This is a genomic window from Streptomyces caelestis (genome assembly GCF_001279005.1).
GTDB classification, from domain to species: Bacteria; Actinomycetota; Actinomycetes; order Streptomycetales; family Streptomycetaceae; genus Streptomyces; species Streptomyces heliomycini.
Genome location: NZ_LGCN01000002.1, coordinates 1 through 56,911, shown reverse-complemented (window position 1 = coordinate 56,911; position 56,911 = coordinate 1). Strand labels below are relative to the sequence as shown.

The window sequence follows — 56,911 nt, the reverse complement described above, 5'->3', positions numbered from 1 at the left end:
CGCAGCCGCAGTCGCACCCGCTGCAGCAGCCGTCCTCACCGCAGCAGTTGCAGCACTCACAGCAGTTGCAGCAGTCGCCGCACCCGCTGCAGTCGCAGTTGGTGCAGGGCCCCTGCCTGGACTCGCGGGTCCAGGGGTCCTCGTAGGTGCCGCAGCACAGTTGGCAGGTGCAGGCGAGCCCCAGCCACACGGCGCAGCCGGCCAGCAGCCCGCGCCGGTCGCGGCGCGGCGGCCCGGGGGGCAGCGGGCCACCGGGAATGCCGGGCGGCGCGTAAGGGCCGGTTCCGTGGGCACAGGAGACCGTACCGAAGGCACGATGGACGGAGTTGGGCAACTCATGGACGAGCAGCCGGTGCGCGAGACCGCCGTCCTCGAACTCCACCTCGCGCAGGGCGAGCCGGATGCCGTGCACCGCGTCGTCGGCGAGCCGGCGGGCCTCCTCGAGCGGGGTCCCGGTGGCGGCGAGCGGGTTCCAGGCGCCCGAGGCGGCGTCGGCATCCCGGTCCTCCACGGCGTCCAGGAGATGCGCGAGACGCCCGAAGAGGCGTCCGGCCTCCGCGAGCGGTACGGCGTTGCGCGGCCGGCCGGCCAGCACCGCGGTGTGCGCGAAGGCCGCGGCCGTCGCGGTCTCGGTCGGCTCGGTGACGGCGAGGATCGGGGTGCCGGGCCCGGCGAGGGCCTCGATGCCGGTCTGCCGGTCCACCGCGTCGACGAGGACGGCGGTGTCGAACCCGACGGCCGAACCGCTCCGCGCCCCCGCCCGGTCCCAGCTCGCCGCGACCCGGCGCGCGGCGAGCGCGACCGGTCCGCGCGCCAGCACCCCGTCGCCGTCGGCGACATGGTCGCGCACCTTGGCGGAGGCGAGGACGAGGGAGACGGCCGCCGCGAGCCGCGCACCCTCCCCGTGCGCGACGGACGCGGTGCGCATGCCGCGCAGCGGGCACGGCCCCGCGGTGCGCCGCCCCGCGGCCGGGCGTTCCGCCTGAGCCTCCGTCAGGACGGATATGAGGAGCCCGTCGTAGTTGGTGACGATCCGCGCGAGCTGCCCGTGGTCCCCGCGCAACGCGAGGCACAGCCCGCACAAGTGGGCCGTCCACTGGGCGGTGAGCTTCTCCCCGAGCCGGTGCCGACACGGCCTGACCATTCCGAACACGACATTCCCCCGTGCGGTTGTGCGACGTCGAGCGGCGGCATCGTATCGACCCGGGCGTTCACCCGTACGCACCCGTCCTCACCCGTACGCCGGGAAGAATCATATTTCACTCACAGTCAGCAGCCGTTTACACCAAGACCCTTGGGAAACCCGGACTCTCGACGGACGAGCTGTGCACCAGTACCGTCACAAACCCCCCGCGCGGCGTCTATCCACTTGGCGCGACCTCCGCATCATGGACGACCATAGGGATGCGGAAAGACAAGAAAGACCGCTGTGAGAGGAGGCGTCCATGGGATCGGTACGCAAGGCGAGTGCCTGGCTTGGCCTCGTCGACGACAACGAAGACGAGCGTTACTACGACGACGACTACTCCGACGGGACCGAGCCCGGCGAGGCCTGGGTCACCGATCCGCGGGTCAAGGTGGCCGCGGACGTCGCCGAGGAGAGGGGGCGCCGGATCGGCACGGTCACCCCGGACGGCTTCCGGGACGCCCGCGCCATCGGCGAGCTGTTCCGCGAGGGCGTTCCCGTCATCATGAACCTCACGGCCATGGACGCCGGTGACGCCAAGCGCGTCGTCGACTTCGCCGCGGGCCTGATCTTCGGCCTGCGCGGTTCCATCGAGCGGGTGTCCAACCGGGTGTTCCTGCTCAGCCCGGCCGACACCGAGGTCGTCAGCGGCGAGCCTGCCGCGCACCGTTCGGACGGCTTCTTCAACCAGAGCTGAGGCAGGGCCGCGCACCGGCCCTGCCTCCCCGGAGGCTCACCGGAAGGCGTCGAGCCCGGTGAGCGCCTTGCCCAGCACGAGCTGGTGCATCTCGACGGTGCCCTCGTAGGTGAGCACCGATTCCAGGTTGGTCGCGTGCCGCATCACCGGGTACTCGAGCGAGATCCCGTTGGCGCCGAGGACCGTCCGCGCCGTGCGGCAGATGTCGATGGCCTCGCGGACGTTGTTGAGCTTGCCGAAGCTGACCTGCTCGGGACGCAGGCGGCCGGCGTCCATGCGCCGCCCCAGGTGGTGGGCGAGCAGAATCCCCTTGTGCAGTTCGACCGCCATGTCGGCGAGCTTGGCCTGGGTCAGCTGGAACCCGCCGAGCGGCCGCCCGAACTGCTCCCGCGTCCTCGCGTAGTCGACCGCCGCCTCGAAGCAGCTCCGCGCGGCGCCCATCGCACCCCAGACGATCCCGTACCGGGCGTGCGACAGACAGCTGAGCGGGCCCTTCAGGCCGGTCGCCCCGGGCAGCACGGCGTCGGCGGGCAGCCGTACGTCGTCGAGGACCAGCTCGCTGGTGACGGAGGCGCGCAGCGACCACTTGTGCTTGATCTCGGGCGCCGAGAACCCGGCGCTGTCGGTGGGCACCACGAAGCCGCGGATCCCGTCGTCGGTCCGCGCCCACACCACGGCGACACCGGCCACGGACCCGTTGGTGATCCACATCTTGCGCCCGTTGAGCACCCAGTCGGCGCCGTCCTTCCTGGCGTGCGTGCGCATCGAGGCGGGGTCGGAGCCGACGTCGGGTTCGGTGAGCCCGAAGCAGCCGATGACCTCGCCGGACGCCATCCGCGGCAGCCACCGCCGCTTCTGCTCCTCGCTGCCGAAGCGGTGGACGGCGTACATCGCGAGGGACCCCTGCACGGAGACCAGCGACCGGATCCCGGAGTCGGCCGCCTCCAGCTCCAGACAGGCGAGTCCGTACTGGACGGCGCTCGCGCCCGCGCAGCCGTAGCCGTCCAGGGACATGCCGAGCGCGCCGATCCCGCCGAGCTCCCGGGCCAGCTCCCGGATGCCGGGCAGCTCGCCCTTCTCGTACCAGTCGGCGACGTACGGGAGCACGCGGTCGGCGGCCCAGGTGCGCACGGTGTCCCGGACGGCCAGGTCCTCCGGCTCCAGCAGGTCGTCGAGGCCGAGGGGGTCGGCGGGGTCGAAGGGGGGCGGCTTCACGGACGCGGACATGGGGCACCCTCCGGGGCTGGTCCGGGACATCAACCAGCGCTGCTGGTCACGGCTCGGGGCGACGTTACGACGCGGCCTCCCGCACGTCCACCCGGCCGGGACGGGGTACGGATCACACCTTCAGCTCGGAGACCCGGCGCTCCGCGGCCTCCCGCGGCGCGGGCACCTCCACGGCCGGCGGCTCGCACTGCATCGCCCGCGGCAGGCGCAGCGCCATCGCCGCACCGAGCAGCAGCAGACCCGCGCTCACCAGCAGGGTCACGTGCAGTCCGTGCACGAAGGAGTGGCGCGCCGCGTGGCGCAGGGCGGCCCCGGCGGGTCCGCCGAGCCGGTCGGCCACCTCGTAGGCCTCCCCCAGCGAGTGCGAGGCCGCCGAGGACGCCGCCGCGGGCACCCCGGGTATGCCGGTGAGGCCGGGCGCGTAGGCCGCGTTCATCACGCTGCCGAGGAGCGCGATGCCCATGCCGGCGCCCAGCTGGTAGGAGGTCTCGCCGATCGCGGCCGCCCCGCCGGCCCGGTCCGGCGGCGCCTCGCTGAGCATCGACTCGTAGGCCCCGAACAGGGTGGTCTCCAGACCGAAGCCGAGCAGCACGAAACCGGTCAGCAGCAGCGGCCAGTCGTCCTGTCCGCCCATCGCGGTCAGGACCACCACCGCGGCGGCCGTCAGGCAGAAGCCGGAGCAGACCATGCGGCGCGGGCCGAAGCGGCGCAGCATCCGCGCGCCCGCCAGACCCGCCGCCATCGCCGCGATCGTCAGCGGCAGCAGGCGCAGCCCGGTCTCCAGCGGGGAGAGCCCGAGCACGAGCTGGAGGTACTGGGCCGCGATCAGCTCCAGGCCCACCAGGGCGAGCATCGCCAGCACGATGCAGCCCACCGACGTGCTGAACGCCGGCCGGGCGAACATCCGCAGGTCGACCAGCGGATGCGCGCGGCGCCGCTGCCGGCGCACGAAGACGGTCAGCAGTCCGGCGCCCACGAGCAGCGGCAGCACGGTCCACACACCGAAGGCGCCGCCGCCGAGCCGCTTCACGCCGAGGACCACCGCGAACAGTCCGGCGGCGGCCGTCAGCGCGCCGGCCACGTCCCAGGGGCCGTTGTCGTCGCCCTTCGACTCGGGCAGCAGGAGCCGCCCGACCGGGAGGCTGACCAGCATCAGCGGGATGTTGACCAGGAACACCGAACCCCACCAGAAGTGCTCCAGCAGGAAGCCGCCGAGCAGCGGGCCGACCGCCGCGCCCACGGCGGCGACCGCGCTCCAGACGCCGATGGCCAGGGCCCGTTCGCGCCGGTCCGGGAAGACCTGGCGCAGGATCGACAGCGTCGCCGGCATGATCATCGCGCCGCCGACACCGAGCAGCGCCCGCGCCACGATCAGCACCTGGGCGTTGTCCGCCAGGGCCGCCGCGCCGGAGGCGACGCCGAACAGGGCGTAGCCGAGCAGCAGGACGCGTCTGCGGCCGACCCGGTCGCCGAGGGTGCCGAAGAGGATGAGCAGCGAGGCGCAGACCAAGGGGTAGGCGTCGACGATCCAGAGCAGCTCCATCGCGCCGGGCCGGAGGTCCTCGGTGACGGCGGGGACCGCGACGTGCAGCACGGTGGCGTCGACGGCGACCAGCAGCAGGCTGACGCAGAGGACGACGAGCACCACCCAGCGGTTGGCACCGGCCCCGGCCGCCCGACGGCGCAGCGCGACGGCGGCCGTGGTCGTCCCGGACATGTACGTACCTCCCAGATGTTCCCTCGCGATCGGCGGGCTCACGGGGTCGGGGACTCCCCCGTGACTCGGCCGGAGAGGAGCGGTGGTCCCCGGCCCGCGCAGCGAACGGCGAGTGACACGTCAGAGTACGCGAGTGGGAGCCGGGGTCCAGTGGCGGACCTCTCACTGCTCCGGCAGATCGGTGTGGCGTACACCACTCCCTTCGTCGGGGTCGCCCGCCCGCCGGACGGGCCGGTTCCGCGCCGGGTCGATAATCGGGCGCGTGAACGATCTCGACGTGCGCGTCGTCCCGACCCGCCCCGGAGCACTGCGCCGGGCCGCGCCGGCGCTCCTCGGGTACGCCGCCGTGCGTGCCCTGGGCCTGGTCGTGCTGGCCCTGTGGAGCGGGGCGCGCGGCAAGGACGCGTACACCCTGCTGACCGCCCGCTGGGACTCGCTCTGGTACGCGGGGGTCGCCGGGTCCGGGTACGGCCACGAGGTACGGCTGCCCAGCGGTGACGTGCACTCCGACCTGGCGTTCTTCCCGCTGCTCCCCTGGCTGGAGCGGCTGGTGGCGGCGGTGTCCCCGCTGTCGTACGCCGACGGGGGCTTCGTGGTGAGCCTGGTCGCCTCGCTCGCGGCGGCCTGGGGGATCTTCGCGGTGGCCGACCACGTGTACGGGCGCCGGGCCGGGGTGTGCGCGGTGCTGCTGTGGGCGGTGCTGCCGGTCGGGATCGTTCAGTCGATGGCGTACAGCGAGTCCCTGTTCACCGCGCTCGCCGCGTGGTCGCTGTACGCCGTGCTGACGGGGCGCTGGGTGACGGCGGGCGTCCTGGCGGGCCTGGCGGGGCTGACCCGTCCGGTGGGGCTGGCGGTGGTCGCGGCGGTGTGGGCGGGGGGCGCCGCCCCGTTCCTGCGCGCACGCGCGCGCGGACACGTCCTCGCGCGCGGCCGCTCCTCCTCCCGGGACCGCGCTTCTTTCGTGCGGGATCGCAGCACGGCGCTCGAGGGCGGCGCACGGTCCGGGGAACGCGCCGGTACTCCCGTGATCGCCCGGCGCGTCCGGGCTCCGAAGGGCGCTCCGCACTCGGCGGACGCCCCCGGCGTGCGCCTGCGCCGGGTGCTCGGCGCGTTCCTCGCGCCCCTCGGAGCCGCCGGTTACGTCCTGTGGGTCGGCCACCGGACCGGCGGCGGGCCCCTGGGCTATCTCGACGTGCAGGCCGGGTGGCGGAACGGCTTCGACGGGGGGTACGCCTTCGCCCGCTTCGTCGCCGGCACGTTCACGTCGCTCCCGTCCGCCCCGGCGGGTCTCGCACTGGTCGTCGGCGTCGGCCTCGTGGTGTGGCTGTACGCCGTCTGCGTGCGGCAGCGCCAGCCGCTCCCCCTGCTGGTGTACGCCGGGGTCGTCACCGTGCTCGCCCTGGGCGCGTCGAGCTACTTCGGCTCGAAACCGCGGCTGCTGCTGCCCGCCTTCCCCCTGCTGCTGCCCCTCGCCCTGGCCCTGGCCCGGCTGCGTACGCCCAGGTCCGCGCTGGTCGTGGGGGCGGTCGCGGCGGCCTCGGCGGTGTACGGGGCCTTCTGGCTGAACGGCTCCGGTCCGCCCTGACCCGCCCGGGGCGGGCGATGAGCGCCGGGGAAATTCCGCACCAGCCCCCGGTGAACTCATTCAAAAGCGCGATAAAACCCTTCCCCGGAATGATCAAAGGAATTGAAGTCCGCGCCGTCCGGGGTTTGCGGATTCACCGGCGATAAAGCTCCTCCTGAGAGGAATGCCACATCACATCGTCATCACAAAGAGGCTGATTCGACGGGGTCCCGCACTCACTCGCTGTAACGTCGATTGGGTGCGTACCGAACGGAAGCCCACCCGTCTGGACCGGGTGTTCGCGAGGCTGGATCGTGAGCCGGAACGACCGGCCCACATCGGCGTGCCGCGAATGAGCCGGCACCGGGTGGTGCTGTTCGGCGCCGCCCTGGCCTTCTATCTGGCGATCGTGTGGGCCGTGCTGATCACCTCCTGGCTGGTCCGGCTGGACTGGCAGGTGATGTTCTTCCGCCCCTACCAGCAGTGGTCCGAGATCCACGCCTTCGTCGACTACTACGTGGTCCTCGGCCAGCGCGGTCCGACGGCGGTGATGGTGGCGGCCTGGCTGGGCTGGCGCTCCTGGCGGCAGCACACCCTGCGTCCGCTGCTCGCCCTCGGCGTCTCCCTGTTGCTGCTCAACGTCACCGTGGGTGCCGCGAAGTACGGCATGGGACGCCTCGGACCGCACTACGCGACCGAGATCGGCTCGAACGAGATGTGGCTCGGCGGCGATATATTCCCCAGCGGCCACACCGCCAACGCCGTGGTGACCTGGGGGATCCTGGCCTATCTGGCCTCCACCCCGAGAGCCCGCCGCTGGCTGTCCGCGCTGTCGGCCGTGACCTCGCTCGGGGTCGGACTGTCCACCGTCTACATCGGGACCCACTGGCTGAGCGATGTGGTCCTGGGCTGGGTCGCGGGCCTGCTGATCCTGCTGGCGCTGCCCTGGTTCGAGCCGGTGATCGCCCGCGCGGAGACGCGGATCCTCGCCCTGCGCGCCCGCCGGCAGGACCGTCGGGGAGGCACCGCGAAGGCCGGCCCGCTCGGACGGCCCGTCGTGCTCACGCCGCTCACCGGCCGCGCGGACACGGCTCCCGAGCCGGTCGCCGCGGGCCGTCCGGCCTCCCGGTCGCCCGCCCGTCTGGCGCCCGGGCCGCACACGACCCGCGCGGAGCGCTCCCCGGTCACCCCGGCGGGCAGCCGCCGCCCGCCGCACGCGGAGCGCCACCCGCGCGGTACGACGTCGGCGGCCCGCCCCTGACGGACGCGCACGCCACGGCCCCGGCCCCGGCGGGGGAACCGGGGCCGTCGCCGTGTGTCAGCCCTTCCAGGCGCGTGCCACCAGGCCGCCTCGCACCTCGAAGTTCAGCCGGCCCGTGCGGTATTCCATGGTGATGATCGCCCCCGGGGGCAGCGCCCGCACCGTCGACCAGCCGCGCTCGCGCGCGAGGTGCTCGGCCCGGTCCGCCGTGAGGCCGACGTAGGCGTCCGGACTGTCGTGGGGTTCCGCGGAGGGTGTCGGAATGGGTGCCATGCGGCCACGCTATGCCCTGGCCCGGGAGCGGGGAAGCCGGAGGCCCGGACACCGGGCCGGATCCCCCGGCGGTCACACTTCTGTCACAGGATCACGACAGACGTCCGTGACGGTGACCGTCACCCGAACGGACGCTTCGGTACGCCTTCCGCAGGTATTCGAACTCAATTCCCGCGTGTCACACCACGGGTGCGATTAAATCCGGCGGAGAGTTTCGGGGGAAGTGCTCCCGGATCCCATTCCTTTTCCGCCGCCACCCAGGACCACACGGACCGGCGCGCACAGAAAATACGCGTTTCCACCACACGATCCGCCATGTCCTCCGTCGGGGACCGGCAGGGGCGAGCATCATGGCGTGGGCCCGGGGGCACATGTGGCGCGGGCTCCCGGCGGGCCCGGCGGGCGAGAAGCGAAGGGGCGAGCGATGGGGACGCAGACCGTCCAGGCGGCGCCGCGGCCGGCGCGCGGGCCGCGGCGCGGGCGGTGGGTGATCGACTGGCTGACCACCACCGACCACAAGAAGATCGGCCACCTCTACCTGATCACGTCGTTCGTGTTCTTCCTGGTCGCCGGCGTGATGGCGCTGCTGATGCGCGCCGAACTGGCCCGGCCCGGCCTGCAGCTCGTCGGCAACCAGCAGTTCAACCAGATGTTCACCCTGCACGGCACGATCATGCTGCTGCTGTTCGCGACCCCCAGCTTCGCGGGGTTCGCCAACGAGCTGATGCCGCTGCAGATCGGCGCGCCCGACGTGGCCTTCCCGCGGCTGAACATGTTCTCGTACTGGCTGTTCCTCTTCGGCGGCCTGATCGTGCTCGGTTCGCTGCTGGTGACCGGGGGACCGCCGGCCTTCGGCTGGTTCGCCTACGCGCCGTTGAACAGCATGCGGTACTCCCCCGGCCTGGGCCCGGACCTGTGGATCATGGGTCTCGCGCTGTCCGGCTTCGGCACCATCCTGGGCGCGGTCAACTTCATCGCCACCATCGTCGGGATGCGCGCCCCCGGGATGACGATGTTCCGGATGCCCCTGTTCACCTGGAACACGCTGTTCACCTCGATCCTGATCCTGCTGGCGTTCCCGGTGCTCGCGGCGGCGCTGCTGGTGCTGGAGGCGGACCGGCGGTTCGGCGCGCAGGTCTTCGAGGCCGCCCACGGCGGGGCGATCCTGTGGCAGCACCTGTTCTGGTTCTTCGGCCATCCCGAGGTCTACATCATCGCGCTGCCGTTCTTCGGCATCATCACCGAGATCATTCCGGTCTTCAGCCGCAAGCCGCTGTTCGGCTATCTGACGCTGGTGGGCGCCACCATGGCCATCACGGGCCTGTCGGTCGTGGTGTGGGCGCACCACATGTTCGCCACCGGCGCGGTGCTGCTGCCGTTCTTCTCCTTCATGAGCTTCCTGATCGCGGTGCCGACGGGCGTGAAGTTCTTCAACTGGACCGGCACCATGATCAAGGGGTCGCTGTCCTTCGAGACACCGATGCTGTGGGCGACCGGGTTCCTGGTGTCGTTCCTGTTCGGCGGGCTGACCGGGGTGCTGCTGGCGTCGCCGCCGCTGGACTTCCACGTGACGGACTCGTACTTCGTCGTCGCGCACTTCCACTACGTGGTCTTCGGCACCGTCGTCTTCGCGACCTTCGCCGGGTTCTACTTCTGGTGGCCCAAGTTCACCGGGAAGATGCTCGACGAACGGCTCGGCAAGATCCAGTTCTGGACGCTGTTCGTCGGCTTCCACACCACGTTCCTGGTGCAGCACTGGCTGGGCGCCGAGGGCATGCCGCGCCGCTACGCCGACTACCTGGCGGCGGACGGCTTCACCGCGCTGAACACCGTCTCCACCATCGGCGCCTTCCTGCTCGGCATGTCCACGCTGCCGTTCCTCCACAACGTCTGGAAGACCGCCAAGTACGGCGAGAAGGTCGAGGTCGACGATCCCTGGGGCTTCGGGCGTTCCCTGGAGTGGGCGACCTCGTGTCCGCCGCCCCGGCACAACTTCACGACGCTGCCCCGGGTCCGTTCGGAGTCGCCGGCGTTCGACCTGCACCATCCGGAGTACGCGGCCGTGACGCCCCAGCCCGAGCCGGAGGGCGAGCAGGCCGGCTCCGAGCCGCGTTGACCGCGTCGGTCGGGCGGATGCGGCGGACGTGCCGGGGTGTCCGCCGTGCGGGCGGGCCCGCCGGTGGCCGCCGGCCCGAAGGGGCGGGCGTCAGGGCTCATAGGCCAGTCGCGGCACCGTGAAGCAGGTGCGGTTCATGTCGCCCTGCGACACCCAGCCCTCGCCGTCCCGCCAACGGGCCACGGACAGACAGGCCCGGCCGGTGGCCGGCGGCTCGGGCGACGGCCGGAACGAGACGGGCAGCAGCAGCCCGCCCGCGGTGTAGCCCCGGGCGCGGCCGACGTGGGCGTCGACGCACGCGCGCGTGATGCCCGTGGGGGCGCAGGACTCCGCCGCGTCGGTGAACCAGCGGGCGGCGGCCCAGCCCTCCAGCTGCCACTGGGAGTGCGTCTCCAGGCCCTCGGTGGCGTCCCGGAAGGCGCGTACGGCCGGATGGCCGGTGTCCTCGTAGTTGCGGCTGGAGCCGGTCGCCCACAGGGCGTTGCGGCAGTGCGGGGCCTCCTTGTAGTCCTCGGCGACGGTGGACGCCCAGTTCTGCACGTTGGTGACCTTGGCGGTGACCTGTGCGCCGACGTCGTCCATGGCCCGGCACAGGCGGGCGTTGCCGTGGCCGTCGATGGCGTCGAAGACCAAGTCGGCGCCCTGCTGCTTCAGGTCGGCGGCCACCGCGCGGAAGTCGGGCAGCGCGAAGTCGACCTGTTCGGTGACCACCCGGTAGCCCTCGGCCCTCAGGCCGCGTTCGACGAGCCGCGCGTAGGCGGCGGACGCGGCCTGGTTGTAGGAGACGACGGCGGCCGTGCGGGCCCCGTGCTCGCGCTTGAAGTAGCGGTAGACCTCGGTGCCGCCGTACAGCTTGCCGTCCCAGCCGGGCGTGCCGTTCCTGGGCGCCTCGCTGCCGTGGACGCCGTAGAGGTGCGGATAGGTGTCGTAGGCGGCGCCGATGGGCTGGCCGCCGACGTCGGGCACGCCCGCGCGGGAGACGCGGGGGGCGCCCGCGTAGTCCAGGGCGGTGGTGGCGACCAGGGCGACGACCTTCTCCTCGTCGATCAGCCTGCGCACGCACTCGTTGTTGCCGACGCCGCTGCCGCCGTCGTCGCACAGCCGCGCCTCCACGCGCCGGCCGTCGATGCCGCCGCGCGCGTTGAGCCGGTCGAACCAGGCCTTCGCCCCGTCGCGCGGGCCGGTGAAGACGTTGCCGCCGACCGGGCTGGTGGCACTGGTGACGATGCCGACGCGGATCGGCTCGCGGGCGCTCCGGGTGGGTGCGGGCGAGCGGTCGTCGTGCTCGAAGTCGCTCTCCGGCAGCCGGCTTCCGCAGGCCGCGGTCAGGGCGAGGAGCACGGCCGCGGCGAGGGCCTCAGCAGCCCGGGATGTCCGGTGGCGACTCATCGCCGCTCAGCCGCACCAGCGCGCACAGGGACTTGACCGACACCTTCCAGGTGCCGTCGTCGTCGACGGACGTCCCGGAGGCGTCCGGGAGGGCGGTGGCGCCCCTGAGGGTGAGCGTGAACGTCACGTCCGCCTCGGTCGGCGAGGTGAACGCGACGTCGGTGACCTTCGCCCGGACCTGTCCGGCGCGGTCGTCACCGCTGAACGCCTCGAGCACGGGGCCCAGCATCTCGCCGTTCTGCAGGAGCTTCTTCTTCTCGTCCACCGGGGTGGCGGGGTCGAAGAACTTCTCCCAGTTCTGCCGGATCTCCCGCTCGGCCGCCCCCGGGTCCGCGGGCGCGCTGGCCGGTGCGCTCGTCGTACCGTCCGCCGACGGGGTGGGGGACGAGCCGTAGCCACCGCCGCCGTCGCCGCCGCACGCCGCGAGGCCCGGCGCGAGGAGCAGGAACAGCGCCGCGGTCAGCGACGTGCCCCGTCCCGCCGCCCGTGGGCGGCGCCCCGTCCGGATGTTCCCCCGCCCGATGCCACTGCCGAGAACCATCTGGCTCACCAATCGGGTGTCGGTCCGGACCCTGCGCGCCCGGTGCTTTCAGGGTCGGCCTCCAGGGGGCATAGTGCAAACCATGCGGACAGTCCGACTGCGGATCGCGCACCTCGTCCTCCGGGCGGGCTGGACCGCGCTCGCCGCCGGCGCGGTGCTGTGCGTCATCGGCTGGTACGGCGTCTCGGGCGAGCGCTACGCCGAACGGCAGCTGCCCTATCTGGCCTCCTGCAGCCTTCCCGGAGCCGCGCTGATCGTCGCCGGGGCGGTGCTGCTCGCCCACGGCCGGGACGCGGTCGCCGCCACACGCGTGGAGGAGCTGTACGCCCTGCTGGTCGCCGCCGGGTCGGCGGACGCCGACGAGTCGGGGCGGCCGGCCGGCGGACCGGTGGCCGTCAGCGGGGAGACGCTGACGGTGCCGGGCGGGACGCTGTGGCACCGCGCGGACTGTCCGCTGGTCGCGGGGAAGGCGGAGGCGGTTTTGGTGGACGGGAGGCTGGCCGCGAGCGGTGGGCTGAAGCCCTGCCCGGTCTGCGAACCCGCCGAAGAGACCGGCTGAGACCTCGCCGATGTCCTCGCTGACGTACGACCTCACGCTGGCCGGTCTGTCGGTGGGCGCCGCGGCGGCGCTCACCGGGATCGGCCTGATCGTGACGTACCGGGCGACCGGGGTGCTGAACTTCGCGCACGGCGCGATCGCGATGGTGTGCGCCTATGCGCTGCGCGGCCTGGTGGTCGACCGGGGCTGGCCGCTGTGGTGGGCCGCCGCGCTGACGCTGCTGGTGCTGGCGCCGGGGATCGGGGTGGTGCTGGAGCGGCTCGTGTTCCGGCCGCTGTCCGTCGGGGGCGGTGATCCGGCGCGGACTCTGGTGGCGTCCATCGGGGTGTTCGTGCTGCTGGTGGGCGGGGCGGCGCTGCTGTGGGGGCGGGGGGCGCGGGACGACGCGCCGGTGCTGGTCCCGGCGGAGCCGTGGGGACAGCTGGCGGTGGTGGCGGTACTGGCCGTCGGGGTCGGGGCGGTGGTCCGCCGGACGCGGTTCGGGCGGGAGCTGCGGGCCGTCGTGGACGACCGCCGGCTGGCCGTGCTCGTCGGTGTGGACGCGGACCGGGTGGCGGCGGCGGGCTGGGCGTTCGGCTCGTTCACGGCCGGTCTGACCGGCGTGCTGCTGGCGCCGTACGTGCGGCTCGACCCGTACGGGCTGCCGCTGCTCGTGATGGAGGTGATGGCGGTCGCGGTCGCCGCGCGGATGCGCGGTCCGGTGGTGGCGGTGGTCGTCGCGCTCGGCATCGGGGTGGCGCAGAGTCAGCTGACGCGGCTGCACCCGTCCGGGTGGGGCGAGCCGTTGCTGCAGGCGGTCGGCGCCAACCTCTTCGTCGTGGCGCTGCTGGTCGCCGCCCTGGTGCTGCCCGGGGTCGGCACGCGCGACGCGCTCCCGCGCCCCGCCACCGCGCGGGCGCCCGCTCCGCCGGGCGCGTGGATCGTGGCCGGGGTGCTGTTCCTGCTGCCGCTGGGCTTCGCCGGGCGCGATCTGCACACGGCGGTACAGGTGCCGGCGCTCGGGGTGGTGCTGCTGTCGCTGGTGGTCGTCACCGGCCGGGGCGGACAGATCTCGCTCGGGCAGGCGGCGTACGCGGGTCTGGGCGCCCTTTTCACGGCGCTGCTGGCGGCCGGCCGCTTCCCCGGCCTGCCCCGGCTGCCGGAGCTGGCCGCGCTCGCGGTGGCGGTCGTCCTGGTCGCTCCGCTGGGCGTGCTGACCGGCTGGCCGGCGATCGGCCGCCGGGGGCTCGCGCTGGCGCTGGCGACGTTCGCGGTGGGCGTCGGGGTGAGCCGTTTCGTCTTCGACCAGCCGTACGCCACGGCCGGACTGTCCCTGGACCGCCCGGCGGGCTTCGACGGCGACCGGGAGTACTACGTGCTGGAACTGGTCCTCCTGGCGTGCGCGCTCCTCGCGGCCCGGGCGCTGCGCCGGGGCCGCACGGGCCGCGCCCTGGCGGCGATGCGGGACCACGAGGCGGGGGCGCGGGCGGCGGGCGTGCGCGTGCCGTCGCTGAAACTCCTCGCGTTCGTCTCCGGCGCCGCGCTGGCCGCGCTCGGCGGAGGCATGCTCGGCATGGGGCTGCGCGCCTTCGACCCGGCCGCGTACGACCCCGTACGGGGTCTGCTGTGGTTCGCCGCGGTGGTGGTCCTGGGCGCCGACAGCACCCTGGGCGCCCTCCTCGCCGCGGCCCTCCTGGTCGGCCTGGACGCGGGCGCGCGCGGGGGTGTGGCGGCGGCGGTGGTCGGCGTCCTGGCGGTCCTGTCCGGCCGCTTCCCGGACGGTCCCCACCAGACCCTGCGCGACGCGGCGGACCGGCTCCGCGTCCGGCCCCGCCCGGCGCCGACGCCCTTGGCCGCACGCCTCCGCGCCCGCCTGAGCCCGCCGGGGCCGCCGCCGGGGCCGTCCAGGGTCCCGGCGGGCGCGACGTCGACGAGCGCCGGGCCACGACCGGACACCCGGGCCGGGGAACCGGGCGAACAGGGCACCGGTCCCCGGACCGGGGCGTCGGAACGTGGCGCCCCCGGCGCCCGGACCGGCGGGCCGGGCACGGCGGCCGCCGGTCGCCCCGCGGCCACCGGCGGCCCGCGAACGGCGCCACCGCACCGCTCCGCCGACGCCCCGCCCCCGCGGCAGGTCGGCACGGACCGGAGAACCACCGGGGACGAGCGCGCCACCGGGCGGCCACCGGTCCACCCCCACGAGGCGGAACCCACGGCCGAGGACTCACCGGACCACGGCCCCCCGCAACGGCAGGACCGCGCGGACCGGAGGACCACCGGTGACAGGCACCCCGCCGAGCGGCCACCGGTCCACCCGCACGAGGAGGAACCGGCGGCCGGGGGGTCCTCGGGTGACGGGCCGGCGGGCCGGGGGGCGCCGGGGGGACCTTCCCCCGCGCGGGCCCGGGAGCCGTCCGGTCCGGCGCGCCGCCCGGCGGGGGGCGTCCCCGGGCCGGCGCGTGCGGGCGGGGGCCGGCCCCCGGCGGGGCGTCGGCGCACGGGGGTCTTTGCACCGGTCCCGGGCCCCCCTGTGCTCGCCGCCCGCGGTCTGCGGGTCCGTTACGGCGGGTTCACCGCGCTGGACGGGGTGGACCTGGACGTCCCGGCCGGGCGGGTGGCCGCCGTCGTCGGGCCCAACGGGGCCGGGAAGAGCACGCTGTTCCACTGTCTGGCGGGGACCCTGCGCCCCGCACGGGGGTCGGTCACGCTCGACGGACGGGACGTCACGCGGCTGCCCGCGCACACCCGCACCCGGCTCGGGATCGCGCGGACGTTCCAGCAGCTGGCGGTCTTCCCGACGCTGACCGTCGCCGAGAACGTGCGCGTCGGCGCCGAGCAGGGCCGGCCGCCCGATCCCGGCGCGGTGGAGCGGACGCTGCGGCTCTTCGGGCTCGACGGGCCGATGAGGGCGCGGCCCGCCGCCGGGCTGCCCACCGGGACGCTGCGCCGGGTGGAGCTCGCGCGGGCCCTCGCCGCCGCCCCGCGCGTGCTGCTGCTCGACGAACCCGCCGCCGGTCTCGACGACGCCGAGGTCACCGCGCTGGCCCGGATCCTGGGGGCGCTGGCCGCCGACGGCACGGCGCTCCTGGTCGTGGAGCACGATCTCGACCTGGTCGCCGGCCTCGCCGACGTCGTGCACGTGATGACGGCGGGCCGGATCGTCGCCTCCGGACCGCCCGGGGACGTCCTGGACGCCCTCGGGGAGGCGGCCGGCCCGTGACCGTCATCGCCCTGCGCCGCGCGCGCGTGCGGCACGGCCCCCTGGAGGCCCTGCACGGCGTCACCCTCGTCGCGCCCGGCCCCGGTCTCACCGTGCTGCTGGGCCGCAACGGCTCCGGCCGGACGACCGCCCTGCGCGCGCTGGCCGGCGACGTGCCGCTGTCCGGCGGGGCCGTGGTGTGGGACGGGCGGGACGTGACCGGCGTACCGGCGTACGAGCGGGCCCGGCGCGGGCTGTGCCTGGTGCCGGAGCGGCGGGCCGTGTTCGGTTCCCTCACCGTGCGGGAGAACCTCGCCCTCACCGCCCCCGACCCCGCTCGCGCCCTCGACGCCTACCCGTGGCTGCGTCCGCTGCTGGAGCGCCGGGCCGGCACGCTCTCCGGGGGCGAGCAGCGGATGCTGGCCCTCTGCCGGGCCTTCCGGGCGGATGCGCGCGTGGTGCTCCTCGACGAGCCCGCCCAGGGCATGGCGCCGGCGGTCGCGGCCCGTACGTACGCGCTGCTGGCCGCGCTCGACGCGTGCGTGGTGGTCGCCGAGCAGCGGCTGCCGCCCGCCCTGCACGGCCGGCCCGCCTTCGTGTACGTGCTGCGCCGTGGCGCGGTGGTGTTCGCCGGGGAGGCCGGCGAACTCGGCCGGTCCGCCTCCGCGCGGCGGCCGTAGGGCCCCGTCCGGCCGTCCGGCCGGACGGGGCGCCGTGTCCCGGGCGAGGGGGCGGCTCAGACGTCGAGGCGCTGCCCGGGCACGATCACGTCGGGGTCCCCGCCGATGACGGACCTGTTGGCCTCGTACAGGCGCTGCCAGCTCGTGCCGTACCGCGCGGCGATCCCGCTCAGTGTGTCGCCCGCGCGGACGGTGTGGTCGCCGCGGGAGGCGCTCCGGTCCGTGTGCCCGGAGGGCGCCGAGGTCCCGGCCGGCTCCGACGGCTCCGCCCGCTTCGACGGTTCCGCCTTCCTCGACGGGGCCCGCCGCGTGGTCACCGGGTCCGCGGCGGGTGCGCTCCCGGACGCCCCCGCGCGTGCCGAGCAGGTCGGCCAGGCGCCCCAGCCCTGGGCGCGCTGCACCTTCGTGGCGATCGCGATCTGCTGGGACACGGTGGCCCGGTCGGCCGTCGGCGCGTGGGCCGTGCCGCCGTAGGCGCGCCAGGTCGCGGCGGAGAACTGGAGTCCGCCGTAGTAGCCGTTGCCGGTGTTGATGTGCCAGTCGCCGCCGCTCTCGCACTGGGCGATGCGGTCCCACACGCCGTCGTCCGCCGCCGTGGCGTTCCCGGTCGCGGCGAGCAGTCCGAGGGGCGCGAGCAGCGCCGCGCCGGCCAGGAGGGCCGTCGTACGGGTCCTGCGGTGGTGGGGGCGGGTGTTATCGGCACATGCGGACATGGAGGTCCTTCCCGAAGGACTCGGGGTCCCCGCGGCGGAGCGCCGCCCACCGCGCCGTGGGACGCGTGGACCGCGCTCGCCCGTCCGCCTCCGGGTCGTGCGGTGGTGCCGTTCGTGGTGCGGTCGGCGGACGTACCCGAGCGGTGCTCGTTGCACACGGCGAAGGAATGTAAGGAGCCCCCGGTACCGGGATCAACCAACGCCCCTTCGCGCCAGGCCAGTTGCCGCTTACCTCGGGTAGCGGCGATTTCAGGCCACCCACTTCATTCCCTGATTTCCGGATTTGTCGACCAGCCGGCGGAGCACCCTGTGAGCCACCTCACCTCCCCAACGGCAGTACATCGGGCGGCGGTTGACGGTGAGTGGCGGATTCCGCGCCGAGCGTGACCGTGTGCGCCGGTTGGTTCGATTCCGTTCGCCCCGGGGCGTGACTACCGCCACAGATCGCCCGTTGTCTTCTTCATGAGCCGGGGACCCACCCGGACCACGGGCCGGGAGCCACCCGGCCTCGCCACGCACCGCATCCCGAGGGAGCCACCCGTGCCGCGCATGCTCGACGTCAGCGACGAGGTACGCGCCGAGATCGGCGACGAAGAAGCAGCCCGCCTGCTCGCCGGGGAGTCCGCCCCGGGCAGTTACGACTGCACCTCCTGCCGCACCCCGGGCGACACCGGGCAGGAGCGCACCAGCACCGTCCTGTTCGTCGGGGACGAGACCGCCGTCCTCGCCTTCGCCCACGCCGGCTGCCTGCCCTCGCAGGTCGTCCAGGTCACCGAGGAACAGCTCCAGGGGGCCGTACGGGCCATCGGCGGCGACACCGGGGAGCCGGCGTCCGCGCAGGCCGCCCCCGAGCAGGCCGTGCTCGGAGTGACCAGCGGACTGGTCCTGATCTCCGGGGAGCTGCACCCGGCCCTGGTCGTGGAGCCGACCGCGCCGGTCGCGCGGCCCGGTTCGCCCGGGTCCGGCGACGACTTCCTGCCGCTCCTCATCGAGCAGGGCTTCATGCCCCTGACCGAGCTGTCGGCCCTGCCGCCGGCACTGCACGGCTGGTCGGTGCTGCTCGCCGCGGGGCAGCTGCACGCCGTGCTCCAGCCGAACCCGGCCGGTGGCCGTCCGGTGGCCTGGTGGCAGGCGCACCAGCCGCTCCAGGTCACCGACGGCTGGCGGTCGGCCGCCAACAAGCACCAGCGGGTGCTGATGTTCGCGGCCCCGGTCGGCTCGATCGGCCGCCAGCCGCGCGAGGACCTGCTGCGCGACGCGCTGGACAAGGCGGCGGCGAACGGCAAGCTCGTCGCCGCCGCACTGCCCCTCGCCGGCCTCTGACCGGGCCCGCCGGCGCCCGGCCGGAACACCGCCGACGAATGCCGCGAAAGGGCCGCATCCCTTGCGGCACGGGGTCGTTTGGACATACGTGCACGCATACGACGTTCCCCGCCGCCAGTCCCTCGCCTCGGTCCCCGCACCCGTGCGTCCGGCGCAGGTCTCCCGGAGCGGCCTCTCGGCCACACCGATCTACGACGCCCTCTACACCGAGTACGTCAAGTCCTTCCGTTCGCTGCCGGGTGACCGCAGCGGCGAGGAGGAGCTGGGCTTCACCGCCTTCGGGAACATCCCGCACAGGACGGGCTCGTACGACGACGAGAGCCCGAGCACGTTCGGCGCCTCCCTCGTGAGCGGCGCCCACGGCGCGGGCGCGGGCGGCGGCCGCCAGGGCGCCGGGCCGCAGTGGCAGCGGGTCGGCACGGTCGGCCGGCCCGCCTCCGGGATGCACCACGTGCCGGCCGGGCTGCCGCCGGCCCCGCGCAGGGGCGCCTGACCCGAGGCACGGTGAAGGGGCGGCCCCCGCGGGGGCCGCCCCTTCACCGTGTCCGCCGTCGGCTACTTCTTCTTGCCGCGCTTCTCCCGCACCCGCACGGAGATGTGGATCGGCGTCCCCTCGAAGCCGAACTCCTCGCGCAGCCGACGCTCGATGAAGCGCCGGTAGCCCGCCTCGATGAAGCCGGAGGCGAACAGCACGAACCGCGGCGGCTTGGTGCCGGCCTGGGTGCCGAACAGGATGCGCGGCTGCTTGCCGCCCCGCACGGGGTGCGGGTGGGCGGCGACCAGCTCGCCGAGGAAGGCGTTCAGCCTGCCCGTCGGAACCCGGGTCTCCCAGCCCTCCAGGGCCGCCTCGATGGCCGGGACCAGCTTCTCCATGTGCCGGCCGGTGCGCGCCGAGACGTTCACCCGGGGCGCCCACGCCACCTGGCCGAGCTCGGTCTCGATCTCCCGCTCCAGGTAGTAGCGGCGCTCCTCGTCGAGGGTGTCCCACTTGTTGTACGCGAGGACGAGCGCACGGCCCGCCTCCACGGCCATGGTGACGATCCGCTGGTCCTGCACCGAGATGGAGTCGGCGGCGTCGATGAGGACGACGGCCACCTCCGCCTTCTCGACGGCGGCGGCGGTGCGCAGCGAGGCGTAGTAGTCGGCGCCCTGCTGGAGGTGGACGCGCTTGCGGATGCCCGCGGTGTCGACGAACTTCCAGGTCTTGCCGCCGAGTTCGATCATCTCGTCGACCGGGTCACGGGTGGTGCCGGCGAGTTCGTTGACGACGACCCGCTCCTCGCCCGCGACCTTGTTCAGCAGGGAGGACTTGCCGACGTTGGGCCTGCCGATCAGGGCGATCCGGCGGGGGCCGCCGACGGCGGCGCCGAAGGTCTGCGCCGGGGCCTCCGGAAGGGCCTCCAGGACCTGGTCCAGCATGTCGCCGGTGCCGCGGCCGTGCAGCGCGGAGACCGGGTGCGGCTCCCCCAGGCCCAGGGACCACAGGTAGGACGCGTCGGCCTCGCCGCTCGGGCCGTCCACCTTGTTGGCGCACAGCACGACCGGCTTGCCGGCCTTGCGCAGCAGCCGGACGACGGCCTCGTCGGTGTCGGTCGCGCCGACCTTGGCGTCCACGACGAAGACGACCGCGTCGGCGGCCTCGATGGCGTACTCGGCCTGGGCGGCCACGGAGGCGTCGATGCCGAGGACGTCCTGCTCCCAGCCGCCGGTGTCGACGACCTTGAAGCGGCGGCCCGCCCACTCGGCCTCGTAGGTGACGCGGTCGCGGGTGACGCCCGGCTTGTCCTCGACGACCGCCTCACGACGGCCGATGATGCGGTTCACCAGGGTCGACTTGCCGACGTTGGGGCGGCCGACGACGGCGAGCACGGGCAGCGGGCCGTGGCCCGCCGCCTCGATGGCGCCCTCGACGTCCTCGAGGTCGAAGCCCTCCTCCGCGGCGAGCTCCATGAACTCCGCGAACTCGGCATCGCCCAGCGCCCCGTGGTCGTGCTCGTGCGCACCCTCGTACGCGTCCGAGCCGTCGGGCTGGATGTGGTCGTTCATGAAGTCCGTACCTCTGCGTTCATCGTGGTGATCGGTGGAACGCCCCCCATGCGCGAGGCTGATCCACTACTCAGTGTCGCCTAGCGCCCGGTGAGGCGCCTGGCGTTTTCCAGGTGCGCGGTGAGCTGCTTCTGGATGCGTTCGGTCGCCTCGTCCAGCGCCTTGCGCGTGCGTCTGCCGCTGCCGTCGCCCGCGTCGAAGGGGTCGCCGAAGACGACGTCGACGCGGGAGCGCAGCGGGGGCAGTGCCTTTATCAACCGTCCGGACCGCTCGGAACTTCCCAGCACGGCCACGGGAACGATCGGCGCGCCGCCGCGTACGGCGAAGTACGCGAGTCCCGCGCGGAGCGCGGCGAAGTCGCCCTCGCCCCGTGTGCCCTCGGGGAAGATGCCGAGGACTCCGCCCTGCTCCAGCACACCCAGCGCCCGGGAGATCGCCGTGCGGTCGGTGCTGTGCCGGTCCACCTTCAGCTGGCCGATGCCGGTCAGGAACGGGTCGAGCGGGCCGACGAACGCCTCCTTCTTGATCAGGAAGTGCGTCGGCCGGGGCGCCACGCCCATGACCATGGGGCCGTCGACGTTGTGGGAGTGGTTCACCGCGAAGATCACCGGGCCGGCCGCGGGCACCCGCCAGGCGCCCAGCACACGCGGCTTGAACAGCCCGTACATCAGGCCGACGCCGATGCGCCGGCCGACCTCGGCGCTCCGCGCCGATGGGACGTCGGTCACTTCCCGGCCCGCTTCTCCTCGACGAGGGTGACGACACACTCGATGACCTGCTGGAGCGTGAGGTCGGTGGTGTCCACCTCGACCGCGTCGCCGGCCTTGGCCAGCGGAGAGGTCTTGCGGCCGGCGTCGGCCGCGTCCCGCTTGATCAGGGCCTCGCGGGTGGTGTGCAGGTCGGCGCCCTTGAGCTCGCCGCTGCGGCGGGCGGCACGGGCCTCCGCGCTGGCGGTGAGGAAGATCTTCAGGTCGGCGTCGGGCAGCACGGTGGTGCCGATGTCACGGCCCTCGACGACGATGCCGGTGACGGCGGAGGCGGCGATGGACCGCTGCAGCTCGGTGATCCGGGTCCGCACGTCGGGGACCGCGGAGACCGCGCTGACCTTGGCGGTGACGTCCTGTCCGCGGATCGGTCCGGCCACGTCGACGCCGTCGACGGTGATCGTCGGGTTCCGGGGGTCCGTACCGGAGACGATCTCGGGCTTCCCGGCGACGGCGGCGATCGCGGACGGGTCGTCTATGTCGATGCCGTTGGTCACCATCCACCAGGTGATCGCCCGGTACTGGGCGCCGGTGTCCAGGTAGCTCAGGCCGAGCTGCGCCGCCACGGCTTTCGACGTGCTCGACTTGCCCGTGCCGGAGGGGCCGTCGATGGCGACAATCACGGGCTGGGCGGCGCCGTTTTCCACGGGGGAACACCTTCCTGGTGCGGTGGAGTGGTGTGTGCGGGACGCGGACACGCCCCGCACCAGATTACCGGCCCCCCGGAACCCTTCCGACAAGCGGACGATCCGGCCCCTCGGGGGAAGGGACGCCCCCGGACCCTCCCCCGCCCCGGGCCGTCACTGCCGGATCGCCCAGCCCCGCTCCCGCAGCCCCGCGATGAGGACCGGGGCCGCCTTGGGCTCCACCACGAGCTGGACCAGACCGGCCTGCTGTCCGGTGGCGTGCTCGATGCGGACGTCCTCGACGTTGACGCCGGCGCGCTCGGCGTCCGCGAAGATGCGGGCCAGCTGGCCGGGCTGGTCGTCGATGAGCACCGTCACGGTCTCGTAGACGCGCGGCGCGGAGCCGTGCTTGCCGGGGACGCGGACCTGGCCGGCGTTGCCGCGGCGCAGCACGTCCGCGATGCCGGTGCCGCCCTCGCGGCGCTCGTCCTCGTCGGAGGACTGCAGCGCGCGCAGGGCGCGCACGGTCTCCTCCAGGTCGGCGGCGACGTCCGTGAGCAGGTCGGCGACCGGACCCGGGTTCGCGGAGAGGATGTCGATCCACATCCGGGGGTCGGAGGCGGCGATCCGGGTCACGTCCCGGATGCCCTGCCCGCACAGCCGTACGGCGGCCTCCTCGGCGTGCTCCAGGCGTGCGGCGACCATGCTGGACACCAGGTGGGGCATGTGGGAGACGAGGGCCACGGCCCGGTCGTGGGCGTCGGCGTCCATGACGACGGGCACGGCCCTGCAGTGCGAGACCAGCTCCAGGGCGAGGTTCAGCACCTCGGTGTCGGTGTCCCCGGTCGGGGTCAGCACCCAGGGGCGGCCCTCGAAGAGGTCCCCGGTGGCGGCCAGCGGGCCGGACCGCTCGCGGCCGGACATGGGGTGGGTGCCGAGGTACGGGGTCAGGTCGAGCCCGTGCTCCCGGAGCTCGCGGCGCGGTCCGCCCTTGACGCTGGCCACGTCGATGTAGCCGCGTGCCGCACCGCGCCGCATCGCGTCGGCGAGCACGTCGGCCACGTGGGCGGGCGGGGCGGCGACGATCGCCAGGTCGACCGGCCCGTCGGGCGCCTCGTCCGTGCCGGCGCCCAGCGCGGCGGCCGTACGGGCCTGCTCCGGGTCGTGGTCGGCGAGGTGGACGACGACGCCCCGCCGGGACAGGGCGAGCGCGGCGGACGTGCCGATCAGTCCGGTGCCGATGACGAGCGCGGTCCTCACTGGGCGATGTCCTTGCGCAGGGCCGCCGCGGCGCCGAGGTAGACGTGTGCGACGTCGGCGCGGGGCACGTCGGACTCGATGTGCGCGAGAACCCGGACGACGCGGGGCATGGCGCCCTCGACGTCCAGTTCCTGGGCGCAGAGCAGGGGGACGTCGACGATGCCGAGCCTGCGGGCGGCGGCGGCCGGGAAGTCGCTGTGCAGGTCGGGCGTGGCCGTGAACCAGAGGCTGATCAGGTCGTCGGTGTGCAGGCCGTTGCGCTCCAGGACCGCGGTGAGCAGCGCGCCGACCCGCTCCTCCATGTGACCGGCCTCGTCCCGCTCCAACTGGACGGCCCCCCGGACCGCGCGTACCGCCACGACGATGCTCCTTGCTGAGGTGCGTGTGCTGTTCGGTCGTCCAGCGTAGTCAGCCCGCGCGGGGGCGGTGCCGGACGCCCGCCCGCTGAGACGGGCGATGTGCGGCTTTGGTGGCGTTTTTCCGTGATGTGCTTCTTGTTCGTCGTCTTCGGTGCCAGGATGCGGGAACCGCGACTCCCGGGAGTGTGATGACATGGCCCCTCGTACGACGCGCCGCACGGTCCTCCTCACGACAGGCGCGGCGGCACTGGCCGCGGGCTGCGGCTCGGACGGCGGGACCGGCGGAGAGGGCAGGGACGGCGGCGAGGGCGGCGAGGGCGGCGCCTCACCGGACGCCGCCGGGCAGGAGCTGATCTCGACCGCCGACGTCCCGGTGGGCGGGGGCACGGTCCTCGGGGACGGGAAGATCGTGGTCACCCAGCCCGAGGAGGGCGACTTCAAGGCGTTCTCGGCGGTCTGCCCCCACCAGGGCTGTGTGGTGACCGACGTCGCGGACGGCACCGTCAACTGCGCCTGTCACGGCAGCCGGTTCAGGATCACCGACGGCTCGGTGGAGCGGGGCCCCGCGACCCTGCCGCTGCCCGAGGAGCGGATCACGGTGGAGGGGAATTCGATCCGCCGGGCGTGATCCACCGCGTACGCTCCCGGGCATGCGCCCCGAGACCCTGGTCGGTGACCACACGATCTACGCCTGTGTCATGGGCTCGCGCGCCTTCGGCCTGGCCACCGAGGGCAGCGACACCGACCGCCGGGGCGTCTTCCTCGCGCCCACTCCCCTGTTCTGGCGCTTCGAGAAGCCGCCCACGCACGTCGAGGGCCCGGCCGAGGAGCAGTTCAGCTGGGAGCTGGAACGCTTCTGCGAGCTGGCCCTGCGCGCCAACCCCAACATCCTGGAGTGCCTGCACTCCCCGCTGGTGGAGCACGCCGACGCCACCGGCCGCGAACTGCTGTCCCTGCGCGGGGCGTTCCTCTCCCGCAGGGTCCACGAGACCTTCACCCGGTACGCCCACGGCCAGCGCCGCAGGCTGGAGGCGGACGTCCGCGCCCACGGCGCCCCGCGCTGGAAGCACGCCATGCACCTGCTCCGCCTGCTGATCAGCGCCCGCGACCTGCTCCGCACGGGCGCCCTCACGATCGACGTGGGCGAGGAGCGCGAGCCGCTGCTCGCGGTGAAACGGGGCGAGGTGTCCTGGTCCGAGGTGGAGTCCTGGATGATCCGGCTCACGGAGGAGGGTGCGCGGGCCGCCCCGCGCAGTCCGCTGCCCGAGGAGCCGGACCGGCGCCGGGTCGAGGACTTCCTCGTCCGCGCCCGCCGCGCCTCAGCCCTCCAGGCGGACCCGTACGACGAGGTCGTGCAGGGCGTCGTACGCGGTGGGGGCGTCGGGCAGGACTGACGCGGCCTGCGCCTCGTCCAGCACGCCGTGCAGCCGCTCCACGTCGGCCCGCACGCGTGCGTGGTCGACGGGGGCGGCCCCGTGCTCGCGCTCCGCCTTGGCGGCGATCAGCTCCGGCAGGCGGTCCGGGGCGGCGTCGACCTCCGCGGCGAGGGTGGGCAGGTGGGGCTGCACCTCGCCGGAGCGCATCAGATGGATGCCGGTGAGCAGCACCCGGAAGGTGTAGAGCAGCGGCTTGAGTTCGCCGGTCCTCTCGAACAGCCGCCACTGGGTCCGGGCGAAACCCCGGTAGTGGTGGGCGTGGTGGCTGGTGAGGACGCCGGGGGCGAGCGCGGCCAGTTCCCGGTGCGCGTCGGTGGTGTGCACGACCAGCGGGGACAGCAGCTGTTCCAGCACGTAGCCGTTGCGCCGCAGCATCAGGCGGACGAACTTGCGCAGGTCGTGCGTGACCAGATCCATCTCGACGCCGTCCCGGACCCACATCCGGGACCGGGTCTCGTCCGGCTCGCGCAGCCCGACGAGAGCGGCGGCCGGCAGCAGGTGCACGCCCCGCAGGTCCACGTCGGAGTCGCGGGAGGGGAAGCCGTACAGGTGCGCGCCGGAGACGGTGGCGAACAGCACCGGGTCGGGCTGTTCGGCGATCACCGGTCTCAGGTCGAGGTCCAGGGCGTCGGTCACCGCTCAAGCGTCCCAGAGCGTTCCCAGCGCCAGCAGCTCGCCCCGGTACTCGATGCGGTCCGCCCACTCGGCGGGCCAGGCGTCGGCCCCCAGGTACGCGCCGGCGAAGGCGCCCGTGAGGCAGGCGAGGGAGTCGGAGTCGCCCGCGGTGCAGGCGGCGCGGCGCAGGGCGGTGAGGGGTTCGTCGACGAAGAGCAGGAAGCAGAGCAGCCCGGTCGCCAGGGCCTCCTCGGCGATCCAGCCCTCGCCGGTGGCCAGGCAGGGGTCGGTCTCGGGCGAGACGGTGCGCACGGCGTGCCGGAGGCGTTCGAGGATGTCCAGGCACTCGTCCCAGCCGCGCGCGATGAAGTGTTCGGGGGTGGGGTCCTGGGCGCGGGTCCACAGGTCGCCGAGCCAGGACGCGTGGTAGCGGGTGCGGTTCTCGTAGGCGTAGGAGCGCAGGCGTCCGATCAGGCCGGTCGGCTCGGCGCCCTCCGCCAGCAGTCGTACGGCGTGGGCGGTGAGGTCGGAGGCGGCGAGGGCGGTGGGGTGCCCGTGGGTGAGCGCGGACTGCAACTGGGCGGCTCCCGCGCGCTGTTCGTCGGTCAGGCCGGGGGCCAGGCCTATGGGCGCGACGCGCATGTTGGCGCCGCAGCCCTTGGAGCCGATCTGGCTGGCGTCCTGCCAGGGGAGATCGCTTTGCAGCAGGCCGCAGGCCGTGAGGCAGGTCCGCCCCGGTGCGCGGTTGTTCTCGGGCGAGCGGTACCACTCCACGAACTCCTCGCGCACCGGCCGCTCCAGTCGCTCGGGGGTGAGCGGTCCCCGGTCCATGGCCGTGCGCAGTCCCCGCCCGAGCGCGAGCGTCATCTGGGTGTCGTCGGTCACGCGGGCAGGTGTGGGCAACTCCATCGCCCGCCAGGGCCCGTACCAGTCCAGGATCTTCGGTACACCGATGAATTCGGTCGGGAACCCCAGCGCGTCCCCGAGGGCGAGTCCGGTGAGCGCTCCTGTCGCGGCGCGCTTGGTGACGGTGGTCGTGGTCATGCGGGACGTCCTTCCGGGGTCGGCCGGAGCAGCGGCGGGTGGAGGGCGGTGGCGGCGCCCGCGCGGTACAGCGCGGCGGGTTTGCCCCGGCCGCCGGTGAGGCGCGCGGCGCCGGGGACGGCTTCGACGAAGCCGGGGGTGGCGAGCACCTTGCGCCGGAAGTTGGGCCGGTCCAGGACGGTGCCCCACACGGTCTCGTAGACCTGCCGCAGCTCCCCGAGGGTGAACTCGGGCGGGCAGAAGGCGGTGGCGAGGCAGGTGTACTCGAGCTTGGCGCCGACGCGTTCGCGCGCGTCGGCCAGGATCCGGCCGTGGTCGAAGGCGAGCTCCCGCACGGAGTCGTACGGCGTCCAGCGGGCCCGCGCCGCGTCGCTGCCGCCGCGCGCCTCGGGCGCGTCGGGCAGCAGGGCCGCGAAGGCGACGGAGACGACCCGCATCCGGGGGTCGCGGTCGGGTTCGCTGTAGGTCCGCAGCTGCTCCAGATGCAGCCCGGACACGTCCGTCAGCCCGGTCTCCTCGCCCAGCTCGCGCCGCGCCGCGCGCTCCGCGGGCTCGTCCGGCCGGACGAATCCTCCGGGCAGCGCCCACCGTCCGGCGTACGGCTCCTGGCCGCGCTCGACGAGCAGCACGTGCAGCGCGCCCGCGCGGAGGGTGAACACGGCGAGGTCGACGGTGACGGCGAACGGTTCGAAGGCGTACTTGTCGTAGCCGTCCATGACCCGCACCCCCTTTAATAGTCACTGCGACTATTAAAGGGGGTGCGGGCCGGGCTCACAAGCCCCTAGAGGTCGACCTCCTGCATCAGCATCCCGACCTCGGTGTTGGACAGCCGGCGCAGCCAGCCCGACTTCTGGTCGCCCAGGGTGATCGGCCCGAAGGCGGTGCGCACCAGCTTGTCGACCGGGAAACCGGCCTCGGCGAGCATGCGGCGCACGATGTGCTTGCGGCCCTCGTGCAGGGTCACCTCGACGAGGTAGTTCTTGCCGGTCTGCTCCACGACCCGGAAGTGGTCCGCGCGGGCGTAGCCGTCCTCCAGCTGGATGCCGTCCTTGAGCCTCTTGCCCAGGTCGCGCGGGATCGGGCCCACGATGGCCGCCAGGTACGTCTTCTTCACGCCGTACTTGGGGTGGGTCAGCCGGTGCGCCAGCTCGCCGTGGTTGGTGAGCAGGATGACGCCCTCGGTCTCGGTGTCCAGCCGGCCGACGTGGAAGAGGCGGGTCTCGCGGTTGGTGACGTAGTCACCGAGGCACTGCCGGCCCTCCGGGTCCTCCATGGTCGACACGACACCGGCGGGCTTGTTGAGCGAGAAGAACTGGTACGACTGCGTGGCGACGGTCAGGCCGTCGACCTTCACCTCGTCCTTCTCCGGGTCGACCCGCTTGCCCTGCTCGAGCACGATCTCGCCGTTGACCTCGACCCGCGCCTGCTCGATCAGCTCCTCGCAGGCGCGCCGGGAGCCGTAGCCCGCGCGGGCGAGCACCTTCTGCAGCCGCTCGCCCTCCTGCTCGGCGCCGGGGAAGGTCTTGGGCAGCTTGATGTCCTTCTTGCCCGCGTACCGCTCCCGGTTGCGCTCCTCGGCCCGCGTCTCGTACTCACGGGACGTGGCCGGGACCGAGCGCCCTCGCTGCAGGGGCTTCCTCGGCCCGCCCTTGGCGCCTCCGCGGGCCGTGGGCCCACGGCCCGACTTGGGGCCCTCCTGGGTGGCGCCGGGGCCCACGTCGTAGCGCCGCTCCTCCGGGCGCGGCTTCTTCGGACGGCCGCCCTGTCGGTCGTCACGGTTGTTGCCGGCGCCGCGGTGGTCGCCGCGGCCACCGCCGCTCCCGCCGCGGCCGCCGCTGTTGCCACCACGGCTCCCGCCGTTGTTTCCGCTGCTGTTCCTGCCGCTGCTGCTTCGCATCAAAGTTCCGTCTTGTCGTCTGCGTCCTCGGAATCCGGGGCGTCCGGATCGAACGACGGGACCGCTTCCAGCGTCTCGGCCTCGATCGCCTCCGCCTCCGGGAGGAAGGGCGCGAGCTCCGGGAGCTCGTCCAGACCGCGCAGGCCCATCCGCTCCAGGAAGTAGTTCGTCGTCGTGTACAGGATCGCACCTGTTTCGGGTTCCGTGCCCGCCTCCTCGATCAGACCGCGCTGCAGGAGGGTGCGCATCACGCCGTCGCAGTTGACTCCGCGCACGGCGGAGACGCGGCTGCGGCTGACCGGCTGCCGGTAGGCGACGACCGCGAGGGTCTCCAGGGCGGCCTGGGTGAGCCGGGCCTGCTGACCGTCCAGGACGAAGCCCTCGACGGCGGCGGCGTACTCGGGGCGGGTGTAGAAGCGCCAGCCGCCCGCGACGAGGCGCAGCTCGAAGCCGCGGCCCTGGAGGGTGTACTCGTCGGCCAGCTCGCGCAGCGCGTCCGCGACCTGGCGCCCGGGACGCTGCAGGATCCTCGCCAGGTGTTCCTCGGTCGCGGGCTCGTCCACGACCATGAGGACCGCCTCCAGGGCCGGCTTGAGGTCGAGCTCCGCGACGGTGTGCGGCCCGGCGGGGGTGTCGGTCGTCTCCTCGCTCACGGCGTCCTCTCCTCCTCGGGCCGTTCCGGCGGCCGGTCGAACTCGTCGGTGACCGCCGGCACGGCGTCCCCGTCCCCACCGGTCCAGCGCACGGTCAGCTCGCCGAGCGCGGTCTCCTGGTCGAGGCCGACGGCCTTCTCGCGGTACAGCTCCAGCAGGGCGAGGAACCGGGCCACGACGGTCAGGGTGTCGTCCGTGTCCTCGACGAGGGCCCGGAAGCCCGCCTCGCCGAGCTCCCTGAGCCGGGCGACGACGATCCCGGCCTGCTCCCGCACGCTGACCAGCGGGGCGTGGATGTGGTCGACGTACACCTGCGGCTTGGGCCTGGGCTGCATCGCCTTGGCGGCGAGCCCGGCGAACCCCTCGGGGCCGATGCCGATGACGACCTCGGGCAGCAGCTCGGCGTGGTGCGGTTCGAGTCCGACGGTACGGGGGTGGCGGCGGCCCTCGTCGTCGAGGCGCCGGCTGAAGATCTCGGCGATCCGTTTGTACGCGCGGTACTGCAACAGCCGCGCGAACAGCAGGTCCCGGGCCTCGAGGAGGGCGAGGTCGGCCTCGTCCTCCACCTCGGCGGCGGGCAGCAGCCGGGCCGCCTTGAGATCGAGCAGCGTGGCCGCCACGACCAGGAACTCGGTCGTCTCGTCCAGGTCCCAGTCGGGCCCCATGGCCCGGATGTGCGCCGTGAACTCGTCGGTCACCTCGGACAGCGCCACCTCGGTGACGTCCAGCTTGCGCTTCGAGATCAACTGGAGCAGGAGGTCGAACGGCCCCTCGAAGTTCGCCAGCCGAACCGTGAACCGCCCGTCGTCGTCCTCGCCGGCGCCCGCCCTCGGCACACCGCCTGCGGGCTCCGCCCCGTCCGTGTCCTCACCGGCGTCCGCCGCCGGTGCCGACGCACGCGCGACGGTCCCCACGACCGCCTCCCGCGCCGGTGGCGCCCCCGGCAAGGGCTCCCCGGGGCGGCTCGCGGCGTCCGCCCGCCCCACGCTCACCGGGCCGGCACCCGGACCCGTCTCCCCCGACACGGCGGTCCCACGCTCCGAGGCGCCCACCGGATCAACCGGCGAGGGGCGTCCCGGGGTCCTCGGACCCGGCTCCCCGGACCCGGCGACCGCGCCCTTCGGCGGTGTCACCGGCTCGTCCGCCCCCGCGGGCGACGCGAGCGGCGCGGCGTCCACCGGGCCCGGCCCTTCGCACCCCGCGGCCCCGTCCTCGGGCGCCGCCTCCGGCCCGACGACCGCAGGGACTTCCGCGGACGCCTCGCCGTCCGGCTCCCCGGGCGTGTCCGAGAAGGAGGCACGCGCCGCTCCCTCGAACGCCCCGGGCGACGGCCGGGCCGCCGGGCCCGGCTCCGAGGCCGTGCCCCGCGGCGTCACCTCCGGTGAGGGCGCCGTGGGGATCCCCGCGCCCTCCTCGGGCGTCGCGCCCGGTCCCCGGCCCAGGGTGCGGCGGCGGGGCGGCCGGGCTCCGGGAGTGGGCGCGTCGTTCGAGGTCATGACCTCCGCAGGCTACCGCTACCGGCCCCGCAGGCGTCGTACGAGGATGCTGGCGTCCCCGCGGCTCTCCAGGTCGGCGAGGACCACGGCGACCGCCTCGCGGACGATCCGGCCCCGGTCCACCGCCAGCCCGTGCTCGCCGCGCAGCACCAGACGCGCGTGCTCGAGGTCCATCAACTCCTCGGCGGACACGTACACGGTGATCTTCTCGTCGTGCCGCTCACGGCCGCTGGGCCGCCGCGCCGCCGCCCGCCCCCGCTTGGGCTGGGCCGCGCCGTCCTGTGCCGTCTGGCGCCGCCCGGAGCCCGCCGCGTCGCGGCTGCGGGACTCCCCGGCCCCGCCCGGCTCCGCGTCCGCCGCGACGTGCTCCGTGCCCTCGCCGCCCTGCGCGGGCACCGACTGCGGCGCGTCCTCCGCGGCGGCCGCCGCGTCGCCCTCCCCCGCGGGTGCGGGGACGCGGGCGTCGCCGTTGGCCTGGCGTCTGGGGGTCGACGCCTGGAGCGCCATCCCCCCTGTCGTACGGAAGAGTTCGTCGGCCCCCGGCAGACTCACTCGGCGTGACACCGGGCGAGCACCTCCCTGGCGAGCTGGCGGTAGGCGGCGGCACCGACGGAGTTGGACGCGTACGTGGTGATCGGCTCACCGGCGACCGTGGTCTCCGGGAAGCGGACCGTGCGCCCGATGACCGTGTGGTAGACGTGGTCGTCGAACGCCTCGACCACCCGCGCGAGCACCTCACGGCTGTGCACCGTGCGCGAGTCGTACATCGTGGCGAGGATCCCGTCGAGCTCCAGCTCGGGGTTGAGCCGCTCCTGGACCTTCTCGATCGTCTCGGTCAACAGCGCCACACCGCGCAGCGCGAAGAACTCGCACTCCAGCGGCACGATCACCTTGTGCGCGGCGGTCAGCGCGTTGACCGTGAGCAGGCCCAGCGAGGGCTGGCAGTCGATCACGATGTAGTCGTAGTCGTCCATCAGCGGCTTCAGCGCCCGCTGCAGCGTGGACTCGCGCGCGACCTCGCTCACCAGCTGCACCTCGGCAGCCGACAGGTCGATGTTGCTGGGCAGCAGGTCCATGTTGGGGACCGCGGTCTTCAGCAGCACCTCGTCGGCCGCCATGCCCCGCTCCATGAGCAGGTTGTAGACGGTGAGGTCGAGCTCCATCGGGTTGACGCCGAGACCGACCGACAGCGCGCCCTGCGGGTCGAAGTCGACGAGCAGCACCCGGCGTCCGTACTCCGCGAGCGCGGCGCCCAGGTTGATGGTCGACGTGGTCTTGCCGACGCCGCCCTTCTGGTTGCACATCGCGATGATCTTCGCGGGGCCGTGTTCGGTCAGCGGACCCGGGATCGGGAAGTACGGCAGCGGGCGCCCGGTCGGGCCGACGCGCTCACGGCGCTGGCGCGCCGCGTCGGGCGCGAGCGTGGCCGCGTACTCGGGGTCGGGCTCGTACTCGGCGTCGGGGTCGTAGAAGTGCCCCTCGGGCAATTCGTCGTAGTCGGCGAAATGGTTGTGGGGCGCGCCACTTCCGTCGCCGGCCATGGCGTTCACGTGATGGCCATCCATGCTCTGGTGTCCTGGTTGAGTCACCACCGAAGTCCGGTGACTCCGGTGGGCTGCGAAGGTGCGCACAGCCACGGAGCCGACAGCAGCGGATCCCGTGGGCCCCTGGTCCGGCGCAGGCATTCCTGGGTGACCACCCCCGGGAGTAAATGTCGACTCATTCACAAGTCGTCTTACCTCCTTGGCGACCAGGAAACTTCTAGACAGGTCAGCGTGGCACCATGCCGACGATTGGCGACTCTATGGCGTGTCGACCGTTCGCAGCAACACAATCCGCCGGACCCGACCCGATGTGTCGGCGATGAAACATCCCTCTGTCAAGGGCGTACGGCCGTCGCACGGCAGGTTTCACGGGTGTGCGAATCGGTAGAAGGGTCACGTTCGAGGCGAGTCGTCCCGGAATCAGGAAGTGACCCTACACACATCGGGCCGGACCTTGTGGGACAAGGTCCGGCCCGGTACATGACGTTGACGACACATGTTGACGTATCGCCTTTGACGGTCGACGACTTGGTCGACTTACCGTCCCCGCGGCTCAGCCGAGCAGCGAGGCGAGCTCGACGTGCTCCAGGCCGTGCGCCTCGGCGACCTCCTTGTAAACCACCTTGCCGTCATGCGTGTTGAGACCCTTGGCGAGCGCGGGGTCGCGGCGCAGTGCCTCCACCCAGCCGCGGTCGGCGAGTTCGACGATGTACGGCAGCGTGGCGTTGGTGAGCGCGTAGGTGGAGGTGTTGGGCACCGCGCCGGGCATGTTGGCGACGCAGTAGAACACCGACTCGTGGACCTTGAAGGTCGGCTCGGCGTGCGTGGTCGGGTGGGAGTCCTCGAAGCAGCCGCCCTGGTCGATCGCGATGTCGACAAGGACACTTCCCGCCTTCATCCGCGAGACCAGCTCGTTGGTGACCAGCTTCGGCGCCTTGGCGCCCGGGACCAGCACCGCGCCGATCACGAGGTCGGCCTCCAGACAGGCCTTCTCCAGCTCGAAGGCGTTGGAGACGACGGTCTGTATCTTCGTGCCGAAGACCTTGTCGGCCTCCTTGAGCTTGTTGATGTCCTTGTCCAGCAGGGTCACGTGGAAGCCCATGCCGATGGCGATCTGCGCGGCGTTCCAGCCGGAGACGCCGCCGCCGATGACGACGGCCCGGCCGGCCAGCACACCGGGGACACCGCCGGGCAGCACACCGCGGCCGCCGTGGGCGCGCATCAGGTGGTAGGCGCCGACCTGGGTGGACAGCCGGCCCGCGACCTCGGACATCGGGGCGAGCAGCGGCAGCGCGCGGCCGGGCAGCTCGACGGTCTCGTAGGCGATCGCGGTGGTGCCGGACTCCAGGAGGGCGTCCGTGCACTCCTTGGACGCGGCCAGGTGCAGGTAGGTGAAGAGGGTCTGGTCCTTGCGCAGACGGTGGTACTCCTCCGCGACGGGCTCCTTGACCTTCAGCAGCAGGTCGGCGGCGGCCCAGACCTCGTCGGCGGCGTCCAGGATCTGCCCGCCTGCGGCGATGTACTCGCCGTCCGGGATCGAGGAGCCCACGCCGGCGCCGCGCTCGATGACGACCTGGTGGCCGTGGCGCACCAGTTCGTGGACGCCGGCGGGGGTGATGGCCACCCGGAACTCGTTGTTCTTGACCTCGCGGGGGATGCCGACCTTCACGTCGATCACGGTCCTTGGCTCAGAGGGCAGGGGGATATCACTACGCATACCCGGGCACGCAGGGGCACACCGGGAGAGACCGCAGAAGATTGCGCGGCAGAGCCAGTTTAATGAAGGTGTTCCCGCTGTCTAGCCTTTCATTGCTTCATTCTTCAGCGGATGAGCTACGGATTTCGCAGGCGTTAGCTCCGTGTTCCGGCTCGGAGTCCTCCTCCAGGGCCTCCTCTGCCAGCATGCGCTCGGCGGTGCCCCGGTGCAGCGCGGCCGACGCGGGGTCGCCGAGGTGCTGGAAGGAGTCGGCGAGCCGCAGGTGCAGCGCGGCCTGCAAGCGGGTGTCCTCGGCCCGGCCCGCCCACTCCACGGCCTCCTGGCAGGTGCGCAGCGACTCGTCGAGCCGCCCCGCGTACTCCTGCACCCGGGCCAGCTCGCTCAGCGCCCGCGCCTGCGCGGCCACGTCGCCGTTCCTGCGGTGACCGGCGACGGCCGCGCGCCAGTTGCGCAGTGCCTCGCCGTAGCGGCCCGCGTAGGTGTGGGCGGCGCCGATGCGGCCGTAGAGCCGGGCGGCGTCCTCGCCCTCGCCGCGGGCCAGCCGCTCGGTCAGAGCGCGGCCGAACCAGTCGGCGGCCCGGTCGTAGTCCCCCAGTTCCAGATGGGCGCCGCCCACGGATTCCATCGCGCGGCCGGTCGCGTACGGGTCGTTCGCCTCGCGTCCGGCGTCCAGCGCGGTCCGGTAGCGCCCCAGGGCGTCGGCGGTGCGGCCGGTGCGGGCGTCGAGGTCGCCGAGGTTCAGCAGGGCCGCCGCCCGCTCGCGGGGCAGGTTCCGGCGCTCGGCGACGTCGAGGACCAGGCCGTGGACGTCGTACAGGTCGCTCGCGGCGGCCCGGGTGCCGAAGTGCGCCACCATGGCCCGCACCAGCTGGGACATCAGGCGCCGGGCGAGGGTGTCCAGCTCCCCGTCGGCGACCGCGAGCCGCGCGGAGGCCAGCAGGGCGGGACGGCGTACGCGCAACCAGTCGGCGGCGGCCCGCGGGCCGGGGAAGCGCAGGGAGCGCGGCATCTCGAGGAGCTTCTCGCGCGCCCGGAGGCTGTCGGTCTCGGTGATGGCCCGGCACGACTGGAGCAGTCGTACCGTCCGCTCCAGCATCCGGGCGCGGGCCAGCTGGAGCTCGGCGGGCCGCTCGTGGTCCCGGGCGAGGGCGCTCAGCAGGGGGTGCAGACAGCACGGCACCTCGTACTGCGGCGACGACGAGCCGCCCACCGGGTGCAGCAGCCCGTGCGCGACGAAGTCGTCCAGGGTGGCGCGGGCGGACTCCACCGAGCAGCCGGCGAGGGCGGCGGCGGTGTGCGGGTCGACCAGACCGGCCGGGGCGAGGCTGAGCAGCCGAAGGGTGCGGGCGGCCGACGCGGGCAGCGAGGCGTGCACGAGCCTCAGGACGCGGCCGACGACGGTGCCCTGGCCGAGGTCCGCGTTCAGTTGCCCGGCGAGGTCGGCGACGGCGGCCTTGGGCCGGGCGGCGAGCCAGCCCCCGGCCAGCACCAGGGCGGCCGGCTGCCCCTGGCACTGCTCGGCGAGCCGTTCGGCGGCCCGGGGGTCGACCGTGACACGCACCGATCCGGTGAACCGGGACAGCACCTCCACCGCGGACTTGGTGTCGAGGCCGCCGAGGGTGCAGGGGCGGACGTCCGCGATGCCGGTCAGCGGACCCGCGGAGACGACGACGGCCAGGCAGTCCGGGTTGTCCGGCAGCAGCGCGTCGACCTGCTCGGCGTCGGCCGCGTCGTCCAGCAGGAGCAGCACCCGGCGGTCGGCCAGCGCGGTGCGCAGCGCCTCGCCGAGCTCGTCCTCGGCGGCCCCGGCGGGGGCGGGCGCCTCCAGCGCGTCGAGCAGCTCCCGCGCGGCGCGCCCGACGGGCACGCGCGTGCCGTCGGGTTCGCTCAGCCGGGCGCGCAGCACGCCGTCGGGGTAGCGGTCGGCGACCTGGCGCACGAGTTCCCCGGCGAGGGCGCTCCGGCCGGAGCCGGGCCGGCCGGCGATGAGCAGCACACGCGCGCGGGGCGCCTTGCGGCCGGAGAGGGTGTCCAGTCCCGCGCGCTCGATGTCGGCGCGCAACTCCTTCAACTCCCTCGTACGGCCCAGGAATCGACCCTCGTCGGCGGCGTCCCGAAGGAGCCGCGCACCGTCTGGGTCCACCGCCTGATCCGCCACGGGCCTCACTCCCGTCCCACCGCGCGCGCAAGCCCGCCGGGACTCCGGACCGGGCGTTTTCCAGAGCCTAGTTCACGCTCTGCGACGTTCCCGGTGGAGCGCGGCGGGCACATCCCCCGATCGGATCAGCCGATGGTCATATCACCGTGTGCGCGGGAGGGAATCAGGCCTCGAACGGACGCGCCGGCCAGGGCGCCTCAGCCGGACGCAGCGCGTCCAGGCCGTCACCGGCCCGCGCGGCGACCAACGAGAGGACGCCCACCACCAGGCAGTTGTTGTGCAGCTCGCCGGCCAGCACACCACGCACCAACTCCTCGGCCGGGACCCGGGCCAGCTCCATGTCGGCCTCCTCGTGCTCGACCTCGAAGCGCGCGCCCTCGGCCTCGGACAGCCCCCGGGCCAGGAAGATCCGTACGGCCTCGTCGCAGCCGCCGGGCGTGGTGTAGACGTCGGTCAGCACCCGCCAGTCCTCCGCCTTGAGGTGCGCCTCCTCGTACAGCTCGCGCTGGGCGGCGTGCAGCGGGTTCTCGCCGGGGACGTCGAGCAGGCCGGCCGGGATCTCCCACAGCTTGTGGCGCACGGGGTGGCGGTACTGGCGCAGCACCAGGACCCGGTCGGCGTCGTCGAGGGCGAGCACGGCCACGGACCCCGGATGGACCTGGTAGTCGCGGTGGACCACGCTCCCGTCGGGCATGACCACGTCGTCGGTGCGGACGGAGGTCTTGTTGCCCGTGAACGGGGTCGCGGTCCCGCGGATCTCCCACTCTTCCGGGGTGTCCTTGATCGTCATGGCTGTCCTTCCCGACGTACGGCGGTCGTGCGCGTGCCGTGCGTGAACATGTGCGAAAAAGTGGCCGGGGCGCGCACCTTCGAGGGTCCGCGCCCCGGCCACCGTACAACCGGGTGTGTTACTTCGAGATCTTCCGCTCGACCGAGGCCTTCACCAGGCCCGCGAAGAGCGGGTGCGGACGGGTCGGACGCGAGCGCAGCTCCGGGTGCGCCTGGGTCGCGACCAGATACGGGTGGACCTCGCGCGGGTACTCGACGTACTCGACGAGCTTGCCGTCCGGGGAGGTGCCGGAGAAGACGATGCCCGCCTTCTTCTCCAGCTCCGCGCGGTAGGAGTTGTTCACCTCGTAGCGGTGCCGGTGGCGCTCCTCCACGTACTCCTTGCCGTCGTACACCTCGCGCACGATCGAGCCCTCGGCCAGCTTCGCCGGGTACATGCCGAGCCGCATGGTGCCGCCCATGTCGCCCTCACCGGCGACGATGTCCATCTGCTCGGCCATGGTGGAGATCACCGGGTGGGCGGTGCCCGGGTCGAACTCGGTGGAGTTGGCGTCCGAGATGTCCGCGAGACTGCGCGCGGCCTCGATCACGATGCACTGCAGGCCCAGGCACAGGCCCAGCAGCGGGATCCGGTTCTCGCGGGCGTACTTGATCGCGCCGACCTTGCCGAGCACACCGCGGTCGCCGAAGCCGCCCGGGATGCAGATGCCGTCGACGTCGCCGAGCTGCGCCTGGGCGCCGGCCGGGGTCTTGCAGTCGTCGGAGGTGACCCACTTGATCTTCACGCGGGCCTTGTGGGCGAAGCCGCCCGCGCGCAGCGCCTCGATGACCGAGAGGTAGGCGTCGGGCAGGTCGATGTACTTGCCGACCAGGGCGAGGGTGATCTCGTGGTCGGGGTTGTGGACGCGGTCGAGCAGGTCGTCCCAGGTCGTCCAGTCCACGTCCCGGAACGGCAGGTCCAGCTTGCGCACCACGTAGGCGTCCAGGCCCTCGGAGTGCACGACCTTCGGGATGTCGTAGATCGAGCGGGCGTCGGGGCAGGCGACCACGGCGGCCTCGTCGACGTCGCACATCAGCGAGATCTTCCGCTTGATCGCGGTCGGCACCTCGCGGTCGCAGCGCAGCACGATCGCGTCCGGCTGGATGCCGATGTTGCGCAGCGCCGCGACCGAGTGCTGGGTCGGCTTCGTCTTCAGCTCGCCCGAGGGGCCGATGTACGGCAGGAGCGAGATGTGCACCACGAACACGTTGTCGCGGCCGACCTCGTGCCGGACCTGGCGGACGGTCTCCAGGAACGGCAGCGACTCGATGTCGCCGACCGTGCCGCCGACCTCCGTGATCACCACGTCGACCTCGTCGGTCGCCATGCGGCGGATGCGGTGCTTGATCTCGTTGGTGATGTGCGGGATGACCTGGACGGTGTCGCCCAGGTACTCGCCGCGCCGCTCCTTGGCGATCACCGTCGAGTACACCTGGCCGGTGGTGACGTTGGCGGAGCCGTCGAGGTCGCGGTCGAGGAACCGCTCGTAGTGGCCGATGTCCAGGTCGGTCTCGGCGCCGTCGTTGGTGACGAACACCTCACCGTGCTGGAAGGGGTTCATCGTGCCCGGGTCGACGTTGAGGTACGGGTCGAGCTTCTGCATCACGACGCGCAGACCCCGGGCCTTGAGCAGCATGCCCAGGCTGGAGGCGGTGAGCCCCTTGCCGAGCGAGGAGGCGACACCCCCGGTGACGAAGATGTGCTTGGTCGTCGAAGCTGAGCCGTTTCGGAAAACAGCGGGCGGCATGGCCAAGAGGGGGCTCCCGTGGTCGCGGCTTGTGGGTGCGGTTCCGGGGCTTTCTGGCCCACCGGTCCACGGGCTACCAGCGTAACAGCGCCGCGGGGCGATGGCTCCCGGCCACGCTCCGCGCACGCGCCGCCACGGACGATCACCGCACACGGGGCCCTCACCCCTTGGTCACTCGTTCGGCGGACCCGGGTTGTCCCGAGCGGCACACAGATCATCTACGTGCGTCGTATCCTGCTCGGACACTCGCTGCCGAGCCCGGCCGGCCGAACGGCACCACCCCCGCCCGTGACTTCCGGAACAACGTGAGCTCGTCAGTTCGTTGAGCAGAGATCGACGCTTTGCCCCCGCGGCCGAGCGACTGTTGTGCCTCACGGCTCAACGCCGTATTTACAAGACCCCTTGACCGCACTAGCGACAGCCCCTTGCGGGGTGACGTGGCCGTTCGACTGGAGTTGCACGTGGCCGGGCGCATCGAAGACTACGCACTCATCGGAGACATGCAGACCGCCGCGCTGGTCTGCCGGGACGGCACGGTGGACTGGCTGTGCCTGCCCCGCTTCGACTCCCATGCCATCTTCGCCGGCCTGCTGGGCACCGAGGAGCACGGCTTCTGGCGGCTGGGTCCCGCGCACGCCGAGGACGCCGAGCCGCCCACGGCGACCCGGCGCGGCTACCGCGGCGACTCGCTGATCCTGGAGTCGGAGTGGGACACCCCGCGCGGCACGGTCCGGGTGACGGACTTCATGCCCCCGCGCGACGGCGCCCCGCAGCTGATCCGCATCGTGGAGGGCCTCTCCGGCCGGGTGCCCATGCGCTCCGCGCTGCGGATGCGGTTCTCCTACGGCAGGATCGTCCCCTGGGTGCACCGGCACGAGGGGCGCACGGTCGCCGTCGCGGGCCCGGACTCCGTGTGGTTCGACACCTCCGTGGAGACCTACGGCGAGTCGCTGACCACGTACGCGGACTTCACCGTCGCGCCGGGCGAGCGGATCGCGTTCACCGTCTCCTGGGAGCCCTCGCACAAGCAGCCGCCGCCGCTGCCGGAACCGGAGCAGTCGCTGGAGGCGACCGAGGAGTTCTGGCGCGAGTGGGTGGAGCACTGTACGTACCACGGCCCCTACCGGGAGGCCGTGATCCGCTCCCTGATCACGCTCAAGGCGCTGACGTACGCCCCCACCGGCGGCATCGTGGCCGCGCCCACCACCTCACTGCCGGAGGACATCGGCGGCGTCCGCAACTGGGACTACCGCTACACCTGGCTGCGGGACGCGGCGATCACCCTGTCCTCGCTGCTGCGCACCGGCTACCGTGAGGAGGCCCGCGCCTGGCGCGAGTGGCTGCTGCGCGCGGTGGCCGGCGACCCGGAGAACCTGCAGATCATGTACGGCATCGCCGGTGAGCGCGAGCTCGGCGAGGCGGAGCTGGACTGGCTGCCCGGCTACGAGAACTCCGCCCCGGTCCGGGTGGGCAACGGCGCGGCGCACCAGCTCCAGCTGGACGTGTACGGCGAGGTCACCGAGGCCCTGCACCTGGCCCACATGACCGGTCTGGCCCGCAACGACTACGCCTCGCTGCTCCAGCTGAAGCTGATCCGCTACCTGGAGAAGCACTGGCAGGAGCCGGACGAGGGCATCTGGGAGGTGCGCGGCCCGCGCCGCCACTTCGTGCACTCCAAGGTGATGGCCTGGGTCGCCGTCGACCGCACCATCAAGCTGATCGAGTCCGGCGACGCCGACGGCCCGGTGGAGCAGTGGAAGCAGCTGCGCGACGACATCCACCGGGACGTGTGCGAGAAGGGCTACGACAGGCAGCGCAACACCTTCACCCAGTCCTACGGCTCCAAGGAGCTGGACGCCTCCCTGCTGCTGATCCCGCAGGTCGGTTTCCTGCCGCCGGACGACAAGCGCGTGATCGGCACCATCGAGGCGATCCAGCGCGAGCTGTCCACGTCCGACGGGTTCATCCTGCGCTACCCGACGGAGGGCACGGACGAGGGCGTCGACGGCCTGCCGGGCGACGAGGGCGCGTTCCTCGCCTGCTCGTTCTGGATGGCGGACGACCTGGCGATGATCGGCAGGGTGGACGAGGCGCGGAAGCTCTTCGAGAAGCTGCTCTCCCTGCGCAACGACCTCGGCCTGCTGGCGGAGGAGTGGGACCCGCACCTCAAGCGCCAGGTCGGCAACTTCCCGCAGGCCTTCAGCCACGTCCCCCTCATCGACACGGCCCTGCGGCTGACGGCCTCGGGGGCGTACGGCGGCTGAGGCCCCGTCGCTCCGGCGCGAGCGCCGTCAGGGTGCGCTCGCCGCCGGGGTCGCCCGCCGTGGCGGGGACCAGGGCGATCTCGTCCAGGCCGGCCGCCGCGTAGGCCTCCATGCGGGCCCGTACCGCGTCGGGGGCGCCGATCAGGCCGACCGTGGCCGCGGCCTCGGCCGGCAGGGCCCGCAGCAGCGTGTCGGCGCCGGCCCCCGCACGGGCCAGGTCGACCGCCTCGCCGAAGCCCGCCGCCGCGAACATCTCGCGGTAGCCGGGCACCGTGAGGTAGCCGGCGACGCCGCGCAGGACCTGAGTGAGCGAGGCGGGGTCGGGGTCGACGGCGGCCGGCACCCAGGCGGCCAGTCGCGGCGGGGTGCGGCCGGCCCGCTCGGCCGCGTCGTGCAGCTTGGCGCGCAGGACGCGGACCTGTTCCGGGGAGACGACGTCCAGGAGCATCCGATCGGCGTGCGCGGCGGCCGTGGCGATCGCCCGGTCCCCGAACGCGGCCACCGTGAGCGGACCGCCGGGCGGTCGCTGCCGGCGCCGGAATCCGCTGCCGGGCACGACCGGCTCGCCGGGCTCCCCGTGCAGCAGCGCCCGCAGGGCGGCGGCCGTCTCCTCCAGCACAGCGGCCGGACGGACCCGGGGCCGGCCGTGCACGCCCTCGACGACCCGCTTGCTGGAGGTGCCCAGCGCCACGCCCACCGGGCGCCCGGTGACCGCGGCCGCCGAGGCGGCGCCCCGGACGAGGCTGTAGGCGTCGCGGACCGACACCGCCACCGGACCGGCGGTCAGGGCGACCCCGCCGGTGGCCCGCCCGACCGCCGTGGCCAGCACGAACGCGTCCCAGGTCGGCCCCTCGCCGAGCCACACCTCGCCGTATCCGAGCCGGTCGGCGACCGCCGCGACCCGCAACGGCTCCTCGACGGGGCTGTCGTCCTCACGCGCCGCGGCGACCACGCTGATCTCCATGGCCGCGCCCCTACCCGTCCGTGGCCGCGCCAACCCGGCCCGAGGATGTACCGGTGACATCCGCGCAGGTAGCGTCCGGGTATGGAGAGCGGATACGACACCCGGGGCGCCGGGATCACCGTGCGGCGGGCGCTGGAGCTGCCCGGACTGCGCGGTGGGCTGCCGGAGGTCGTGGCGGGCGCCGACCGGCTGGGGCGCACGGTGCGCTGGGTGCACGCCGGTGAGGTGCCCCACATCGCCTCGCTGCTCAAGGGCGGCGAGCTGCTGCTGACCACCGGGTACGGGTTCGGCACCCGCCCCGCCGACCAGCGGGCGTTCGTGCGCACGCTGGCCGAGCGGGGCATCGCGGCCCTCGTCGTCGAGCTCGGCCCGCGCATCGCCCGGCTGCCCGCCGCCCTCGTCGACGCGGCCCGGGCGGCGGGGCTGCCGCTGGTCCAGCTGCACCGCGAGGTGCCGTTCGTGGCGGTCACCGAGGAGATCCACACCGAGATCGTCAACGGGCACTACGCGCTGCTGCGACGCGCGGAGGAGGTGCACCGCCGGTGCACCGAGGCGCTGCTGGGCGGCGGCGGGGTCCCCCGGGCGCTGGAGATCCTCGCCGGGTTCACCGGCAACCCGGTGTTCCTGGAGACGACCGACGGCCGGCTGTTGTACGCGGCCGGTAAGGGGCCCGAGGGCGCGGACCCGCTCCAGGTGTGGGAGGGGCTGCGCGACCGGCACCAGGACGATCCGCCGGCCGGTTCGGCGCTCGTGGACGTACCCGGCGGCGGCCCCGGCAGCGGTGGCGTACGGGCGCGCCTGGTGCTGCTCCCGGTGCGCAGCGCGCCGGAGCCGGTGCACCGCATGGCGGCCGAGCGGGCGGCCGGTCTGCTCGCCGTGGTGCTGATGCAGGCGCGTCAGGAGGAGGAGCTGGCGGCGCGGGGGCGCGGGGACTTCCTCACCGACCTCGCCGAGGGCCGCGTCGACGCGGCGGACGCGCCCGCGCAGGCGCGCGTGCTGGGCTTCAAGCCGGGCTCCGGGCCGCTGCTGCCGGTGGTGATGCGGTTCGGCGACGCGCTGTCCCCGCAGGGCGGCGGCTGGGCGGTGCTGGCCCGCGCGGTGGGCGAGGAACTGGCCGCGCTCGGGGTGCCGGTCCTGCTGGGTGTGCGGCCGGTGGAGGGGCGGGTGCCGCTGCTGCTGGGGCTGCGCGCGGAGACGGAGCGGCGGGCGGTCGCGGACCGGGTGGCGGCGGCGCTGCGGGCGGGCGCGGAGCGGGCGGGGATGCCGCGGCCCGGAGGCCGGCCGCCCGTCGTGGTGGTCGGGCCGGCCGGCGGCTGGGCGGCGGCGTCCACGGGCCTGCGGCACGCGGCGGAGACGGCGACGGCGGCGCAGGGGCTGCCGGACCGCCTCTGGCACGACGCCCGGCGGCTGGACATCGACCTGCTGCTGTGGCGGTTGCGCGACCATCCGGACCTGGCGGACTTCGTGGACCGCGCGATCGGTCCGGTGCTGGACCACGACCGCCGCTCCAAGCCGCCTCTGCTGCCCACCCTGGAGAGCTATCTGGCGCACGCCGGACGCAAGGCGGAGACGGCCCGCGAACTCCACCTGAACCGGCAGACGCTCTACAACAGGCTCGCCCGCATCGGCGAGTTGCTGGCCGCCGACCTCGACGACCCGCACACGGCCTTGGCCCTGGGCCTGGCTCTGCGGGCGCGACGGCACGTGCCCTGACCGGAGGCCCGCGGTTCAGAGCGGCCGGGGCTGGGTCAACTCGTCGTACACGCTCAGCACCTGGGCGACCGTCTCGTCCTCGGTCGGCCAGGTGGCGGCCTGTCGCACGCCCCGCTCCCCGAGCAGGTCCCGGCGCCCGGGATCGTCCAGCAGCCGCACGACGGCGTCCGCGAACGCCCGCGCGTTGCCGTACGGGACGAGTTCGGCGGCGTCGCCGACGAGTTCGGGGATGCCGCCGACGGCGGTCGCGACGAGCGGAACGCGCGCGTGGAGGGCCTCCTGGGCGAGCGGCGAGCGCGACTCCCACCGGCTCGGCAGCAGCGCGACGTCGGCGGCGGCCAGCAGATCGGTGATGTCGTCGCGCCGTCCGATGAGCCGGACCGGCAGCTCCTCGTCCTCGATCCTGCGCTGGAGTTCGCCGCGCAGCGGCCCCTCCCCGGCGAGCACCACCAGCGGCACGGGGTCGAGGCGCCGCCACGCGTGCGCGGCGTCCAGCAGGACGTCGTAGCCCCGGCGCCGTTCGAGGGAGCCGACGGCGATGAGCAACGGGCGGCCGACGGCGCCGAGTTCGGCCCGGACCTTGGGCCGCAGCCGGTCGGGGTCGTCCGGCGCCGGGGAGGTGCGGGGCCCGGGCAGGGACACGGCGGCCAGCCGGGCGTCCCGTGCGCCCGTGCGGCGCGCCCGGTCGACGAGGGCGGAGGTGGTCCCGAGCACCACGGTGGCCGCCTTGGCGACCCGCCGCTCCAGCACGCGCAGGAAGTGGGCGCGCGGCCCGTCGGCGTACGCCCGGTCGTACCAGGTCACGACCAGCGGGGTACGCCGTCCGCTCAGGGCCAGCACGGTGCGGAAGGAGGCGTGCAGCCCGTGCGCGTGGACCAGGTCGGCGCCCGTGCAGGCGGCCCGGAGCGCGGCCACCGACCCCGGGTCGCTGCTGCGCGGCACGTGCACGTGGTCGGCGCCGACGCCGGTGAAGTCGTAGGTGTGATCCGCCTCCAGGGGGGCGCACACCGTGACCCGCACGCCCCTCGCGACGAGCCCCGCGGTCAGCGAGCGCACATGGGCGCCGCCGGCGGCGTTGCCACCGCCCAGCACCTGCACGGTGCGCAGCGGTGAGTGGCTGCTCACGGGGATCACGTGGCCGGGCTCCTGGTTCGGTTCGTGCGGTCCCGAAGAACGTACAGAAGGATCGGGCGCGTTCCTCGCCGTACTCCGTCAAGAATGCCAGGATGTACGGCCGTTCCGGTGACGCCGGCCTTCCGAGCCCGGGCCCGCACCGGATCGCAAGTCACCCACACGAGTGACGGAACCTCGCCCTCCTCCGGTGCGGCTACGCGTCCGCCCGTGCCGTCGCCAGCAGCTCCTCCGCATGGGCGCGTGCCGTCTCGGAGTTCTCCTGGCCGGCGAGCATGCGGGAGAGCTCGCGGATGCGGTCCTCGCCCTCGAGCACCTTCACGCCGGAGCGGGTGACCGAACCGTCATGGGTCTTCTCCACCAGCAGCTGCCGGTCGGCGAACGCGGCCACCTGGGGCAGGTGCGTGACGACCACGACCTGCGCCGTCTTCGCCAGCTTCGCGAGCCGCCGGCCGATCTCGACCGCCGCCTTGCCGCCGACACCGGCGTCGACCTCGTCGAAGAGGTACGTCGGCACCGGGTCCGTGCCCGCGAACACCACCTCCACGGCCAGCATCACGCGCGACAGCTCACCGCCCGACGCGCCCTTGGCGATGGGCCGGGGCGGCGCTCCGGGGTGCGGGGCGAGCAGCAGCTCGACCTCGTCCACACCCGACGGCCCGTAGGCCACCGTGCGCCCGTCCACCTCGACGCCCTCCGGGTCCTCGGTCTGCCGGATGTCGAACGACACGCGCGCGTGCGGCATCGCGAGCGAGGCCAGCTCGGCGGTGACCGCCGACGCGAACCGCTGTGCCGCCTCCGTCCGCGCGTCCGTCAGCTCCTGCGCCAGGACGCCCAGCTCCGCGCGGAGCGCGTCGCGCTCCGCGGTCAGCTCCCCGATCCGCTCGTCGTCGCCGTCCAGTTCGGTCAGCCGCGCGGCGCCCTGCTCGGCCCACTCCAGCACCGACGCGATGTCCTCGCCGTACTTCCGGGTCAGCCCGGTGAGCGCGGCCCGCCGCTCCTCCACCGCCGCCAGCCGCAGCGGATCGGCGTCCAGGTCGTCGGCGTACCCCGCCAGCTCCCCGGCCACGTCGCGCAGCAGGATGCCGACCTCCCCGATCCGGTCGGTCAGCGCGGCCAGCGCCGGATCGTGCGCCCGTACGGCCTCCAGGGCCCGCTGGGCGCCCGCGACGAGCGTCCCGGCGTCCACGCCCTCGGGGTCCTCCGGATTGCCCGCCAGCGCGGCGTGCGCGACCGCCGCGGCGGACGCCAGCGCCTCGGCGTGCCCGAGCCGCTCGGCCTCCTCCGCCAGCTCCACGTCCTCGCCCGCGCGGGGCTCCACGGCGGCGATCTCCTCCAGCCCGAAGCGCAGCAGGTCGGCCTCCTGGGCCCGCTCACGCGCGCGCGTGGTGATCTGTTCCAGCTCCGTGGTGACGGCCCGCAGCCGCTTGTACGCCTCTCCGTACCTGCCGAGCGGCGCGGCGACCGCGTACCCGGCGTACCGGTCCAGCGCCTGCCGCTGCCGGGACAGCTTCAGCAGCCCCTGCTGGTCGGTCTGCCCGTGCACGGCCACCAGGTCGTCGGCGAGCTCGGCGAGCAGCCCCACGGGCACGCTCCGCCCGCCCAGGTGCGCCCGTGACCGCCCCTCGGCGGAAACCGTCCGGCTGACCAGCAGCGTCCCGTCGTCGAGCTCGGCCCCGGCCTCCTCGGCGCGTACGACGGCCCCGGAGGTCTCGGGGACGGCGATCCGCCCCTCGACCACCGCGTTCCGCGCGCCGATCCGCACCAGGGCCGCATCCGCCCGTCCCCCCAGCAGCAGGCCCAGGCTGGTGACCACCATGGTCTTGCCCGCACCCGTCTCACCGGTGACGGCGGTGAACCCGGGCGACAACTCGACGACAGCGTCATCGATGACCCCGAGCGACCGTATCCGCATCTCCTCAAGCACGCACACGACCTTACGAGGTCCGAGCCGGGGAGTGCGACCGCCCCGCCCCTTGTCACCCGGGGGAGCAGACCTCCCTCAGGGGCGCGGGGCTGTCTCGACATGCGGCTTCCGCCGCGTGGGCGCGACAGACCACGAACAACCCGCACCCGCCAACGCTGCGAAACCACCCCATCGGGATGGCTAATGAGGCGCCCCACGCCACCCCGACACGGGCAACGCGAACTTCGCGACCAGCCGGTCGGTGAACGAGGCATGGTGCAACCGGGCCAACCGCACCGGCACGGCTCCCCGCCGCACCTCCACCCGGGCTCCCGCCGGCAACTCCACCGTCCGCCGCCCGTCGCACCACAGCACCCCCGGCGGGATGTGCGGCAGCACCTCCACCGCCAGCACCGAGTCCGGCGAGGTCACCAGCGGTTTGGCGAACAGCGCGTGCGCCGAGATCGGCACCATCAGCAGCGCCTCGACCTCCGGCCACACCACGGGCCCGCCCGCGGAGAACGCGTACGCGGTGGACCCGGTGGGGGTCGCGCACACGATCCCGTCGCAGCCGAACCCGGTGACCGGCCGCCCGTCGATCTCCAGGACGACCTCCAGCATCCGCTCGGCGGACACCTTCTGCACGGCCGCCTCGTTCAGCGCCCAGTCCGTGTGCACGATGTCGCCGTTGCGGTGCACGACGACGTCGACGGTCATCCGCTCCTCGACCTCGTACGCCCGGCTCACCACCCGGTCGACGACCTTGTCCAGGTCGTCCCGCTCGGCCTCGGCGAGGAACCCGACCCGTCCGAGGTTGACGCCCAGCATGGGCACCCCGGAGGCGCGGGCGAACTCGGCGCCGCGCAGCAGCGTGCCGTCACCGCCCAGCACGATCAGCAGCTCGCAGTCGTCCAGGCACTGCGGGGTGGCCTCCTTGACGGTCTGCACGTCGTCCGGGAGCGGCAGGTCGCGGGCCTCGTCCTCCAGGACCCGCACCCCGAGGCCGGAGCGCAACAGGCCCTTGACCACGAGCTCGGCGCTGCGGATGGCCGCGGGCCGCCCGGTGTGGGCCAGCAGGAAAACAGTACGAGCTCGGTTCTGTGTCAACGCGGCCCCTCCGCAACAGCACGGTCAACGTCGGCCGGGTCCGGTTCCGGAGCCCCGGCCCGCAGCCACAGGAAGTATTCGACATTCCCGGAGGGCCCGGGCAGCGGACTCGCCGTCACGCCCTGCACTCCGAGCCCCAGCTCCCAGGCCCGGTCGGCCACCCCGCGCACGGCCTCGGCGCGCAGCTGCGGGCTGCGGACGACCCCGCCACCGCCCAGCCGATCCTTGCCCACCTCGAACTGCGGTTTCACCATCATCACCAGGTCGGCGTCCGGTTTCACGCACCGCTTCAGCGCGGGCAGCACCAGTCCGAGCGGAATGAAGGACAGATCCCCCACGACAAGATCCACAGGCTCCCCATCGATGACCTCGAGCGTCAACTCCCGTACATTCGTACGGTCCTTGACGGTGACGCGTTCATCCTGCCGCAGAGTCCAGGCGAGTTGTCCGTATCCGACGTCCACGGCGACCACGTGCGCCGCCCCGGCCCGCAGCAGGACGTCGGTGAAGCCACCGGTGGAGGCGCCGGCGTCGAGCGCCCGCCGCCCCCCGACGACCAGCCCCCGCGGCACGAAGGCGTCCAGGGCGCCGGCCAGCTTGTGGCCGCCGCGCGAGACGTAGTCCGGGTCGCCGGCGTCCTCGGCGACGACGATCGCGGCGGCGGTCTCCACCTGCGTGGCGGGCTTGGTCGCGACCGCCTTGCCGACACTGACCCGCCCGGCGGCGATCAGCTGGCTGGCGTGCTCACGCGAGCGCGCGAGCTTACGGCGGACCAGCTCCGCGTCGAGACGGCGGCGTGCGACTCCTGCCACGTTCGGTTCAGCTCCTGTGTTCGTGTGCCGAATGGCACGGGTGGCCCGAAGGGCCTCGTCAAGGGGTGGTGGTCGGGTGACGGGTGGACCCCGGGCGGGCGTCGAGCGCGGTGAGCGCGTCGCGCAGCCCTCGGTGTACATCCTCGTACACCTCGACGTGGCCGTCCGTGGTGAGGTGGTCGGCGTCGGCCAGCCGCTCCACGCGGGCGTCGACCTCGGGGTGGCCGGTGGGGGCGCGCGGCACCCCCAGGGGCGCGGGGGCGGCGGGGTCGTCCTCGGGCGGCGGCTGCACGGCGCCCGGGCCCGTGCCCTCCGCCTCCGGCACTGCGTCGTTCATGCCCCGACGCTACCGCGAACGTCCGGTGTACCGTCGTCCGCGATGGCCACGATCGAGGAGTGCCGTACCGCACTCGACCAGCTTGCGGACAGCCTGCGGGGCGCCGAGGGGGACGTCCGCGCGGCCGCGGCGATGGACCGCTCGGTCAGCTGCCACGTCACCGACCTGGACGTGACCTTCGCCGGCCGGCTGACCGGCGGCCGGATCGAGGTGCACGACACGTTTCCCGGCCCGCCGCGCGAGAAGGCGCAGATACGGCTCGCGATGACGGGCGACGACCTGGTGGCCCTGGTCGGCGGCGAACTGCACTTCGCCAGGGCCTGGGGCTCGGGCCGGGTGCGCCTCGAGGCGGGTCTGCGGGACCTGTTCCGCCTCAGGAGACTCCTGTAGCCCCCACCTTCTCCCCCGCGCCCTTCGCCCGCGCCGTGCGGGCGGCCGGCACCACCAGCGGGGTGCCCGTCTCGGGATCGTCGATGACCTGGCAGCGCAGTCCGAAGACCTCCTCGACCAGACCGGCGGTGACGATGTCCTTCGGGGCGCCCTGGGCGATGACCTTCCCCTGGCGCAGGGCGACGAGGTGGGTGGCGTACCGGGCGGCGTGGTTGAGGTCGTGCAGCACGGCGACGAGGGTGCGTCCCTGCTCCTCGTGCAGTTCCGCGCACAGGTCGAGCACGTCGATCTGGTGCTGGATGTCGAGGAACGTGGTCGGTTCGTCGAGGAGCAGCAGCGGGGTCTGCTGGGCCAGCGCCATGGCGATCCACACGCGCTGCCGCTGACCGCCGGAGAGCTCGTCGACGTGGCGTTCCGCCAGCTCGGCGACGCCGGTGCGGGCCATCGACTCCTGGACGACGCGCTCGTCCTCGGCGGACCACTGGCGCAGCAGGCCCTGGTGCGGGTACCGGCCGCGGCCCACCAGGTCGCCGACGGTGATGCCGTCGGGCGCGATGGACGACTGGGGCAGCAGGCCGAGGGTGCGGGCGACCTTCTTGGCCGGCATCGACTGGATGACCTGCCCGTCGAGCAGGACCCGCCCCTCACTCGGCTTGAGCATCCGCGACAGCGCCCGCAGCAGCGTCGACTTGCCGCACGCGTTGGGGCCGACGATCACGGTGAAGGAGTTGTCCGGTATCTCCACCGACAGCTGTTCGGCGATGACCCGCTGGTCGTAGGCCAGGGTGACGTTCTCGGCGGACAGTCGGTTCACGGTGCTCCTTCGGTGGTTCGTCCCGCTGCCGGCGGTGGTGCCGGCGCTCATATCCGGCCCGCTTTGCGCTCGGTGACCAGCAGCCACAGCAGATAGACACCGCCGAGCACGCCGGTGACCACGCCCACGGGCAGCTGCTCGGCGCCGAACGCCCGCTGCGACGCCAGGTCGGCGGTGACCAGGAGGGCGGCGCCCATGCACAGCGACGCGGCGAGGTTGGGGCCGGGCGAACGGGTCAGGCGCCGGGCGAGCTGCGGCGCGGTGAGCGCGACGAAGCCGACCGGTCCGGCGGCGGCGGTCGCGGACGCGGTGAGCAGCACGGCCGCCAGCATCAGCAGCAGCCGTACGCGCTCCACGCGCACGCCGAGGGCGTACGACACGTCGTCGCCCATCTCCATCATCCGCAGGCCGCGCGAGTTGGCCAGGACCAGCGGCACGAGGACGGCGCACAGGGCGAGCAGCGGCCAGACCTGGTCCCAGTCCCGGCCGTCGAGGGATCCGGTCATCCACACGACCGCGCGGGCGGCGTCGACGATGTCGGACCTGGTGAGCAGATAGCCGTTGACCGCCGTGACGATCGCCGAGACACCGATGCCGACCAGGACCAGGCGGTAGCCGTGCACGCCCCGCTTCCAGGCGAGCGCGTAGATGGCGAAACCGGTCACCAGTCCGCCGGCGAGCGCGCCGAGGGCGACCTGGCCGGCGCTCCCGGAGAACAGCACGATCACCGTGAGGGCGCCGGCCGTCGCCCCCTGTCCGAGGCCGAGCACGTCCGGGCTGCCCAGCGGGTTGCGGGAGACGGACTGGAACAGCGCGCCGCCGAGTCCGAGGGAGGCGCCGACGAGCAGTCCGACCAGGACCCGGGGCAGCCTGAGCTCGGTGACGATGAACTCCTGGCCGGGGTCGCCCTCGCCGACGAGGGTCCGCAGGACGTCTCCGGCGGGGATCGGGAAGTCGCCGGTGCCGATCAGCACCACGCTCGCGGTGAGCGCCGCGAGGAGGAGCAGGACGACGACGGTGAGGGCGCGCACGTCCAGCCGGACCGAGAGGCCGCCGGGAGTCCGCACCGCGCGGTTGGTCTTCACAGCTGGGCCGTCCTCCGCCGTCGCACGAGAAAGATGAAGACCGGGCCGCCGAGGATCGCGGTGACGATGCCGACCTGGAGTTCGGCGGGCCGGGCCACGATCCGGCCGATCACATCGGCGCCGAGCAGCAGCACGGGCGACAGGACCGCCGCGTACGGCAGGATCCAGCGCAGGTCGGGTCCGGTGAAGGAGCGCACGATGTGCGGCACCATCAGGCCGACGAAGACGATCGGCCCGCAGGCGGCGGTCGCGGCCCCGCACAGCACGGTCGCGGCGAGCATGGACAGCGCCCGGGTGCGGTTGAGGTTGGCGCCGAGGGCCTCGGCGGTGTCGTCGCCCATGGCCATGGCGTTGAGCGGCCGGGCGAGCGCCAGCGCCAGCAGGGAGCCGGCCAGCAGGAACGGCAGCACCTGGGTGACGGTCGAGTCGGTCGCCGAGGCCAGCGAACCCACCGTCCAGAAACGCATCCTGCCGAGCGCGGCGTCGTCCAGGATCATGATGGCCTGGAGATAGCCGTACAGCGCCGCGCTGATGGCCGTGCCGGCGAGCACCAGCCGCACCGGCGTCGCACCCCGGCTGCCGCCGAGGAACCACACCAGCGCGCCGACGGCCGCCGCGCCGAAGAAGGCGAACCACACGTATCCGGACAGCGAGGTGACGCCGAAGAAGGTGATGGCGGTGACGACGGCGGCGGACGCGCCCGCGTTGAGGCCGAGCAGTCCGGGATCGGCCAGCGGGTTGCGGGTGAGCGCCTGCAGGACCGATCCCGCCAGGCCGAGCGCGGCTCCTGCGAGCACCCCGAGGACGGTCCGTGACAGCCTGTCGGCCACGACGACGTCGCCGTAGGTGCCCGAGTCCTCGAACAGGCCGTGCCAGACCTGCTCCAGGGACAGCTCCTTCGCACCGATCGCGATGCTCGCCAGCGCGACGAGCACCAGGATCACGGCGGAGACGAGCAGCCCGAGGACGCGTACCGCCCGGCGGTTCGGGGGCGCGGGGGCGGTCTCCGCGCGCTGTTCGGGGGGACTCTCGACCAACACGCAGTTAGGTTAGCCTACCCTCGCAATCGATCAAGCTTCCCGGACCCGGCTTCCCGGACGGCACGGCGGGCCCCGGAGGGTCCCGGAGGGTCCCGGAGGGTCCCGGGGCCCGGGACCCTCCGGGGTCCTCATAGTCCCAGCCGTGCCAGCGCCTTCCCGCCGTCCAGCTCGCACGCACCGTCCCCGGCCGCCGTCCACGCCGCCGCGCACAGCGCGCGCAGCCCGTCCAGCGCGCCGCCGTCGCCCTCCAGCTCCAGTTCCCCGGCGCCGGCCGTCGCCGTCCAGCCACCGCACCGGAACCCGTCGCCCGCCCGGGCGACCTCCGGCTGCCCGGTGAGCATCCCGCGCAGATCGGCGTCGACGTACGTCGGCCGGTGCTGCGGCGGCGCGGCGAGCAACCGCGCGCCGTCCGTCACACCGGTCAGCACCAGCAGCGAGTCCACCTCGCCGTTGAACGCGCCCTCGATGTCCGTGTCCAGCCGGTCCCCCACCACCAGCGGCCGCTCGGCGCCCGTCCGCAGGACCGTCTCCCGGTGCATCGGCGGCAGCGGCTTGCCCGCGACCTGCGGCTCGGCGCCCGTGGCGATCCGTACGACCTCCACCGCCGCGCCGTTGCCCGGGGCGATGCCCCGGCCGCTGGGAATCGTCAGGTCGGTGTTGGACGCGAACCACGGCAGCCCGCGCGCCACGGCGTACGACGCCTCCGCGAGCCTCCCCCACGGCAGCTCGGGCCCGCCGTACCCCTGCACGACCGCCACCGGGTCGTCGTCCGCCGACTCCACCGGCGCCAGTCCGCGCTCACGCAGCGCCACCCGCAGCCCCTCACCGCCGATCACCAGCACCCGGGCGCCCCGCGGCACCTGCTCAGCGACCAGCCGCGCGACCGCCTGCGCGGAGGTGATGACGTCGCCGGCCTCCGCCGGTATCCCCAGCTCGGTCAGATGAGCGGCCACGGTGTCCGGGGTGCGCAGGGCGTTGTTGGTCACGTAGGCGAGACGCATACCGCCCGCACGGGCCGTGGCCAGCGACTCGACCGCGTGGACGATCGCGCTCCCGCCCGCGTACACCACGCCGTCGAGGTCGAGCAGCGCCGTGTCGTACGCCTCGTTCAGGGCCTGCCCACTGCCCTCGGGCCTCGTCCTGACGCTCCGGCTCATTCCGCATCGCTCCTCGTTCGACGGCTTTCCCCCGATCATCCCCCATGCCACCGGCCCCCGTACGATGCCGGGATGGACACTGCAGGTCACTCGACGGCAAAGGCGCCCCGGGGCCTGGAACTCACCCCGTTCCGAGGCCTTCGTTACGACCCCGACCGGGTCGGCAGCCTGGCCGCCGTGACATCCCCGCCGTACGACGTCGTCGTCCGCCCCGACGGCCTGCACCACCTCCAGTCCGCCGACCCGTACAACATCGTCCGGCTGATCCTGCCCGAGGCCGGCACGCCCGAGGCGCGCAACGCCCAGGCCGCCGACACACTGCGCCGCTGGCGCGCGGAGGGGGTCCTGACCGCCGACCCGGAGCCCTGCCTGTACGTCTACGAGCAGCGCGACGGCGACGGCATGGTGCAGCGCGGCGTCATCGGCGCGCTGCGCGTCTCCGATCCCGACGAGCGGCTGGTGCTGCCGCACGAGGACGTCATGCCGCACGTCGTCGCCGACCGCGCGGACCTGATGCGGGCCACCTCCGCCAATCTCGAACCGCTGCTGCTCACCTACCGGGGCGACGGGGACGGCGGTCCGGCTGCCGTCACGGCCGACCTGGTCGAACGCACGGCCGGTCGGCGGCCCCTGCTGGCGACCACCACGGAGGACGGTTTCCACCACCGTCTGTGGTCCGTCACCGACCCCGTCGACCTGGCCGCGGTCCAGCGGGAACTCTCCGGCCACCAGGCTCTCATCGCCGACGGCCACCACCGCTGGGCGACCTACCGGCGCCTCCGAGCGGAGCACTCCTCCCCCGGCCCCTGGGACCACGGCCTGGTCCTCCTCGTCGACACGGCCCGTTATCCCCTGCGCGTCCGCGCCATCCACCGGCTGCTGCACGGTCTGCCAGTCGCGGACGCCGTCGCCGCGCTCGACGGCCTGTTCCGCGTCCGCCGCCTGGACGCGCCGCCGGCCGAGGCGATGAACGCCCTCGCCGAGGCCGCCTCGGCGGGCAACGCCTTCCTCCTCGCCGGGGACGGCGCCTTCCATCTCGTCGACCGCCCGGACCCGGAGCTGCTGGCCCGCACGATCCCGGCGGACCGTCCGGTGGCCTGGCGCACCCTGGACGCGACGGTCCTGCACGCCACGCTCCTGGAGCATGTCTGGCGTGTCCCCGACTCCCCCGCCCGCATCGCGTACATCCACGACACGGCGGCCACGGTCGAGAAGGCGGAACGCGACGGCACAACGGCCGTCCTGATGCACCCGGTGCACGAGGACGTCGTCCGCGACCTGGCCCGCCAGGGCGTCATGATGCCGCGCAAGTCGACGTCGTTCGGACCGAAACCGGCGTCGGGTCTGGTCCTGCGCGCGCTCGACCTGTGACGAATGCGACGAAGGGGCGGGTCTCCACGGAGACCCGCCCCTTCGTCACTGTCCCGCGCCTCGGACGTCAGTCCTTGTCGTCCGCGTTCGCGGTGTCGTCGGCCTCGCCCTCGTCGAGCGCGTCCACGAACTCCACGCCGTCCAGCTCGGCCAGCCGGTCGGAGGCGTCCGTGCTGCCGTCCCGGTCGGCCTCCACGGCCTTGGCGAACCACTCCCGTGCCTCGCCGCTCCGGCCGGCGGCGTGCAGCGCGTCGGCGTAGGCGTAGCGCAGCCGCGCGGTCCACGGCTGGACCGAGTTGGACGCCAGCTCGGAGCTCTGCAGCGTCACGATCGCCGCGTCCAGCTGGCCCATGTCACGTCGGGCGCCGGCCGCGACGAGCCGCATCTCGACCTGCCCGGCCTTGTCCAGCTTCTGCACCTCGGGCGCCCCGGCCATGTCCAGCGCCTTCTCCGGCCGGCCGAGCCCGCGCTCGCAGTCGGCCATGAGGGGCCACAGCTCCACGGTCCCGGTCATCCGCCGCGCGGCCCGGAACTCGGCGAGCGCCTCGGCGTACTTCTGGTTCGCGTACGCGGCGAACCCGGCGGCCTCCCGTACGGCGGCGACACGGGAGGCCAGCCGCAGGGCCACCCTGGAGTAGCCGTACGCGCTCTCGGGGTCCTCGTCGATCAGCCGGGCGACCATCACCAGGTTCTTGGCGACGTCCTCCGCGAGCGTCTTGGGCAGGCTCTGCAACTCCTGCCGTACGTCCTTGTCGATCTCCTCGCCCGTGACGTCCTCGGGGATCGGCAGCCGCTTGATCGGCTCCCGGTCCCGGTCGCGGTCCCTGTCCTCGCGGAACCGCCCGCCACCGTGCCGGTCGTCACGCCCACGGAACCCACCGGGCCGCCCACCCCGGTCGTCACGCCGCGGCCCGCGCCCACGGTCGTCGCGCCCACGGTCCTCACGGCCGCGGAAGCCACCGCGCTCACCGCCACGGTTGTCGTCCCGACGGAAGCCACCGCGCTCACCGCCACGGTCGTCCCGGCCCCGGAAAGCACCGCGCTCTCCACCGCCCCGGTTGTCGTCGCGGCGGAAGCCGCCACGGTCATCACGGCGGTCATCGCGGCCACGGAAGCCACCACGCTCACCGCCGCGGTTGTCGTCGCGGCGGAAGCCGCCACGGTCATCACGGCGGTCATCACGGTGGAAACCACCGCGGTCGCCACCCCGGTCGTCACGGCGATCAGCACCCCGGTCATCGCGACGGAAGCCACCGCGGTCGTCACCTCGCCGGTCATCACGACGGCCGTAACCCCGATCGTCGTCCCGCCGGAAACCGCCACGCTCACCACCACGACTGTCATCGCGACGGAAACCACCGCGGTCGCCACCCCGGTCGTCACGACGGAAGCTACCGCGGTCGCCACCCCGGTCATCACGGCGATCAGCACCCCGGTCATCACGGCGGTCATCGCGACGGAAACCGCCACGGTCGCCACCCCGGTCAGCACCCCGGTCATCGCGACGGAAGCCACCGCGGTCGTCACCTCGCCGGTCATCACGACGGCCGTAACCCCGATCGTCGTCCCGACGGAAACCGCCACGCTCACCACCACGACTGTCATCGCGACGGAAACCTCCGCGCTCACCGCCACGGTCGTCGCGCCCCCGGAAGCCACCGCGCTCTCCACCGCCGCGATTGTCGTCGCGGCGGAAGCCGCCACGGTCGCCACCCCGGTCATCGCGACGGAAGCCACCGCGGTCGTCACTTCGCCCGTCGTCACGACGGCCGTAACCCCGATCGTCGTCCCGACGGAAACCGCCACGCTCACCACCGCGGTTGTCGTCCCGTCCGCGGAAGCCACCACGCTCCGGCCGGCCACCGGTGCGGTCGTCCCGCCGGAAGCCACGGTCACGGTCATTGCCCCGCCCCGGGCCGCCGCGCTGGCCACTCCGGTCGGAGCGCTCAGGACGGTCACCACTGTCCCGTCGCCGCTGGTCGCGCTCCGGTCGGTCGTCGGGAGAGTTGGTGGACATCGGTGACTCCTGTCTTCGGTACTGCAAGCATAAATAAAAAAGGACCCCTGGCCCCAGCTGAACGCTGGTGACCAGGGGTCCTTCCAAAGATTGTTCGGCGGCGTCCTACTCTCCCACAGGGTCCCCCCTGCAGTACCATCGGCGCTGTAAGGCTTAGCTTCCGGGTTCGGAATGTAACCGGGCGTTTC

51 protein-coding genes and 1 rRNA gene (1 of these 52 cut by a window edge) are annotated in these 56,911 nt (G+C 73.6%); 16 read left to right on the top strand and 36 right to left on the bottom strand.

Annotated elements, in window-relative coordinates:
• Nucleotides 1-1,153: the 5' portion of a DUF5685 family protein gene (locus ADK41_RS01720; RefSeq protein WP_030825640.1), read on the bottom strand. The gene continues 8 nt to the left of window position 1, outside the view; 1,153 of the gene's 1,161 nt are visible here — the first part of the coding sequence; it begins with the start codon at nt 1,151-1,153; its stop codon lies off the left edge, out of view.
• Nucleotides 1,154-1,445: 292 nt separating this feature from the next.
• Between ADK41_RS01720 and ADK41_RS01715 the strand changes: the two genes are divergently transcribed.
• Nucleotides 1,446-1,883 carry a cell division protein SepF gene (locus tag ADK41_RS01715; protein ID WP_030825637.1) on the top strand — a complete coding sequence of 146 codons (438 nt, stop codon included), beginning with the start codon at nt 1,446-1,448 and terminating at the stop codon, nt 1,881-1,883.
• Nucleotides 1,884-1,919: 36 nt separating this feature from the next.
• Here ADK41_RS01715 and ADK41_RS01710 read toward each other — a convergent pair whose 3' ends face one another.
• Both ADK41_RS01710 and ADK41_RS01705 read right to left on the bottom strand, forming a co-directional pair.
• Nucleotides 1,920-3,110, bottom strand: coding sequence for an acyl-CoA dehydrogenase family protein (locus ADK41_RS01710; protein ID WP_030825633.1), 1,191 nt, complete (start codon nt 3,108-3,110; stop codon nt 1,920-1,922).
• A gap of 112 nt (nt 3,111-3,222) precedes the next feature.
• Entirely contained in the window at nt 3,223-4,827 is a 1,605-nt protein-coding gene (locus tag ADK41_RS01705) for an MFS transporter (RefSeq protein ID WP_030825630.1), read from the bottom strand.
• 262 nt (nt 4,828-5,089) lie between these two features.
• Between ADK41_RS01705 and ADK41_RS01700 the strand changes: the two genes are divergently transcribed.
• Together ADK41_RS01700 and ADK41_RS01695 are read left to right on the top strand one after the other, a co-directional pair.
• Nucleotides 5,090-6,412: a glycosyltransferase family 39 protein gene (locus ADK41_RS01700; RefSeq protein ID WP_030825626.1), complete on the top strand. Its 1,323-nt coding sequence runs from the start codon at nt 5,090-5,092 to the stop codon at nt 6,410-6,412.
• Nucleotides 6,413-6,650: 238 nt separating this feature from the next.
• Nucleotides 6,651-7,652: a phosphatase PAP2 family protein gene (locus ADK41_RS01695; RefSeq protein WP_030825624.1), complete on the top strand. Its 1,002-nt coding sequence runs from the start codon at nt 6,651-6,653 to the stop codon at nt 7,650-7,652.
• A 57-nt stretch (nt 7,653-7,709) separates the two neighbouring features.
• On the opposite strand, the gene ADK41_RS01690 is transcribed toward ADK41_RS01695, so the two are convergent.
• The gene (locus ADK41_RS01690; protein ID WP_030825621.1) at nt 7,710-7,925 is read right to left on the bottom strand and encodes an I78 family peptidase inhibitor; all 216 of its coding nucleotides are present in this window, start codon (nt 7,923-7,925) and stop codon (nt 7,710-7,712) included.
• Nucleotides 7,926-8,349: 424 nt separating this feature from the next.
• On the opposite strand from ADK41_RS01690, the gene ctaD reads away from it, so the two are divergent.
• Nucleotides 8,350-10,041 (top strand): aa3-type cytochrome oxidase subunit I, encoded by a 1,692-nt coding sequence (gene ctaD, locus ADK41_RS01685; RefSeq protein WP_030825618.1) that lies wholly within the window; start codon nt 8,350-8,352, stop codon nt 10,039-10,041.
• Between the two features lie 90 nt (nt 10,042-10,131).
• Here ctaD and ADK41_RS01680 read toward each other — a convergent pair whose 3' ends face one another.
• Entirely contained in the window at nt 10,132-11,430 is a 1,299-nt protein-coding gene (locus ADK41_RS01680) for an ABC transporter substrate-binding protein (RefSeq protein ID WP_030825615.1), read from the bottom strand.
• Nucleotides 11,399-11,971, bottom strand: coding sequence for a hypothetical protein (locus ADK41_RS01675; protein WP_030825612.1), 573 nt, complete (start codon nt 11,969-11,971; stop codon nt 11,399-11,401). The genes ADK41_RS01680 and ADK41_RS01675 overlap by 32 nt, the downstream gene beginning before the upstream one ends.
• A gap of 82 nt (nt 11,972-12,053) precedes the next feature.
• Between ADK41_RS01675 and ADK41_RS01670 the strand changes: the two genes are divergently transcribed.
• The 3 genes from ADK41_RS01670 to ADK41_RS01660 are packed head-to-tail and all read left to right on the top strand — an operon-like array spanning nt 12,054 to nt 16,388.
• Nucleotides 12,054-12,530 (top strand): hypothetical protein, encoded by a 477-nt coding sequence (locus ADK41_RS01670; protein ID WP_030825609.1) that lies wholly within the window; start codon nt 12,054-12,056, stop codon nt 12,528-12,530.
• 10 nt (nt 12,531-12,540) lie between these two features.
• The gene (locus ADK41_RS01665) at nt 12,541-15,729 is read left to right on the top strand and encodes an ABC transporter permease subunit (RefSeq protein WP_030825607.1); all 3,189 of its coding nucleotides are present in this window, start codon (nt 12,541-12,543) and stop codon (nt 15,727-15,729) included.
• Nucleotides 15,726-16,388: an ABC transporter ATP-binding protein gene (locus tag ADK41_RS01660; RefSeq protein ID WP_030825604.1), complete on the top strand. Its 663-nt coding sequence runs from the start codon at nt 15,726-15,728 to the stop codon at nt 16,386-16,388. Before ADK41_RS01665 ends, ADK41_RS01660 begins: the two co-directional genes overlap by 4 nt.
• A 56-nt stretch (nt 16,389-16,444) precedes the next feature.
• On the opposite strand, the gene ADK41_RS01655 is transcribed toward ADK41_RS01660, so the two are convergent.
• Complete coding sequence (locus tag ADK41_RS01655) at nt 16,445-17,101, bottom strand: transglycosylase family protein (protein WP_030825601.1); 657 nt, start codon at nt 17,099-17,101, stop codon at nt 16,445-16,447.
• A gap of 540 nt (nt 17,102-17,641) precedes the next feature.
• On the opposite strand from ADK41_RS01655, the gene ADK41_RS01650 reads away from it, so the two are divergent.
• Together ADK41_RS01650 and ADK41_RS01645 are read left to right on the top strand one after the other, a co-directional pair.
• Nucleotides 17,642-18,424, top strand: a complete 783-nt coding sequence (locus tag ADK41_RS01650; RefSeq protein ID WP_030825598.1) for a hypothetical protein — start codon at nt 17,642-17,644, stop codon at nt 18,422-18,424.
• A gap of 88 nt (nt 18,425-18,512) precedes the next feature.
• Complete coding sequence (locus ADK41_RS01645) at nt 18,513-18,917, top strand: hypothetical protein (RefSeq protein ID WP_030825595.1); 405 nt, start codon at nt 18,513-18,515, stop codon at nt 18,915-18,917.
• Between the two features lie 62 nt (nt 18,918-18,979).
• On the opposite strand, the gene der is transcribed toward ADK41_RS01645, so the two are convergent.
• The 5 genes from der to aroH all read right to left on the bottom strand — a co-directional run bounded on the left by der (nt 18,980) and on the right by aroH (nt 23,479).
• Nucleotides 18,980-20,470 carry a ribosome biogenesis GTPase Der gene (der, locus tag ADK41_RS01640; protein WP_030825592.1) on the bottom strand — a complete coding sequence of 497 codons (1,491 nt, stop codon included), beginning with the start codon at nt 20,468-20,470 and terminating at the stop codon, nt 18,980-18,982.
• 80 nt (nt 20,471-20,550) lie between these two features.
• Nucleotides 20,551-21,198, bottom strand: a complete 648-nt coding sequence (locus ADK41_RS01635; protein WP_030825589.1) for a lysophospholipid acyltransferase family protein — start codon at nt 21,196-21,198, stop codon at nt 20,551-20,553.
• Nucleotides 21,195-21,881, bottom strand: coding sequence for a (d)CMP kinase (cmk, locus tag ADK41_RS01630; protein WP_030825586.1), 687 nt, complete (start codon nt 21,879-21,881; stop codon nt 21,195-21,197). Before cmk ends, ADK41_RS01635 begins: the two co-directional genes overlap by 4 nt.
• Nucleotides 21,882-22,034: 153 nt before the next feature.
• Complete coding sequence (locus ADK41_RS01625) at nt 22,035-23,120, bottom strand: prephenate dehydrogenase (RefSeq protein WP_030825584.1); 1,086 nt, start codon at nt 23,118-23,120, stop codon at nt 22,035-22,037.
• Nucleotides 23,117-23,479: a chorismate mutase gene (gene aroH, locus ADK41_RS01620; RefSeq protein WP_030825581.1), complete on the bottom strand. Its 363-nt coding sequence runs from the start codon at nt 23,477-23,479 to the stop codon at nt 23,117-23,119. Before aroH ends, ADK41_RS01625 begins: the two co-directional genes overlap by 4 nt.
• 193 nt (nt 23,480-23,672) lie before the next feature.
• On the opposite strand from aroH, the gene ADK41_RS01615 reads away from it, so the two are divergent.
• Nucleotides 23,673-24,107 carry a Rieske (2Fe-2S) protein gene (locus ADK41_RS01615; protein ID WP_030825578.1) on the top strand — a complete coding sequence of 145 codons (435 nt, stop codon included), beginning with the start codon at nt 23,673-23,675 and terminating at the stop codon, nt 24,105-24,107.
• A gap of 22 nt (nt 24,108-24,129) precedes the next feature.
• Nucleotides 24,130-24,873, top strand: coding sequence for a nucleotidyltransferase domain-containing protein (locus tag ADK41_RS01610; RefSeq protein ID WP_030825575.1), 744 nt, complete (start codon nt 24,130-24,132; stop codon nt 24,871-24,873).
• Here the strand turns inward: ADK41_RS01610 and ADK41_RS01605 are convergent.
• The 12 genes from ADK41_RS01605 to ADK41_RS01550 form a co-directional block, all read right to left on the bottom strand.
• Nucleotides 24,799-25,551 carry a nucleotidyltransferase domain-containing protein gene (locus ADK41_RS01605; RefSeq protein WP_030825573.1) on the bottom strand — a complete coding sequence of 251 codons (753 nt, stop codon included), beginning with the start codon at nt 25,549-25,551 and terminating at the stop codon, nt 24,799-24,801. The two genes, ADK41_RS01610 and ADK41_RS01605, sit on opposite strands and share 75 nt — an antisense overlap.
• A gap of 3 nt (nt 25,552-25,554) precedes the next feature.
• Nucleotides 25,555-26,574, bottom strand: coding sequence for an ADP-ribosylglycohydrolase family protein (locus tag ADK41_RS01600; protein ID WP_030825570.1), 1,020 nt, complete (start codon nt 26,572-26,574; stop codon nt 25,555-25,557).
• A complete protein-coding gene (locus ADK41_RS01595; RefSeq protein ID WP_030825567.1) occupies nt 26,571-27,290 on the bottom strand; it encodes an NUDIX hydrolase in 720 nt (239 codons plus the stop codon). The genes ADK41_RS01600 and ADK41_RS01595 overlap by 4 nt, the downstream gene beginning before the upstream one ends.
• Before the next feature lie 65 nt (nt 27,291-27,355).
• Nucleotides 27,356-28,471 carry a pseudouridine synthase gene (locus ADK41_RS01590; protein ID WP_030825564.1) on the bottom strand — a complete coding sequence of 372 codons (1,116 nt, stop codon included), beginning with the start codon at nt 28,469-28,471 and terminating at the stop codon, nt 27,356-27,358.
• Nucleotides 28,471-29,124 (bottom strand): SMC-Scp complex subunit ScpB, encoded by a 654-nt coding sequence (scpB, locus tag ADK41_RS01585; protein ID WP_030825561.1) that lies wholly within the window; start codon nt 29,122-29,124, stop codon nt 28,471-28,473. The genes ADK41_RS01590 and scpB overlap by 1 nt, the downstream gene beginning before the upstream one ends.
• Complete coding sequence (locus ADK41_RS01580; protein WP_432422505.1) at nt 29,121-30,302, bottom strand: segregation/condensation protein A; 1,182 nt, start codon at nt 30,300-30,302, stop codon at nt 29,121-29,123. The genes scpB and ADK41_RS01580 overlap by 4 nt, the downstream gene beginning before the upstream one ends.
• Nucleotides 30,303-30,638: 336 nt before the next feature.
• The gene (locus tag ADK41_RS01575; protein WP_234318737.1) at nt 30,639-31,184 is read right to left on the bottom strand and encodes a hypothetical protein; all 546 of its coding nucleotides are present in this window, start codon (nt 31,182-31,184) and stop codon (nt 30,639-30,641) included.
• A complete protein-coding gene (locus tag ADK41_RS01570; RefSeq protein ID WP_030825554.1) occupies nt 31,169-32,170 on the bottom strand; it encodes a ParA family protein in 1,002 nt (333 codons plus the stop codon). The genes ADK41_RS01575 and ADK41_RS01570 overlap by 16 nt, the downstream gene beginning before the upstream one ends.
• A 547-nt stretch (nt 32,171-32,717) precedes the next feature.
• Nucleotides 32,718-33,842 carry an alanine dehydrogenase gene (gene ald, locus ADK41_RS01565; RefSeq protein ID WP_030825550.1) on the bottom strand — a complete coding sequence of 375 codons (1,125 nt, stop codon included), beginning with the start codon at nt 33,840-33,842 and terminating at the stop codon, nt 32,718-32,720.
• A gap of 136 nt (nt 33,843-33,978) precedes the next feature.
• Nucleotides 33,979-36,039 (bottom strand): tetratricopeptide repeat protein, encoded by a 2,061-nt coding sequence (locus ADK41_RS01560; protein WP_030825547.1) that lies wholly within the window; start codon nt 36,037-36,039, stop codon nt 33,979-33,981.
• A gap of 163 nt (nt 36,040-36,202) precedes the next feature.
• Nucleotides 36,203-36,829 (bottom strand): NUDIX domain-containing protein, encoded by a 627-nt coding sequence (locus tag ADK41_RS01555; protein ID WP_030825544.1) that lies wholly within the window; start codon nt 36,827-36,829, stop codon nt 36,203-36,205.
• Between the two features lie 118 nt (nt 36,830-36,947).
• Nucleotides 36,948-38,615, bottom strand: coding sequence for a CTP synthase (locus ADK41_RS01550; protein ID WP_030825542.1), 1,668 nt, complete (start codon nt 38,613-38,615; stop codon nt 36,948-36,950).
• 461 nt (nt 38,616-39,076) lie between these two features.
• Here ADK41_RS01550 and ADK41_RS01545 point away from each other — a divergent pair, with 461 nt between their 5' ends.
• Entirely contained in the window at nt 39,077-40,879 is a 1,803-nt protein-coding gene (locus tag ADK41_RS01545) for a glycoside hydrolase family 15 protein (RefSeq protein ID WP_030825539.1), read from the top strand.
• Here ADK41_RS01545 and ADK41_RS01540 read toward each other — a convergent pair.
• Nucleotides 40,830-41,843: an LLM class F420-dependent oxidoreductase gene (locus tag ADK41_RS01540; RefSeq protein WP_051843138.1), complete on the bottom strand. Its 1,014-nt coding sequence runs from the start codon at nt 41,841-41,843 to the stop codon at nt 40,830-40,832. The genes ADK41_RS01545 and ADK41_RS01540 overlap by 50 nt on opposite strands.
• Nucleotides 41,844-41,924: 81 nt before the next feature.
• On the opposite strand from ADK41_RS01540, the gene ADK41_RS01535 reads away from it, so the two are divergent.
• A complete protein-coding gene (locus ADK41_RS01535; protein WP_030825533.1) occupies nt 41,925-43,556 on the top strand; it encodes a PucR family transcriptional regulator in 1,632 nt (543 codons plus the stop codon).
• A gap of 15 nt (nt 43,557-43,571) precedes the next feature.
• On the opposite strand, the gene ADK41_RS01530 is transcribed toward ADK41_RS01535, so the two are convergent.
• The 5 genes from ADK41_RS01530 to ADK41_RS01510 form a co-directional block, all read right to left on the bottom strand.
• Nucleotides 43,572-44,690: a glycosyltransferase family 4 protein gene (locus ADK41_RS01530; protein WP_030825530.1), complete on the bottom strand. Its 1,119-nt coding sequence runs from the start codon at nt 44,688-44,690 to the stop codon at nt 43,572-43,574.
• Nucleotides 44,691-44,883: 193 nt separating this feature from the next.
• A complete protein-coding gene (recN, locus tag ADK41_RS01525; RefSeq protein ID WP_030825527.1) occupies nt 44,884-46,602 on the bottom strand; it encodes a DNA repair protein RecN in 1,719 nt (572 codons plus the stop codon).
• A gap of 192 nt (nt 46,603-46,794) precedes the next feature.
• Nucleotides 46,795-47,700 carry an NAD kinase gene (locus ADK41_RS01520; protein WP_030825524.1) on the bottom strand — a complete coding sequence of 302 codons (906 nt, stop codon included), beginning with the start codon at nt 47,698-47,700 and terminating at the stop codon, nt 46,795-46,797.
• Nucleotides 47,697-48,512, bottom strand: coding sequence for a TlyA family RNA methyltransferase (locus ADK41_RS01515; protein ID WP_030825522.1), 816 nt, complete (start codon nt 48,510-48,512; stop codon nt 47,697-47,699). The genes ADK41_RS01520 and ADK41_RS01515 overlap by 4 nt, the downstream gene beginning before the upstream one ends.
• A 58-nt stretch (nt 48,513-48,570) precedes the next feature.
• Entirely contained in the window at nt 48,571-48,849 is a 279-nt protein-coding gene (locus ADK41_RS01510) for a hypothetical protein (RefSeq protein ID WP_030825520.1), read from the bottom strand.
• A 42-nt stretch (nt 48,850-48,891) separates the two neighbouring features.
• Between ADK41_RS01510 and ADK41_RS01505 the strand changes: the two genes are divergently transcribed.
• Nucleotides 48,892-49,239: a sterol-binding protein gene (locus ADK41_RS01505; protein WP_030825518.1), complete on the top strand. Its 348-nt coding sequence runs from the start codon at nt 48,892-48,894 to the stop codon at nt 49,237-49,239.
• On the opposite strand, the gene ADK41_RS01500 is transcribed toward ADK41_RS01505, so the two are convergent.
• The 4 genes from ADK41_RS01500 to ADK41_RS01485 all read right to left on the bottom strand — a co-directional run bounded on the left by ADK41_RS01500 (nt 49,223) and on the right by ADK41_RS01485 (nt 53,335).
• Nucleotides 49,223-50,104, bottom strand: a complete 882-nt coding sequence (locus ADK41_RS01500; RefSeq protein ID WP_030825516.1) for an ABC transporter ATP-binding protein — start codon at nt 50,102-50,104, stop codon at nt 49,223-49,225. The genes ADK41_RS01505 and ADK41_RS01500 overlap by 17 nt on opposite strands.
• Nucleotides 50,101-51,138 carry a FecCD family ABC transporter permease gene (locus ADK41_RS01495; RefSeq protein ID WP_030825514.1) on the bottom strand — a complete coding sequence of 346 codons (1,038 nt, stop codon included), beginning with the start codon at nt 51,136-51,138 and terminating at the stop codon, nt 50,101-50,103. Before ADK41_RS01495 ends, ADK41_RS01500 begins: the two co-directional genes overlap by 4 nt.
• Nucleotides 51,135-52,178, bottom strand: a complete 1,044-nt coding sequence (locus ADK41_RS01490; RefSeq protein WP_030825512.1) for a FecCD family ABC transporter permease — start codon at nt 52,176-52,178, stop codon at nt 51,135-51,137. The genes ADK41_RS01495 and ADK41_RS01490 overlap by 4 nt, the downstream gene beginning before the upstream one ends.
• 128 nt (nt 52,179-52,306) lie before the next feature.
• On the bottom strand, nt 52,307-53,335 hold the full coding sequence (locus ADK41_RS01485; protein ID WP_030825510.1) for an HAD hydrolase-like protein: 1,029 nt from the start codon (nt 53,333-53,335) through the stop codon (nt 52,307-52,309).
• Nucleotides 53,336-53,407: 72 nt separating this feature from the next.
• Here ADK41_RS01485 and ADK41_RS01480 point away from each other — a divergent pair, with 72 nt between their 5' ends.
• A complete protein-coding gene (locus tag ADK41_RS01480; protein ID WP_030825508.1) occupies nt 53,408-54,706 on the top strand; it encodes a DUF1015 domain-containing protein in 1,299 nt (432 codons plus the stop codon).
• 67 nt (nt 54,707-54,773) lie between these two features.
• Here ADK41_RS01480 and ADK41_RS42425 read toward each other — a convergent pair whose 3' ends face one another.
• On the bottom strand, nt 54,774-55,496 hold the full coding sequence (locus tag ADK41_RS42425) for a tetratricopeptide repeat protein (protein ID WP_078941085.1): 723 nt from the start codon (nt 55,494-55,496) through the stop codon (nt 54,774-54,776).
• Between the two features lie 60 nt (nt 55,497-55,556).
• Between ADK41_RS42425 and ADK41_RS42420 the strand changes: the two genes are divergently transcribed.
• The gene (locus tag ADK41_RS42420; RefSeq protein WP_030825504.1) at nt 55,557-56,729 is read left to right on the top strand and encodes a hypothetical protein; all 1,173 of its coding nucleotides are present in this window, start codon (nt 55,557-55,559) and stop codon (nt 56,727-56,729) included.
• An 86-nt stretch (nt 56,730-56,815) separates the two neighbouring features.
• Here ADK41_RS42420 and rrf read toward each other — a convergent pair.
• Nucleotides 56,816-56,911, bottom strand: a 5S ribosomal RNA gene (rrf, locus tag ADK41_RS01465); the annotation flags it as partial.

Coding starts and splice junctions, on each gene's coding strand:
- ADK41_RS01595 (WP_030825567.1), bottom strand. CDS start 27,290: ATGGACGGCTACGACAAGTACGCCTTCGAACCGTTCGCCGTCACCGTC.
- ctaD (WP_030825618.1), top strand. CDS start 8,350: ATGGGGACGCAGACCGTCCAGGCGGCGCCGCGGCCGGCGCGCGGGCCG.
- ADK41_RS01710 (WP_030825633.1), bottom strand. CDS start 3,110: ATGTCCGCGTCCGTGAAGCCGCCCCCCTTCGACCCCGCCGACCCCCTC.
- der (WP_030825592.1), bottom strand. CDS start 20,470: ATGAACGACCACATCCAGCCCGACGGCTCGGACGCGTACGAGGGTGCG.
- ADK41_RS01665 (WP_030825607.1), top strand. CDS start 12,541: ATGTCCTCGCTGACGTACGACCTCACGCTGGCCGGTCTGTCGGTGGGC.
- ADK41_RS01610 (WP_030825575.1), top strand. CDS start 24,130: ATGCGCCCCGAGACCCTGGTCGGTGACCACACGATCTACGCCTGTGTC.
- ADK41_RS01485 (WP_030825510.1), bottom strand. CDS start 53,335: ATGAGCCGGAGCGTCAGGACGAGGCCCGAGGGCAGTGGGCAGGCCCTG.
- ADK41_RS01505 (WP_030825518.1), top strand. CDS start 48,892: ATGGCCACGATCGAGGAGTGCCGTACCGCACTCGACCAGCTTGCGGAC.
- ADK41_RS01540 (WP_051843138.1), bottom strand. CDS start 41,843: ATGGAGATCAGCGTGGTCGCCGCGGCGCGTGAGGACGACAGCCCCGTC.
- ADK41_RS01675 (WP_030825612.1), bottom strand. CDS start 11,971: ATGGTTCTCGGCAGTGGCATCGGGCGGGGGAACATCCGGACGGGGCGC.
- recN (WP_030825527.1), bottom strand. CDS start 46,602: ATGCGGATACGGTCGCTCGGGGTCATCGATGACGCTGTCGTCGAGTTG.
- ADK41_RS01615 (WP_030825578.1), top strand. CDS start 23,673: ATGGCCCCTCGTACGACGCGCCGCACGGTCCTCCTCACGACAGGCGCG.
- ADK41_RS01680 (WP_030825615.1), bottom strand. CDS start 11,430: ATGAGTCGCCACCGGACATCCCGGGCTGCTGAGGCCCTCGCCGCGGCC.
- ADK41_RS01510 (WP_030825520.1), bottom strand. CDS start 48,849: ATGAACGACGCAGTGCCGGAGGCGGAGGGCACGGGCCCGGGCGCCGTG.
- ADK41_RS01550 (WP_030825542.1), bottom strand. CDS start 38,615: ATGCCGCCCGCTGTTTTCCGAAACGGCTCAGCTTCGACGACCAAGCAC.
- ADK41_RS01670 (WP_030825609.1), top strand. CDS start 12,054: ATGCGGACAGTCCGACTGCGGATCGCGCACCTCGTCCTCCGGGCGGGC.
- ADK41_RS01590 (WP_030825564.1), bottom strand. CDS start 28,471: ATGCGAAGCAGCAGCGGCAGGAACAGCAGCGGAAACAACGGCGGGAGC.
- ADK41_RS01555 (WP_030825544.1), bottom strand. CDS start 36,829: ATGACGATCAAGGACACCCCGGAAGAGTGGGAGATCCGCGGGACCGCG.
- ADK41_RS01480 (WP_030825508.1), top strand. CDS start 53,408: ATGGACACTGCAGGTCACTCGACGGCAAAGGCGCCCCGGGGCCTGGAA.
- ADK41_RS01690 (WP_030825621.1), bottom strand. CDS start 7,925: ATGGCACCCATTCCGACACCCTCCGCGGAACCCCACGACAGTCCGGAC.
- ADK41_RS01600 (WP_030825570.1), bottom strand. CDS start 26,574: ATGACCACGACCACCGTCACCAAGCGCGCCGCGACAGGAGCGCTCACC.
- ADK41_RS01705 (WP_030825630.1), bottom strand. CDS start 4,827: ATGTCCGGGACGACCACGGCCGCCGTCGCGCTGCGCCGTCGGGCGGCC.
- ADK41_RS01535 (WP_030825533.1), top strand. CDS start 41,925: ATGGAGAGCGGATACGACACCCGGGGCGCCGGGATCACCGTGCGGCGG.
- ADK41_RS01715 (WP_030825637.1), top strand. CDS start 1,446: ATGGGATCGGTACGCAAGGCGAGTGCCTGGCTTGGCCTCGTCGACGAC.
- ADK41_RS01655 (WP_030825601.1), bottom strand. CDS start 17,101: ATGTCCGCATGTGCCGATAACACCCGCCCCCACCACCGCAGGACCCGT.
- ADK41_RS01500 (WP_030825516.1), bottom strand. CDS start 50,104: ATGAGCGCCGGCACCACCGCCGGCAGCGGGACGAACCACCGAAGGAGC.